Origin of the sequence: Luteimonas huabeiensis HB2, from assembly GCF_000559025.1 — a bacterium.
GTDB lineage: Bacteria > Pseudomonadota > Gammaproteobacteria > Xanthomonadales > Xanthomonadaceae > Luteimonas > Luteimonas huabeiensis.
In genome coordinates, this window is the sequence record NZ_JAAN01000012.1 from 56,066 (window position 1) to 112,341 (window position 56,276).

The window sequence follows — 56,276 nt, forward strand, 5'->3', positions numbered from 1 at the left end:
TGCGCCGTCGCGCTCGGCCAGCCGGGTGTACTCCGACAGCGTGCGCGTGGGGTGGAAATAGCGGTCGCGCAGCACGGGCTGCTGGCGCGGCCCGACGATGCCGGCCAGCTCGGACAGCTTGACGGTTCCCTGCGCCGGCATCCCGATTCCCAGGTCGATGAGACCCCAGGCGGTATCGCCATCGGCGGGATCGAGCGCAGCCAGCAGCCAGGTCACATGCGCGTCCGGCGTGAACAGCCGCACCACGGGCACCGGGTCGATGGCCCGGCCAGCGGCACGGGCCTCGCCGTTGGCGAGCAGTTGCGCGCGCTCCGGGGCGGTGGCGAGTGGCTGCGGCATGGTCGGCAATCCCACAAATCCAATGATGCACGAATGCGGTTTCACGCCAAAGCGCAGAACCGCCAAACCGGATTTACGCCTTCGTGCGCAAGCACGGATGCGGTTCCGTGACTTTGCCGGAACCTGCCGATGCGGATTTCCGTAAAGGCATAAAAACGTAGAACACCAAATGAACACTATAGATTGTAGCCCTATAGGGCGCAATGGGCTGTCATCTTGGTTTTTCGAGGAAAACCATAGGTGGCGGCTGGGAACTCATTGGCGAAGGCGTTGAAGACAGTCAGGAAGGCGCGTGGCTTGAGCCAGGAAGCCTTCTCTGACGTGTCCAGCCGTACCTATATGAGTACCCTGGAGCGCGACCTGAAAAGCCCGACCCTGCACAAGTTGACCGAGCTGTGCGAGGTGATGGAGATCCACCCGCTCACGCTGCTGACGCTGGCCTTTGCGGGCGACAACCCGCGCAAGGCCGACGAGCTGCTGGCGCAGGTGCGCCGGGAGCTGGAGGCGGTGTTGAGCGAACGCGATGCGGCGAAGCCGCGCGCGTGATGCGGTGATGTGCTGCGAACAGCAGCACAGCGCCCCGCCGCAATGGGCGGGGCGCTGCGGCGGTCACGCCGCCTTGGGCTTGCTGCGCGACCAGATCAGGTCGTGCGTACCGTCCTCGTTCTCGATCAGGCGGGCATAGACCGTCGCCGGGAACGAAGGATCGTCGAGGGTCACGGACAGGTAGTCGCGCCCGGCCTCGCTGGTCTTCTTCCACGCCGCGCCGATGTCGTGGCCGGCCGCCTGAAGGCGGAAGTCCGGGGCGTTCTCGGTGTCGCCCTTGTCGTTGGGAACCAGCTTGACCTTGACGTTGAGCGTCAGGGTGCGAAGCGTGCCGGTGAAGCCGTCTTTGTCGGTGGTGAAGGTGCCGATGTTGGCCATGATGTTTTCTCCTTTCGGTTGAACAAGGTTCGCGCCCATCGCGTCCTTGTTGTGATCCGGCCGGCGGGGGACGGGCTGGCTGCACCGCTTGCGGTCGCAACGCAGTGGAGAGCCGGGAGGCGAAAAGAATTTGCTGCGCGAGGAAGCCGCGCAGCGGCGGGGAAATTGTTTTCGCCGGACGGTTGTAGCCATAAGCCCGAGGCGCAGCCGCGCCCTCGCCAGGATTCACAACGAGACAAGGACGCCTTGGGTCGAACCGCTCCGAAAGGAGATGGGGCCGGCTCGGCATCCCCGCACGAAGGCTTCTGCGGCTCGCCCACTGACGCGGGCCAGGTCAACCACCCGACGACAGGCGAGAACGCCCCCGCCGCACCTTGCGGCGCCGCTCTTGAGGCGTGGCGTGGAAGCTCCATAGCGATGCCGGGCGGGTTGTCCGTGAACCGTCCTTCGTGACGTGATGGGCAGGAATCACCAGCGTTGAGGACGGCACGCACCTGCACAACCTGTCGCAGCGAGCGCCAGCGTGTTCGCCAGCACTCCGTCCCCCATGGTGGTGTACGGGCACGACTGACCAATTGGAGTCGTGCACCACCTTGGTGTAAAGTGGTGCATCATCTATCCGACAGTGTTTAGGCCATGCCAGCAACAAAAGACATTGCTACCTCAAAGCCCAAGCGTGATTCGGCTCCGAGGGCGTCCGTGACCTTTCCTCCCGAGCTATACGAAATGCTCGAAGCCCTCGCCCGGAGCAAGAAAGTCTCTGTCGCGTGGGTCGTACGCGATGCTACGGAACGGTATGTCGCGGAACAGTGGCCGCTGCTGGGGAAGCCACAATGAGTTCCGTGCTAGTTGCCCAGCAGAGTGCCAGGGGACTTGCCGCCCGGCAGTCGTCCTTGCCGGGACTTTGCCCGGTCACGCAGGCTGTCGAAGTACTTGCAACCGACGCCGGCATCAAAGCGCGCGGTGCCGTATTTACACGCCGCGAAATCGTCGAGTTCCTCCTCGATCTCTGCGGGTATAGGGCCGACCGTCCGCTACACAAACTCAAGCTCCTTGAACCGTCGTTTGGCGGCGGGGACTTCCTGCTGCCGGCTATCGAGCGGCTTCTTGCAGCGTGGAACACCTCGAATGATCCGCGTATCCCCGTGAAGGCTCTGGCAGGCGCTATTCGTGCGGTCGAGCTTCATCGGGAGACCTTCACGCAAACGCGCGGCCAGGTCATCGACTTGCTGTCCCGAAGCGGCTTGACGGCTTCGCAATCCATCGCGCTGGCCGATGCGTGGCTGGTCAATGACGATTTCCTGCTGGCTGATCTTCCCGACCCCTTCGATGTCGTGATCGGCAACCCCCCTTATGTGCGGCAGGAACGGGTTCCCGATGTCCTGCTGACAGAATACCGCTCGCGCTACACAACGATCTACGACCGCGCCGATCTCTACATCCCGTTTATCGAACGGTCGCTGCGGTCGCTGACGAATGGTGGCGTTCTCGGATTCATCTGTGCGGACCGCTGGATGAAGAACCGCTATGGCGGGCCACTTAGGAACCTCGTTTCCGAGCAGTTCCATCTGAAAGTCTACGTCGATATGGTCGATACGCCGGCCTTTCATTCAGAGGTGATCGCCTATCCGGCCATCACCGTCATTGCGCGTGAGCGCGGCACAAGCACGCGGATCGCCCATCGTCCGCCCGTGGAGGCCAAGGCGTTACACGCGCTTGCGTTGGATCTGACTTCATCGCACCGCCCTGAAAAGGGTAGTGCCGTGCAGTTGATTGCCGGTGTGGCGAGCGGCGCGGAGCCGTGGATTCTCGATTCATCCGATCAGATGGTCATCATCCGGCGTCTTGAGGCAACCTTTCCTCTTCTCGAGGATACGGGCTGCAAAGTCGGAATCGGCGTTGCGACCGGAGCGGATAAAGCCTTCATCGGGCTGATGGACGAACTCACTGTCGAAGAGGACCGCAAGCTGCCACTCGCGATGACGAAGGACATTGCGGACGGCACCGTGAAGTGGCGCGGCCTGGGCGTCATTAACCCGTTCGCCGATGATGGCAAGCTTGTCGATCTCGCGCGCTATCCGCTGCTCAAACGCTATCTGGAGTTGCGGAAGGAGCAGATCGCCGGGCGGCATTGCGCGCAGAAAGTGCCTGCCAACTGGTATCGCACCATCGACCGAATCACACCGTCCATTGCCGAAACGCCGAAGCTCCTGATCCCCGACATCAAGGGGCAGGCCCACATCGTTTTTGAGGAAGGCAAGCTCTACCCTCATCACAATCTCTACTACATCACGGCGAGCCAGTGGGACTTGAAGGCGTTGCAAGCCGTCCTCCTTTCGTCCGTGACCCGGCTGTTTATCGCAACATATTCAACCAAGATGCATGGCGGCTTCCTGCGCTTTCAAGCGCAGTATCTGCGCCGCCTGCGTCTGCCGCGCTGGAGCGATGTGCCGCAGGCCCTCAAGACTGCGCTTATCAACGCAGCCGACGTGCGCGACCTCGCGGCCTGCAATGCGGCAACATTTCAACTGTACGGATTGAGCCGCCAGGAAAAGGCGGCGCTCGGCGGAGACGGGGACTAAGTTATGGCGCTTGATCTAGCGGACTATGAAACGAAAGCACGGGATGCTGTTATGGCGTTCTGGGGAAATCGAGAGAAGGCGCGGCAGAAGCAAGTCGAAGCTGGGGTCGTCGATCAGGGCGAGCGCGCCAGTGTCACCGGTGGCAAGAACATGGATGGATTCGTCGCGCTGATAAAAGACATAGTGCGCGCCAACGGCCTTGCTCATGCACAACTCCATTTGGAACGTCGCGTCCTCACACTGCCGGGATATTTCCGGCCGACAAAACTCTGGGACTTGCTCGTCCTGAATCAAGGCCGTCTCATCGCGGCCTTCGAGTTCAAGAGTCAGGTCGGGCCATCCTTCGGCAACAACTTCAACAATCGCACTGAAGAAGCCATCGGTACAGCCCATGATTTGTGGACGGCTTACCGCGAAGGCGCGTTCGGCGAACAGACCAAGCCCTTTATTGGCTGGCTGATGCTGCTGGAGGATTGCCCGAAATCTGCCACGCCGGTTCGGGACACGTCGCCGCACTTCCCGGTCTTCCCGGACTTCAGGGATGCGTCCTACGCTCAGCGCTACAACGTCCTTTGCCGAAAGCTGATGCAGGAGCAGCTTTACACGGTAGCGTGCATCCTGACATCACCGCGCACCGCTGCTACGACCGGCGACTATGCGGAGCTTTCCGAAATGACGGGGCTGCGCACCTTCGTAACGGAGTTCGCTGGGCACGTCGCAGCCGAAGCGTCGCGGACCTAAGAGGGATGCACCTTGCCTATCGTCCTAAACGCTTTCCCTCTCAAAACTCCAGAACTGGAGCTTGAAGCCCGCCAAGTCCCCTATGACAAGGAGACGCTGGATGGCTTTCGCGCGACGCACGGATCGACCCACTCGTTCCGCCGGCAGGGCGACAATATCCTGATCTTCTCGGGAGACGGCACCTTCCCCGTGTCCGGCACCCAGCAGGCTATCGCACTCAAGGACAATTTCGGCATCTTCTTTTCGCTGGTGAAGGACGGTCTGACGCGGCACTTTGCGGGTCTGGGCCGCAATCCCTCCGGCTTCAACCCAATCGAACTGGTAAGCGCCAGGCCAGAAGACAATCTTCTGGTTCCGATTCTGGGCGATGCTTACCCCTTCAAGGTCTGCGCTAAATACGCCATCGACACGCGCACCGTTCTGGGCCAGCCGTGCCTTGTCATTGATTGCACAACGCGCAGGGTGGTCAAGGAGAATGGCCTGTTCTTCCTCAATGCCGGGTTCGATCTCACGGGCCGTTACGTGGTCACGCAGCAGGAGGACGGATACAGGAAGCTCTTGGGCTCGGTGAACGCCCGCAAGGGCGAAACGCTCTTCATCACGCGGCCTGACGGCGAGGTCGTTCAGGCCGAGGCGAAAGACGTTTATCTGGAGGCCAGCCGCGAGAACTTCGATGCCTACATCCTGCATACGCACGACACGAAGAAAGACGCCATCGTCGAGGGTATCCGGCAATCCGTCTCCATCTTTAATGGCGGTGAGAACAAGAAAGCGCGCATCGACACGCTCAAGAAGTACATCCAGTCGAAGAGCATTACTCTGATCGACGGAACTCGCATCGAGATCGAAGATTCGCCCAACATTCAGAAGGATTGCGGGCAGATGCAGAAGCCGGTGTTCGTCTTCAACGACAACGGCGAAGCGGATTGGGCCGAAAAGGGCCTGACCCAGAGCGGCCCCTATACGAAGCGAACCTTCGATAGAAACGATCCCTCGATCTGTGTGATCTGCGCTCAGCATGACAAGGGTCGCGTCGAGCAGTTCGTCCGCAAGCTTCTCAAAGGCATCTCGAACAGCAAGTATTTCAGCAACGGCCTTGAAGGCAAGTTCACACTCGGAACGAGCCGCGTCGAAGTGTTCGCGACGGCGACCGACAGCGTGGAGGCGTATAAGAACGCCATCGAAACCGCGGTCCGGAAGAAAGCGGATGACGGCGGGCGGTGGGACTTGGCGCTCGTTCAAGTCCGGCAGTCCTTCAAGAAGCTCAAGGTCACGGAGAATCCGTACTATCTCGGCAAGAGCCTCTTCTTCCTGCATCAGGTTCCGGTACAGGACTTCACCATTGAGCTTCTATCGCAATCCGATTACTCGCTCGGCTACTCGCTCAATAATATGGCGCTGGCCTGCTACGCCAAGATGGGCGGCGTTCCGTGGCTGCTCAAATCCTCGCCGACGCTTTCCCATGAACTCGTCATCGGCATCGGCAGCGCGAACATCGGGCAGGAGCGCGGGGCCGATAACCAGCGGATCATGGGCATCACCACTGTCTTCTCCGGCGACGGCAGCTACATCGTCTCGAACACATCCAAGGCCGTCGTGCCGGACGCCTACTGCGATGCGCTGACCTCGGTGCTCGGTGAAACCATCGAGAAAATCCAGAAGCGCATGAACTGGCAGAAAGGCGACACGATCCGCCTGATCTTTCACGCGCAGGTCAAGAAATTCAACAAAGATGAGATCGCAGCCGTACGCGCCGTGATCGACAAGTACCGCGAATATCAAATCGAGTATGCCTTCGTGAAAATCTCGGAAGATCACGGGCTGCATATGTTCGACTCCGCGACGGCGGGCGTGCAGAAGGGGCGGCTCGCTCCCCCACGCGGGAAAACTTTCAAACTCTCCAAGCATGAAATGTTGGTCTATCTGATCGGCCAGCGCGAATTGCGGCAGGACACGGACGGGCATCCGCGCGGCGTGATCCTTGATGTTCATAAGGACTCGACTTTCAAGGACATAAAGTATCTGAGCGCGCAGCTCTACAGCTTCGCCTCGCATTCCTGGCGCAGCTATTTCCCGAATCCCATGCCGGTGACGATCAGCTATTCCGACCTGATTGCCCGGAATCTCGGATGGCTCAACCAGCTTCCGGGCTGGAACGACTCGGTGATGATCGGGAAGATCGGGCAATCCCAATGGTTTCTGTAGAAAAAGACAATGCGTACCAGTTGCGCGAACACCTGCACCGCAAGGTTGTTGAGAGTGCGCACGCTGATCCGTTCAAAGCCTGCTTTCTGCATTTCTTAGGATTGTCGAAGGACGCCCCATCATCCTTCGACTTTCCGGCGCTCTCCTTGTATCACCGCTGCGCGATTTCGGGCCTCGGCGTTCTGAACGAAACCGTCTCCAGCCCGGATGTATCGCGCCTGCTCGGGCAGGCCGCAAAGATCGACTCCACGCCGCGCCCATGGGTCTCGGACGTATTCGGTGTCATGGCCGTGAAATGGCTGGTCGGTCGAATGAACGATGCGCGTATCGCCCGCGAGTTCGAGAATTGGATATCCGGTTTCCTTGCGCAGCAGGCGGGCGGTGACCATCTCAATCTCTTCGAGAAAGATATCGCGGCGTATGTCCTCAGCGGCGAATCCTCCATCTATGCCGGCGCGTGCGTACCGCTCTTTCTTCACTACCGGACGATACGGCGGATCGACGATCACCAGAACCGCATGGCCCTGATCGGCCGTTTCATGGGCGAGTTCCGGGCGCAGGCGCAAGGCGGCGCATCAACGGCGCTCTTGAGTTTGATGGTTTACGTTTTCGACCAAGTTAATCAGGACGTGGCTGCCGTGCCGCCAAAAGGCTGGAGTCTCGATGATCTCTTGGAGTTTCTGGAGCATATCCCTGTTGGCCTCAAACGATGGACGTGGGAGGATGCAGGCCGCACCAGGGGCGCGGAGCCCGTCAAGTGGCCGGTAGAGAACGAATACCACGTCCAGAATCTTCTCTATTTCCTGCTCGGACCGATCTTCAATGACATCGCAGACGAAGTGAACCTCCAGCCCGTCGGACAGAAGAATCCGCGCATTGATCTTTACCTGCCCTCGCTCCACACGATCATTGAGGTCAAATACCGGAAGGACGTGAAGAAGTCCTTCCAAGCGCTTATCGGCGAGATTGCCGAAGACGCTTCGCTTTATCGCGCCGACGCGAAATACAAGGACGCACGGATCGTCAGTATCCTGTGGGACTGCACGCGCGCGACACAAGAACATGCCAAATTCAAGGAAGGTGTCTTAAAGATCGACGGAATTGATGGGTGTGTAGTAACTAACGCGCCCTCAACTATGAACTAGCGAAATTCAGGTTCTTGACGACACGGGGTCGCGAGCTTCGACACGTTTGCTTTGATCTTTGTGAAATGTGTGCAGCAAAATTGCTGCCGCTTTTTTTGAGGTGCAGAAAGGCCCCAGCTTGGTGCGCCGGGGCCATGTTACGGAATCACGCGGCCAGCGCCTCGGCGGGTTCATCCGCCATTGCCTCGTCATCCTCCGGGGCGTCCTGCTCCTGCGTTTCCTGCGGCGCAGCTTCCGGGCCTTCGGTCTTGAAGATGGCGGGCATCCAGCCCGTACCATCGGCCAGCCGTTCCGCCTCGCTGGCAATGTCGGCCTTCTTCAACTTCGCCAGCCGGGCAGCGTGCGACGGTGCGAACGCGCCCACGGCTTCCAGAATCGCGGCCTTCGGCACATGCTGGAAATACCCGTCTGCGGTGGGCCGCCACCATGCGGCCATGTCCAGCCCCACGGCCTGCGCCAGTTCCGCGCCCGGCTGGTGCGCCGTGGCGCGAGGCGTCACCACGTCCACGGTCGCCGCCACGCATACCGCCAGCAGCCGCACCAGTTCGCCTTGCTCCATCGCCAGCAGCGCGGCGAACAGTTCGGCGCTGTCCTGCGGCAGCGCTTCGCCCGCGACCTGCTGCAACTCGCGCAGGGCGACGGCGGCGGGCGATTCGGGCCAGTCGGGGGCCATGCCTTCCAGCCGGTCTTGCACTTTCAGGCTCACGCCCAGCGGCAAGTCGTGGCCGTAGTGGTTGTCCTGCAAGATGCTCTGCACCATGCCATGCACCAGCGGGCCTTGGGCTGCTCGGCGTCCTCGCCTTCGTCGTCGTTCCCGGCTTCGCCTTCCGCGCTGCCGAAACCCTGCCGCAAGCGTTCCAGCGTGCGCAGCGCCTTGGCTTCTGCCTCGCGCAGCAGCCCGCGATGAATCACGGCTTCGCCGCTGCGGTCGAGGGTGACGATGGCACCGGCCACGGCGCGCACGTCCGGGGCGTAGCCCTGCAAGGCTTCCTCCACGGCTTGCAGTTCCCCGGCAACCTGTTCGCGGCACGGTTCCAGCGCTTCGGTCTTCGGTTCGCGGCGCTGGCGCGGTGCGTTCTGGAACGCCTGCCGCTCGGCATAGCTCATGTGCGGCACGGCTTCCACCCACGCCCAACCCTCGGCGCGGATGCCATCGGCCAGCGCATCCAGCTTGCCGCGCACCAGCGTTTCCAGCAGCGCGGCATCGGTCAGGTAGGTTCCGGCATCGCCTTCCGCGAACAGGTCGCGGCGGATGCCGCCGCCTGCCTGCGTGTAGGCGTCCAGCCCGGCGAAGCGCACCAGCGGATGCGTGGCGTCGATTTCGCGTTCGGTCAGGCGTTCGCGCAGCGTGGATGCGCCACGCTGCCATTCGGGCGCACCGTAGAACGCGCTTTCCTGCGCGGCGTGGTCGTCGGTGATGGTCAGGGCCATCAACTGTTCCAGCGTGACGGCTCCGTCCCGGTAGTCGGCCAGCAGGCGCGGCGAGACGTCGGCGAGTTTGAGACGGCGCTGCACCACCAGCGGGGTCACGCCGAAGTCGGCGGCAATGTCTTCGATGGGGCGGCCTTCCTTGACCAGCGCGGCGAACGCCTCGAACTGGTCGGCCGGGTGCATCTGCTCGCGCAGCAGGTTTTCCGCGAGGCTGACGGTACGGGCCGAAGCGTCCGGCACCAGCAGGCAAGGCACCTCAAAGTCGGCGGCGATGCGCTTCTTCTTCGCCAGCAGCTTCAATGCGGTCAGTCGGCGGTCGCCGGCCACCACTTCGTATTGCTCACCATCGGCGGACAGGATGACAACGAGGTTTTGCAGCAGACCGATGCGGGCGATGCTCGCGGCCAGTTCGGGAATGGACAGGCGCGGGGTCTTGCGTGCGTTGCGCTTGGAGCGGCGCGGCAGCAACTGCGAGAGCGGAACCAAAATCAGGTTCTTGGTCGGGTCGGCCACTTCCAGCGGCGCGGCGGTTTCGATGGCGCGGGTTTCGATTTGGGTAACGGCGTTCATGGTGATAACTCCTTGCGGTTAGGGATGCAGCAGCGAGAGAAGCGGCAAGGGCTGCTGCCTGCCCCTGCCGCGTGGGGATTCAGGCTTTCAACTGGCGCATGCCATCGGCCAGCAGCCAAAGCGCACGATTGAGGCGGATGTTTTGGTCGATGCCCTGCACCGGGCGGGTTTGCTGGCGGCGTCCGTTGGCGCTGCGCCCGCGCAGGCCGCCTTGGGTCAGGTTCTCTTGCGTGCGGTTGAACACGCTCCACAAGTCCGGGCGGCGGTCGTCGAAGCGGCGCGGCATCAGGATTTGCGATTCCGTGACGGGCGCGGGCTTGTCGGGGTCGTCGTATTTGAGGGCCAGCGCGGCGCGGGCGAACACTTCGGATTCGCCATCGTTCAAGGTGATGGCGCGCATGGAATCGCGGGATTCCTGCACGCGGTTGAAGCCGCGCAAGACTTCGTAAGCGCCTTCGATGACGGAACCGGCCACGTCGCCTTTGTGGGGTACGCGAACATCGGCCACGGTGTCGCCGCAGACAAGGCCATTGCTGCACACGAACCGGAACATCCCGGCCAGCATCTGATAGCTGCTGGTGCCGTCATGCGAGTTCAGCAGGACGATTTCATTGGCTTCCGCGCCGTTGATCTGGCTGGCGTGGCGCAGGCGCAGCATGTGTTTGGTGTAGTCGCGGCGGTCGTCGTGGCGCACGCGGGTTTGCGCGGCCATGAAGGGTTCAAACCCTTCCTTGCGCAGTTCCGCCAGCACGGCGGCGGTCGGGATATAGGCGTACCGCTCGGAACGGCTTTCATGCGGGGCGTCCGCGAAGATGGATGGCGCGACCTTGCGGATTTGATCGTCGGACAGCGGGTAATCGCTGCGCAGCGACGGGGAACGGGAAGCGAATCGGGATGCGAGTTGCATTGCATTTCTCCTGACGAAAAGGGTTTGCTGTTCAAACCGCACACCGGATTCCTAGATTCGGAGCCCAGCCTTTCGGCTGTTCGGTGCGGTTGGCACGAGGAACCCGGTTGGCCCTGTTGCCACCGTCTTTCCTGAGTTCATCGCCCGCGACGGTCAGGAGCCCACGGACGTGGGCCGTCAAGGAGGAAAGCGGCAGGTAGGTGCGGCCCGCAGGCGCAGCCGAGGACACGGCCTGGCGCGCCTTGATGGCACGCGGACACGGGCTACAGTCGCGGACAAGGTGATGGAGTCAGGAAAGACGGCTGGACATGGCAACGGCCGTCCCTGTGTGCTGAACCGCACGGCAAGCGCAAGCGCGCAGGCCCGAAGCTGGAAGCCGGGCCGTAGGCGTCAGCCGAGCGGAGCGAGGGAACGATGGAAGCCCGAAGGGGGCGAGACGCCGCAGGCGGCTCGATGCGAAGCACGACAGCGCGACCGGCCATGTTTCTTGGCCGGGGACGCCCATGCAGTCGTGGAGATGCAGCGCGGATCTACTGTGGTGGACAAGCAGCCTTTGCGGCATCGGTATTGCCGCGCCGGCGCAGCCGGGGCGGCGGTGTTGCAGGGGCGCCAAGCGAAGCGCGGCGGGGATGTGCCGCTGGCACTTCCCCTGGAGTGCAAGCGCCAGCGCGCAGCGCCGCAGGCGCGAAGTCATTGGCACCAGGGCGCAGCAGAAAAAAGGTGCGCCGCCCCGCAGGGCAGCGCACCGGATGGCACTAGGTGCGATCAGGTCGCCGTCATCGTCTGCAACTGCTCGATTACGCCGGGTTCGACGAAGACGCACGGTTGGTCGGCCGCGATCGGCACGTTGAACACCTGTGCGAAGGCTTCGCGCTTGAGGTGCGCCAGGCGGCCCGTCCGGTACGCCTGTTCGGGCTTCACGCGGCCACCGCCCGCTGGCGAGCCGCTGCGCTGCGGGTCACACTCGACCAGGGCGACAAAGCCATCGTCGGACAGCTTCTGATGTTCGGGGCACAAGCCCCAGCCGGTTGCCGTGTGGCGCTCCATGCTCGCGCGCAGGCGGCGATCCAGCAGGATGGCGCCGGTGTCGAAGCGAGTACCGCAGACAAGGCAAACGTGTTGTTCAAGCGAAACGTGCGATTTGTCGTTCATGACGATCTCCGGTTGCTCGGGCGGAATTGCCCGGAACCGTCGTCAGCACGGCGCAGCGCAAGCAGTCAGGGGTCGCAGACGGCCGCCAGGACGCAAGCGCGCAAGGCGCGTGCAGCCTTTGACGGCGAGAACGCCGTGATACGGTGGAGGGACACAGCAGGACCGCCCCCAACGAGACACACCCACACCTGCCTTTGGCAAGTGCGCAGCACGCGCAGTCCCGCGAGGGGCGGAGCTGCGCCACCGGGCGCAGCAAAAAGGGGGCCGAAGCCCCCTCGATCAGATCAAGCCACGTTCGGCGAAAGACGTGGTGGTGCCGCCCGCCACGATGATGTGATCCAACGTGCGAACGTCCACCAGCGCCAACGCCTGCCGAAGCTGCGAGGTCATTGCCCTGTCGGCCGCGCTCGGCTCGGGGTTCCCGCTCGGGTGATTGTGCGAAATGATGACCGCCGCCGCGTTGAGCCGCAGCGCCTCCTTGACCACTTCGCGCGGATGAACCTCCGCGCTGTCGATCGTGCCGCGGAACATCTCGGCATAGTCGATCAGCCGATGGCGCGTATCGAGGAACAGCACCGCGAAGACTTCGTGCTCGAAACCGGCCAGCTTGGCGCGCAAGTAGTCCTTGACCGCCGCCGGCGAAGTGAACTCGTCACCGCGCTGCATCTTCTGGTCAATGACCTGGCGCGCGGCTTCGAGAATCTGGTCGGCCGATGCCTGACGGTAGCGCCCGTGCGAGTCACGCAGCATCAGCGGGGAATCGAAGGAAGGAATGGACAGTTGCGACATGATCGTGCTCCGGTTGCTCGGGCGGAATTGCCCGGAACCGTCGCCAGCACGGCGCAGCGCAAGCCGTCACAGGGGCGAAGACGGCCACGGCCGCAAGCGTGCGAGCACGCGCAGCCCTTTACGGCGAGAACGCCGTGGTAGGGTGAAAGGGAACAGCAAGACCGTCTAACCCCGCCCACACATGCCCGCATTCGGCAAGCGGAGCGCGCAGGCCCGGATCAACGAGCCGGGCCGGAGGCGTCAGCCGAGCAAGGCGAGGGAACGATGGAAGCCCGGATGGGGCAAGACTCGCGCAGCGAGGCTCGATGCGCAGCACGACAGCACGACGGCGGCACGCCGGGACGCCATGAGCCTCTGTGTGTTACTCGCTTGCACATTGATTCAATAAATGTTGTATTATCGAATCATGAATGAAGATCAAGCCGTTTCCGCCCTCGGCGCCTTGGCTCACACCCAGCGGCTGCGCGTATTCCGCGCCCTGGTGGTCGCCGGCCCCGAAGGACTGACGCCCAGCGTCCTTGCCGACCAGCTCGCCGTGGCCCGTAACTCCCTGTCCTTCCACTTGAAGGAATTGGCCCATGCCGGCCTCGTCACCATCGAGCAGCAGGGCCGCAATCTGATCTACCGCGCCGACTTCGCCCGGATGAACGGTTTGCTCGGCTACATGACCGAGCACTGCTGCCAAGGCGGTGTCTGCGAGGTTTCCGACACGACCACCCCCTGCGACTGCTGACGCCATGACCACCTACAACGCCTTGTTCATCTGCACGGGCAACTCTGCCCGCTCCATCCTTGCCGAAGGCTTGCTCAACGAGCTAGGCCAAGGTCGCTTCCATGCCTATTCCGCCGGCAGTCACCCAAAGGGCGAGGTGCACCCGCTGGCGCTTGCCACGCTGGAGCGGCTGCGCCTGCCGACAAGCGGCTACCGCAGCAAGAGCTGGGACGAGTTCGTGAAGCCCGACGCGCCGGTGTTCGACTTCATCTTCACCGTCTGTGACAACGCCGCCGGCGAGGCGTGTCCGCTGTGGCCGGGCAAGCCCGTGTCGGCCCATTGGGGCGTGCCTGATCCGGCCGCGGTCGAAGGCACCGATGAGCAGCAGCGCAAAGCGTTCTTCGATGCGGCGATCACGCTGCGTCGGCGCATCGAGCTGTTCCTGTCGCTGCCATTGCAGCGTCTCGATGCCATGTCGTTGCAGCGCGAGCTGCGCGACATTGGCCGCCAGTGAGGCTCACCCGATGACCGCAACCGATACCGCCGGCCCCGCGCCGGCAACCTCCGCCATGAGCGGCTTCGAGCGTTACCTGACGGTGTGGGTGGCGGTGTGCATCGTTGCCGGCATCGCGCTCGGCCAGTTCGCGCCGGGGGTGTTCCAGGCCATCGGCCGCATGGAGATCGCCCAGGTCAACCTGCCGGTCGGCGCGCTGATCTGGGTGATGATCGTGCCGATGCTACTGAAAGTGGACTTCGGCGCGCTCGGCCAGGTCAAGCAGCACTGGCGCGGCATCGGCGTCACGTTGTTCGTGAACTGGGCGGTCAAGCCGTTCTCGATGGCGCTGCTGGCGTGGATCTTCATTCGTCAGGTCTTTGCCGACTGGCTGCCGGATGACCAGCTCGACAGCTATATCGCCGGCCTGATCCTGCTGGCCGCTGCCCCATGTACCGCAATGGTGTTCGTCTGGAGCCGGCTGACCGGCGGCGATCCGGTGTTCACGCTCTCACAGGTGGCCTTGAACGACACCATCATGGTGTTTGCCTTCGCGCCGATCGTCGGCCTGCTGCTGGGCCTGTCGGCCATTACGGTGCCGTGGGACACGCTGCTGGTATCGGTGGTGCTCTACATCGTCATCCCGGTCATCCTCGCGCAGCTCTGGCGTCGTGCGCTGCTGCGCCGGGGCCAAGCCGTGTTCGATCGGACACTGGAACGCATCGGCCCGTTGTCGATCGCGGCGCTGCTGCTGACGCTGGTGTTGCTGTTCGCGTTCCAGGGCGAAGCCATCCTGCGTCAACCGCTGGTGATTGCCATGCTGGCTGTACCCATTCTGATCCAAGTGTTCTTCAACTCCGGGCTGGCGTACTGGCTCAACCGCAAGGTAGGCGAGAAGCACAGCATCGCCGGCCCCTCGGCACTGATCGGCGCATCCAATTTCTTCGAGCTGGCCGTGGCTGCCGCCATCAGCCTATTCGGCTTCCATTCCGGCGCAGCACTCGCAACAGTGGTCGGCGTGCTCATCGAGGTGCCGGTGATGCTGCTGGTGGTGCGCGTTGTTAACCGCTCGCGTGGCTGGTACGAACGCCGCGCGATCGCTTCATAATCTTCAAGGTCATCCCATGAGCACCATCACGATCTACCACAACCCCGCCTGCGGCACCTCGCGCAACGTGCTCGGACTGATCCGCAACAGCGGCGAAGAACCGACCATCATCGAGTACCTGAAAACGCCGCCCGACCGCGACACGCTCCAGGCGTTGATCGCCGCAATGGGCGTGCCGGTGCGCGCTGTGCTGCGCGAGAAAGGCACACCCTATGCCGAACTTGAACTGGGCAATCCGAAGTGGAGCGATGACGACCTGATCGGTTTCATGCTCCAGCATCCCATTCTCATCAACCGGCCAATCGTGGTCACGCCGCTGGGCACGAAACTGTGTCGGCCCTCGGAAGCCGTGCTCGATCTGCTGCCGCAGCCGCAGCGCGGCGCGTTCAACAAGGAAGACGGCGAGCCGGTGGTCGATCAGGACGGCCGCCGTGTCTGAATCCCGTCTCGACCTGCCGAACATCGACACGGCGCTGTTCCAGCAACCGGACACCGAACACCTGTTCGCGCCGGCACGGGCCACGCACGCGCCGCGCTTCCTGCTGCTCTATGGTTCGCTGCGCGAACGCTCGTTCAGCCGCCTCGCAGCCGAAGAAGCCGCACGCATCCTGCGGGCGCTGGGCGGCGAGACCCGATTGTTCAATCCGTCCGCGCTGCCTCTGGTGGACGATGCGCCGGGCGATCACCCGAAGGTCAAGGAACTGCACGAACTGGTGCAATGGGCCGAGGGCATGGTGTGGAGTTCGCCGGAGCGCCACGGCGCGATGACCGGCCTGATGAAGACCCAAATCGACTGGATTCCGCTGTCGGTCGGCGCGGTGCGCCCGACCCAGGGCAAGACGCTGGCGGTGATGCAGGTATCGGGCGGCTCGCAGTCATTCAACGCCGTCAACCAGATGCGCGTGCTGGGCCGCTGGATGCGGATGCTGACCATCCCGAACCAGTCCTCGGTCGCCAAGGCGTACCAGGAGTTCGACGAGACCGGACGCATGAAGCCCTCGGCCTACTACGACCGCGTGGTGGACGTGATGGAAGAACTGATGAAGTTCACGCTGCTCACGCGCGACGCGGCCCCGTATCTGGTGGATCGGTACAGCGAGCGCAAGGAAAGCGCCGAGGCGTTGTCCAAGCGCATGAAACAGGGGTCGATTTGATGCCAGAGCCGGCCATCGCAGAGCGCGACAGCGCCTGGCGCGTTTTTCTGGTGTTCCTGCGGCTGGGGCTGACCTCCTTCGGCGGGCCGATCGCGCACTTGGGCTACTTCCGCACGGAGTTCGTCGAGCGCCGCCGCTGGCTGGATGATCGCAGCTACGCCGATCTGGTCGCGCTGTGCCAGTTCCTGCCGGGGCCGGCCAGCAGCCAGGTCGGCATGGCGCTTGGCTTGGGCCGTGCTGGTGGGTGGGGTGCACTGGCGGCTTGGGTCGGATTCACGCTGCCCTCGGCGTTCGCGCTGATCCTGTTCGCCTACGGCATCTCCGAATACCACGGGCTCGCCGAAGCCGGCTGGGTGCATGGCTTGAAGGTTGTGGCCGTCGCCGTGGTGGCGCAAGCGGTGTGGGGCATGGCGAAAACGTTGTGCCCCGACCGGACCCGCGCCGCGCTGGCGATCCTGGCAGCGTTGCTGACGCTACTGCTGCCGTCTGCCTGGATGCAAGTCGTGGCCATCGCCATGACGGGCCTGATCGGCTGCTGGTGGCTGCAACTGCCGCCGCTTCCGGCAGCGCATCTGACCTCATATGCGGTGTCGCGGCGTACTGGCTCGATGGCGTTGGGCTTGCTGGCCGCGTTGCTGCTCGGTCTGCCGCTGTGGGCGGCGCCCAGCGGCTCGACGATGGCTGCGCTGATCGACGGCTTCTTCCGCGCCGGCGCGCTGGTGTTCGGTGGCGGCCATGTTGTGTTGCCGCTGTTGCAAGCAGCGACCGACTCGACCGGCGCAGTCGGCAATGCCGATTTCCTGGCCGGCTACGGTGCCGCGCAGGCCGTACCGGGGCCGCTGTTCACCTTCACGGCCTATCTCGGCACGGTGGCCGACTGGCCCTTGCACGGCTGGATTGGTGGGCTGGTGCTGCTGGTCGTGATCTTCGTGCCGGCCTTCCTCGTGCTGATCGGCACGCTACCGTTCTGGCAGCGGCTGCGCCACCGCCACGGCATCCAAGCTGCAATGGCGGGCATTAACGCGGGCGTGGTCGGCATCCTGCTGTCCGCGCTCTACGACCCGGTATGGACGAGCGCCATCCACGGACGCACCGATTTCGCTCTGGCCTTGGCCGCCTTCGGTCTGCTGGTCTATGGACGCTTGCCGCCGGTGCTGGTGGTCGTGCTGGCCGCCGTAGCGGGGCAAATCCTGTCTGCCTGATCCTGCGCAGAATCAGGGGGCTGCTGCGTCATGTACTTGGGTGTGGTGAGCATCAGGCGCATGCGGGTAGGCAGACCGGGTAGCTGTGATTCGGCACGAAGCGCGGGGCGTAGCCAGCCAACCCGACGACGGCACGCCGGGACGCGCGAATGCGGTCTGAACTACTCGGTGTCCTGCTTGCGTTGCTCAATCTGCAAGCGCGCTCGCTCGGTCGCCTGCTGCAACTTCTCGCCCAGCACCGCACGCGGCGGCAAGCTGGTCAGGTACTCGGCAACATGGATGCCCGACTTGTCCAGTTCCAGCAGTTCGATCTGCTCGCGCTTCTTGCCCGTGCATAGGATGATCCCCAAGGGCGAGGCTTCTTCCTGCTCGCGTTCATGCTTGTCGAGCCAGCGCAGATAAAGTTCCATCTGTCCCTTGTAGGCCGCCTTGAACTCGCCGATCTTCAACTCCACCGCCACCAACCGGCGCAGCTTGCGGTTGTAGAACAACAGGTCAAGGTGGAAATCCTCGTCGTCGATCGGGATGCGTTTTTGCCGGGCCACGAAGCTGAAACCCGCGCCCAGCTCCAGCAAGAAGGACTCCATTTCGCGGATGATCGCTGCTTCCAAGTCGCCTTCCTGCCAAGTGTCCCGCAGGCCCAGGAAGTCGAGGATGTACGGGTCGCGCATGACCAAGGCCGGCGACATGCGCTGCGCATCACGCAAGGTCGCCAGCTCCTGCGCGATCGTCTCGTCTGGCTTTTGGGACAGCGCCGTGCGCTCGTACAGCATCGAGTCGATGCGCTCGCGCAGCGTCCGCACGCTCCAGCGTTGGGTGCTGGCCATCTGCGCGTAGTAGTCCCGCTGGAGCGGGTCTTTCAGCGGCATCAGGGCGATGAAGTGCGTCCAGCTCAATTCTCGTATCAGTGATACGAGAATTCGCTCGTCGGGGAAGGTGGCAGCGAACTGCACCATCCGGCGCAGGTTCTGCTCGGCAAAGCTGCCGCCGTATTCCTTCACCAACTGCGCCGCCAGGTTCGGCAGGACTTCCTTGCCATAGGCACCCCTGCGCCCGTCCAAGACCTGCGACCGGATGCGCTGGCCGATGCGCCAATAGAGCATCGTCAGCTCGCTATTCACCGTCGAGGCGGCGCGCTTGCGCGCCGCCTCGATCAGTGCCCGAATGTCGCCCAGCAGCGCCGAAGGCGCTGCTGGCGCAGGAACGGATGCCTTGAGCCTGTTCATGCGATGGCCTCCTGGAGCTGCCGCGCGCCCGTGATGGCCTGGCGGCGGCTCGCCACCAGTTCGGCCGCATCACGCACCGGCTTGTCTTCGGTGTGGACGTAATGCATGAACATCGCCACGGTCTTGTGGCCCGTCAGCTTCATGCCTACCTTGGTCGGCACGCCCGAATTGGCAATGTCAGTCGTGGAGCGGTGGCGGATGCCGTGCGTGCCGACGTGCGGGACGCCGGCGGCCTTGAGCACCCGGCACCAGCCGCCGTAGTGCTCGCCAAAGGTCAGGTGCTTGGTCGGGTCGTTGGGTGACGGCAGGACGTAGGGGCAGCCCTCCCGGCGCGGTGCCGTCGAAAGCAGCCGATAGGCTTCCGCGCTCATGGGCTTGGAAAGGCCGCCGGTCTTGCTGTCGGGCCAGACCACGCGCCGGTTCTCCAGATCGACCCAAGCCCATTCGAGCGTGCAGATTTCGGAGCGACGGCCGGCGAACTCGAATTGCAGGCGGATCGCCAGCGGGATGACGTAGTTCTCCAGCCCTTCCGCCTCCAGCTTCTCCAGATGGCGGAAGATCAGCGCCAGCTCGTCGTCCACGATGAGCCGGGTTTCCTCGCCGGGCGGGTACATCGGGACATGGCGGCACGGGTTCGTGCCGTCCGGGCGGTAGCCCCACACTTCGGCCAGGTTGAACATCTTGCGCAGCACGCCGAAGGCGTTGTTCGCCTCGGCCGGCTTGTAGGCCAGCTTCTCCATCAGCCCGGCAATGTCGGGCCGCTTCACGTCCTGCACCTTCTTGCGGCCGATCAGCGGGACAATGCAGCGGTCGATGACGGCCTGATAGCCGCGCTGCGTGCTCGGCTTGTTGCGCTTCTTGGAGTAGTCCTCCATGAACTTCTTGCACAGCGCTTCGACCGTGGGCGCCTTGCGCGCCTCGGCCTTGGCGCCGCCGGGGTCGCCGCCTCGGCGAACCTCGGCCAGCCAGTCCTGCGCCATGACGCGGGCCTGCTCCACGGTCAGTTCCCCGAACAGGCCCAGCGAGGGCTTGCGGGGCTGCCCGGAGTTCGTGCGGTACTGGAGCATGAACACCCGGCGGCCCTTCGGGGTAATCTTGCACAGGAAGCCCGGCACCACGGTATCCCGTAGTTCGATGTCCTTGGCCTGGGGTTGCGCTGACTCTACGGCGGTTTTGGTGAGCTTGATCTTTGCCATGATGACTCCTTGGAACGACCCGAATTCCAAGAGCCAGATAGGAGCGGCGCGAGGGAAAACCGGGTCAAGTTTCAGAAAGCACCGGCATATGATGGACGCGCGTAAGTTCTTGATAAACCTGCTGTATCGAGCTACGGCGCAGTCCAGCGAAGTACCGGGCTGGAGTCATCGTCAAACAAAAAAATCCGTCCGGTTAGCCGGGGTTGTCGATGGTGCATGCGGCGATGCATGGAACGCGTCAGCGATCGACGCGGGACTGTCCCGGGAGGCACGAAACCGCCTCTCAGCGTCACTCCCGCCACGGCATACGTGCGGCATCCGGCCGGACGCCACCGGGCTGCCGCCAAGGCGGACCGCATGCCGCAGGACCGTCCGGGCGGGCCCGCGCGGTTCGTTCGACGGCGGCGCGCGCGGCGCGATGCGCTCGCCGTTGCGGGGTCGCGGTGCCGGCGGCCGCGCGGTCCTGCCGACGTGCGCCGGCCGGCTAGAATGGCGCCGTCCATTGGGGAGTCGTCATGAGCAAGAAGAAACGACGGCCGGCAGGTCGGCGTCCCGACCCGCGGCCCGCGAATCCGCGCGCCGCGCGCCTGGCGCCGGACTGGCCGGTGCTGGCCGCCGCCGGCTTCGGCCTGTTGCTGACCGGTTACCTCGCAGTCGTGGCCGCGGGCGAGGGCGCGCCCGCGTTCTGCGAAGCGGGCAGCGGCTGCGATGCGGTGCAGGCCAGCGCTTGGTCGAGCTTCCTCGGCCTGCCGATGGCGGCGTGGGGCTTCGGCCTGTACGCGCTGATCGCCCTGGCCGCCGCGACCGGACGCTCGGAGGTCGCGCGCTGGCGCTGGTTGTCGCGCTGGACGCTGCTGGGGCTTGCGATCAGCCTGTTCCTGACCGTCGTCGCCTGGCTCGACGTCCGCGCGACCTGCGCCTGGTGCCTGGCCTCGCTCGCCTTGCTGGCGGGGCTGTTCGGGTGGGTGCATGCGCGCCGCCCGGCCGGCGCGCCGGGCGCGACGACGCCCTGGCGCAACTGGTGGCTCGGCAACGGCCTGGCGGCGCTGGGCGTGCTGGCGCTGCTGGGCGTGGCCGGCGGCGGCCTGCTCGACCGCAGGCCGGAAGACCCGCGCGTGGCCGGGCTGGTGGATCACCTCAACGAGATCGGGGCGACCTACTACGGCGCCTCCTGGTGCGCGAACTGCCGCCGGCAGACGCGGCTGTTCGGGGCCTCGGCGGCCCGGCTGCCCTATGTCGAATGCACGCCGGAGGGCCGCGCCGGCCCCGTCGCGCAGGCCTGCCGCCGCGCCGGCGTGAGCGCCTATCCGACCTGGGTGATCCACGGCCTGCACCACACCGGCCTGCAGCGGCCCGAGCAGCTGGCGCAGTTGTCGGGCTACGTCTGGGAAGCCGGCGCCGGCGACTGAGCCGTGCAGGACGCCCGCCGCGCAGGGCGGGCGCGGCCGTCAGTCGATCGACAGCGGCGATTTCTCGCCCGCGAACGGGTTGATCCTGCGGATCGCCCAGGGGTACTTCGGCCAGTCGCCGTCGAGCCAGGCGTGGTCGGGCGCGTTGAGTTCCAGCACCCGGCGCGCGTCGGCGGCCAGGGTCTCGTTGCCCAGGCGGGTGTAGGACTCGGCCAGCACCGCCACCGCGTCGTTCTGGTACTCGCTCTGCGGATAGGTCTCGAGCAGGTAGGTGGCGCGGTTGGCGGCGGCCACGTAGGCGCCGCGGCGCAGGTAGTACAGCGCGGTGTCGATCTCGTGCCGGGCGAACAGGTTGCGCAGGGCCACCATGCGCTGGCGCGCGTCGGCGGCGTAGCGGCTGTTCGGGTAGCGCTCGGTGACGATGGCGAAGTCGGCGTAGGCCTGGTTCGGCGTCGCCAGGTCGCGGCGGCTGGCGTCCAGGTTCCAGACCCGCTGCAGGAACACCGTATCGCGGTTGGAGTTCACCAGGCCGCGCAGGTAGTACATGTAGGCGGTGTTGCGATGGGTGGGGTAGGTGCGCAGGAAGCGGTCGATGCTGGAGATCGCCTCCTCGTTGTTGCCCATCTTGAACTGCGCGTAGGCGATCTCGATCAGCGCCTGCTCGGTGTAGGGGCCGTAGGGGTACTGGGCGACCAGGCGGCGGAAGGTCGCGGCGGCGGCGTTCCAGTTGCCGTAGCGCATCGACTGGTGGCCCTTGTCGTACAGCGCTTCGACCGGCGCGCCCTCGTCGGGATCTTCCTTGTCGCCGCGGAAGCGGGAGCAGCCGCTCGCCAGCAGGACGGCCAGCAGCGAGAGGACGACTGCGACGCGGAAGACGGAGCGGGCTCGGGTCATGGGGTGTTGGGCGTGGACGGCATGAGGCGCGGATAATAGCAGCCCCGCCCGCGCGGCCGCCCGCCGCGCCTGAACGATGCCCCTGCCGATGACCCAGCCCCCCTCCGATGCCCCCCGCCTGGACGACGACCTCGAATCGCGCAGCGTGGAGGTTCCGCCGGCGCTGGCCGGGCGCCGCTTCGACCAGGTGCTGGCCGAGCTGTTCCCGGAGTTCTCGCGCTCCCGGCTGAGCGCCTGGATCAAGTCCGGCGACGCCCTGCTCGACGGCCGCCAGGCGCGCCCGCGCGACCCGGTGGCCGGCGGCGAGATGATCGCGCTGGACGTCGTGCTCGACGAGCAGACCCACGACGCGCCGGAGGACATCCCGCTGACGGTGCTCTACGAGGACGCGGACGTGCTGGTCATCGACAAGCCGGCGGGCATGGTGGTGCACCCGGGCGCCGGCAACCGCAGCGGCACCCTGGTCAACGGCCTGCTGTTCCGCGACCCGGGGCTGGCGGCGCTGCCGCGGGCGGGCATCGTGCACCGCCTGGACAAGGACACCTCCGGGGTCATGGTGGTGGCGCGGACCCCGCAAGCGCACGCCGGGCTGGTCGAGCAGCTCTCCGCGCGCGAGGTGCACCGGCAGTACCTGGCGATCGTGGTCGGCGCGCTGGTCAGCGGCGGCACCGCCGACGCCCCGATCGACCGCCACCCGCGCGACCGCCTGCGCATGGCCGTGCGCGAAGGCGGCCGCGAGGCGGTCACCCACTTCCGCCTGCGCGAGCGCTTCCGCGCGCACACGGCGCTGGAGTGCCGGCTGGAAACCGGCCGCACCCACCAGATCCGCGTGCACATGCAGCACCTGCGCCATCCCATCGTCGGCGATCCGCTGTACGGCGGCGCGCTCAAGCTGCCCAAGGCCGCCTCCGACGAGCTGGCCGCCGCGCTGCGCGGCTTCCGCCGCCAGGCCCTGCACGCCGAGACGCTGGAGTTCGCCCATCCGCGCACCGGCGAACCGGTGCGCGCCGGGGCCCCGGTGCCGGAGGACATGCAGGCGCTGATGCGGCTGCTGCGCGAGGACGCCCGCCGGCATGCGGAAGACGGGCGGCGCTGAGATGGCGGCGCGCGAAGCGGCATCCGCGCCCTGGCTGGCCGCGGACTGGCCGGCGCCGCCGGGCGTGCACGCGCTGACCACGCTGCGCGGCGGGCCGGGCGTGTCGTCGGCGCCGTTCGGGCGCCTGAACCTGGGCGCCAACAGCGGCGACGACCCCGCCGCCGTCGCGCGCAACCGCGACATCCTGGCCGGCCTGGCGGGGCTGCCATCGCCGCCGCGCTGGCTGCGCCAGGTGCATGGCACCCGGGTGGTGGCCTGCGAGGCCGACGGACACGACGTCGAACCGCCGGAGGGCGACGCCGCGGTCGCCTCGTCCTCCGGCACGGTACTGGCGATCCTGACCGCCGACTGCCTGCCGGTGGTGTTCGCCTCCCGCGACGGCCTGCGCATCGGCGCGGCGCACGCCGGCTGGCGCGGGCTTGCCGCCGGGGTGCTGGAGGCGACGCTGGCCGCCATCGGCGCCGCGCCCGGCGATTGCCTGGCCTGGCTGGGGCCCGGCGCCGGGCCGCGCGCCTACGAGGTGGGCGAGGAGGTGCGGGCGGCGTTCGTCGAATCCGATCCCGGAGCCGCGAGCGCTTTCGAGGCCACGCGGCCGGGCCACTGGCGGGCCGATCTCTACGCGCTGGCGCGGCGGCGCCTGGTCGCGGCCGGCATGGCCGCCGCCGACATCCACGGCGGCGGGCTGTGCACGATCTCCGATCGCGCGCGCTTCTATTCGCACCGCCGCGACCGCCGCACCGGCCGCATGGCGACGCTGGTCTGGCGCACCGCATAGCGCGCGCGGCGGGCCGTGCGCTCAGCCGTTGCGCAGGTCGTGCAGGTAGTCGCGCCGCCAGGCGTTGATGTCGTGCTTGCGCAGGTGGTCCATCATCGCGCGCCAGCGCTCGATGCGCTTGTCGCGCGGCATCGTCGAGGCGATGGCGATGGCGTCGGCGACGCCGTCCAGGTCGTGCGGGTTGACCAGCAGCGCGTCCTTCAGTTCGTAGGCGGCGCCGGCCAGCAGCGACAGCACCAGCACCCCGGGATCCTCCGGATCCTGCGCGGCGATGTATTCCTTGGCGACCAGGTTCATGCCGTCGCGCAGCGGGGTCACCAGGCCCACGCTGGCCAGCCGGTAGAAGCCGGTCAGGGTGGCATGGGCGAAGTTGCGGTTGACGTAGCGCAGCGGGGTCCAGTCGGGTTCGGCCCAGGCGCCGTTGATGTGGCCCGAGATCTGTTCCAGTTCCTGCCGCAGCGCCTGATACTCGGCGACGTCGCTGCGCGAGACCGGCGCGATCTGCAGGTAGGTCAGCTGGCCGCGCTGGTCGCGGTGGGTCTCCAGGTAGCGCTCGAAGCCGCGGAAGCGCTCCGGCAGGCCCTTGGAGTAGTCGAGCCGGTCGACGCCGATGGCGAGCTTGCGCCGGTCCAGGCTGGCGCGCAGATCCTTGATCGCGGGCTTGGACATCGCCGCCCGCGCCTGGCTGGCGATCAGCTCGGTGTCGATGCTGATGGGATAGGCGTGGGCGCGGAAGCGGCGCCCGCCGGGCGCCTCCAGCTGGCCGTCGGCCAGCACCTTGCCGCCGCCGAACAGGCGCACGTAGTCCTGGAAGCGTTCGACGTCGCGCCGGGTCTGCATGCCCACCAGATCGTAGGCGTACAGCGACGAGAACAGCCGGTTGTGGTTGGGCATCGCCGCCAGCAGGTCCGACGAGGGCATCGGCACGTGCAGGAAGAAGCCCATGCGGCAGCCGACGCCGCGCTGGCGCAGCAGCGAGGCCAGCGGGATCAGGTGGTAATCGTGGATCCAGAGGATGTCGCTGTCGCGCAGCATCGGCGCCAGCTTGTCGGCGAACATGGCGTTGACCCGCGCGTAGCCCTCGCGGGTGGCGCGGTCGTAGTCGACCAGGTCGAGCCGGAAGTGCAGCAGCGGCCACAGCGTGCGGTTGGCGAAGCCGTTGTAGTAGGCGTCCAGGTCCGCGCGGTTGAGGTCCATCGTGAGGTAGCGGATGTCGCCCTCGACCTGCTCGTGCACCGCGCCGCTCTCGCCGCGCACGGTGCGCCCGCTCCAGCCGAACCAGAGGCCGCCGTGCTCCTTCAGCGCCGCCTGCAGCGCCACCGCGAGGCCGCCGGCCCGGCTCTCGCCGGGCACCGCGACGCGGTTGGAGACGACGACCAGCCGGCTCACGTGGCGTCCTCCCACGAGCGCGAGAGCCGCATCGCCGCCGCGATCAGCCCGACGTGCGAATAGGTCTGCGGGAAGTTGCCCCAGGCCTCGCCGTCCTCGAACGCCAGGTCCTCCGACAGCAGGCCCAGCGGGTTGCGCCGCGCCAGGATGCGCTCGAACATCGCGCGCGCCTCCTCCTTGCGGCCGATCGCCGCCAGCGCCTCGATGTACCAGAACGTGCAGATGGTGAAGCTGGTCTCCGGCGCGCCGAAGTCGTCGGGGGCGATGTAGCGGAACAGGCCGTCGCCGCGCTTGAGATCGCGGCCGATCGCCTCGACGGTGGCGACGAAGCGCGGGTCGTCGGCGGGGATGAAGCCGATGTCGGCCAAGAGCAGCAGCGAGGCATCGAGGCGATGGCCGTCGAAGGCGTCGGTGAAGTGGCCCAGCTCCTCGTTCCAGGCGCGTTCCAGGACCTGCGCGCGGATCGTGTCGGCGCGCCCGCGCCAGTGGGCGGCGCGCTCGTCGAGCTGCAGCCGCGCGGCGATGCGCGCCAGCCGGTCGCAGGCCGCCCAGCACATGGCCGCGGTATAGGTATGCACGTCGGTGCGCCCGCGGAACTCCCACAGCCCGGCGTCGGGCACGTCGTACAGCGCATAGGCCTGTTCGCCCAGCGGCTCCAGCTTGCCGAACGCGGCCGCGTCGCCGGGCTTGGCCAGGCGCTGGTCGAAGAACAGCTGCGTCGAGGCCAGCACCACGCTGCCGTAGACGTCGTGCTGGCGCTGCACCCAGGCCAGGTTGCCCCGGCGCACCGGGCCCATGCCGCGGTAGCCCTGCAGCGCCTCGACCTCGTGTTCCTCCAGCCTCTCGGAGAAATCGATGCCGTACAGCGGCTGCAGGCTGCCGTCGTGGGTGGCGATGTTGAAGATGTAGCGCAGAAACTCCTCCATGCTCCGGGTCGCCCCCAGCCGGTTGAGCGCGCGCACCACGAACGCGGCGTCGCGCAGCCAGCAGTAGCGATAGTCCCAGTTGCGCGGCGTGTGCGGCGCCTCCGGGATGGAGGTGGTCATCGCCGCGATGATCGCGCCGCTGTCCTCGTACTGGCACAGCTTCAGCGTGATCGCGCTGCGGATGACCGCCTCCTGCCACTCGAGGGGGATGGAGAGGTAGCGCACCCATTCGCGCCAGTACTCGGTGGTGCGCGCCTCGGCCTCGTGCATGAACCCTGCCAGCGATTGCGTCAACGATTCGTCGGCGCCCAGCAGCAGGTGGGCCGGCTCGCTGAGCACGAACGAGATCTCCTCGCGCACGAAGCGCACCGGCAGGTCGGTGGTCAGGCGCAGGGTGAAGTCCGGCAGCAGGTAGCGGATGTGGTTGCTGCCCCAGGTGGTCTCCGCGCGCTCCGCGCCCCAGCGCACCAGCGGGCGCAGGCGCACGCGGATGCGCGGGCTGCCCGCCAGCGGCGTGACCCGGCGCATCAGCGCGACCGGGCGGTAGAACCGGCCGTGCTGCCGCCAGCGCGGCGCGAAGTCCACGATCTCGATCGCGCCGCCGGCGCGGTCGTGCAGCACCGTGCGCAGGATCGCGGTGTTGTGGACGTAGTGCTGCTCGCTGCGGACGAAACCTTCCAGCTCGATCGCGAAATCGCCGCCGTCGTGGTGGCGCGGGGACAGCAGCGCGCAGAAGGCGGGATCGCCGTCGAAGGCCGGCAGGCAGCTCCATACCACCCGCGCGCGGGCGTCGAGCAGGGCGCCGAAGCTGCCGTTGCCGATGACGCCGAGGTCGAGGGTGGCCGAGGTGTCGGGCGGAACGGGAGCGGACGGTTTCATTCGGGAAAGGCGTTCTCGAGCCAGGCGTGGACCGCGGGGACGTCGGGCAGGGCGAATTGCGCGGCGCTGGGCTCGCGCGCGCCCACCAGCACGCTCAGGCCGCGGCGTTCGTTGACGATGGCGAAGCCGTGCTCGTCGGTCAGGTCGTCGCCGACGAAGACCGGGACCCGGCCGCGGAAGGGCGGTTCCTCCATCAGGGCGGCGATGGCATCGCCCTTGTCGGCGCCGCCGGGCCGCAGCTCCACCACGTGGTCGCCCGGCTGCAGCCGGTAGCCCGGCAGGCGCGGCAGGACCGATTCGGCGAAGGCCCGCATCGCCTCGCCGTGCTCGGGCGCCTGGCGCCAGTGCAGCGCCAGGCCGACCTGCTTGTCCTCCACCAGCGTGCCGGGCAGGCGCTCGGCCAGCGCCTCGGCCTCCGCCAGGATCCGCGTCAGCGCCGGCGGCGCCTGCAACGGCGGCGCGCGGTAGGCGCCGTTGCGCCGCTCCAGGCCGTGCATGCCGGCGGAGGGAAGCCGCAGCGGCGCGAACAGCCCGTCGAGCACCGCCAGCGGCCGGCCGCTGACCAGCGCAAGCGCGCCATCGAGCCGCCGGCAGACGCGCTCCAGGCTCGCGCGCAGCGGCTCCCCGACGGCCACCTGGGCCGGATCGGGGGCGAAAGCCAACAGGGTGCCGTCCACATCGAGGAAGAGGGCCCAGGCCTCGTCGATCGGGGGCGGCGGCGGTCGGGTGGGGGACTCGGCAGCCATCCGGCGCATTGTGCCGCATGCGAAGGCGCGATGGTTGCGTCGTCGCCGTGAACGGTGCGTGCCGGGGCCGACAGACTGCGCCCGCGCGCCCGCTACAAGGTCTCGATGAACTCGGTCAGCGCCTCCAGCTCGGTCCGGTGGAGATCGAGCCGTTCGACGAGCGGGTCGGGCTGCGGATACAGCGGGTCGTTCGCCTGCTCTGCGGTGGGGCGCGGGCGCGGCATGCCGGCGTCGTACATGGTCACCACGCCGCGCAGGTGCGGGAACAGGCCGTTGTGCATGTAGGGCGCGGTGCGCGAGACCCCGCGCAGCGAGGGCGTTCGGAACCTGCCGCTGTCGGCCGGATCGCCGGTGACTTCGTAGCGGCCCAGGTCCTGCCGGCGGCGGCCGTAGAAGTGCAGCCCGAGGTTGTGGAAGCCGTCGTCGGTCAGCGTGGGGCCGCTGTGGCAGTTCATGCAGCGCGCGTGGGTGCGGAACAGGTGCAGGCCCCAGAGCTGGCGGTCGGTCAGGAGATCGCGATCGCCTTCCAGGAAGCGGTCCAGCCGGTTGCTGCGCGGCACCAGGCTGCGCTGGTAGGCGGCCAGCGCCTGCGCGACCTGGCGCGCGTCGATCCGCCTGCTGTCGAATACGCGCGCGAACTCGGCCGGATAGTCGCCGCTGCGGTTGAGGCGCCGCTCCAGCTCGCGGACGCTGAAGGCCATCTCCCGGCGGTCCTGGATCGGGTGCAGCGCCTGTTCCTCCAGCGAGGCGGCGCGGCCGTCCCAGAACAGCGTGCGCGAGTACGCGCTCATCGCCACGCTGATCGCGTTGCGCCGGCCGGGCTGGCGGTCGTGGCCGAAGGAGACGCGGCGGCCGTCGCTCCAGCCCAGCTCCCGTTCGTGGCAGGTGGCGCAGGCGATCTGGCCGGAGCGCGACAGGCGCGGATCCTCGAAGAGTTTCCGGCCGAGCGCGATTTTTTCCGGCGTGCCCGGGTTGTCGGCCGGTTCGGGCGTCGTCTTCGGCAGCGGCGCCAGCTCCCGCCAGGCGACGCCCGCGGACACGTGCGGCGCGGGCCACTGGTCCGAGGGCAGGCGATAGATCCGGCGCAGGCAGTCGAAGTCGATGGCCGGCGCGCTGGGCGCGATGCGTTCGCGGCACTGCGCCAGCGAAGCGGCCTCGCGGTCGTCGGGATGCGCCTGCGTCCACGCCGCCAGTGCCACGGCGACCAGGACGGCCGTCGTGGCGAGGCGCCAGGGCAGCAGGCGGTGCGTCTTGGGCATGCGGGTCTAGACGCGGTCGCGGCCCAGGGGGCCGGCGGGCGGGTCGGTGCGCGCGGTGCGGTCGGGCACGGCGTCGAGGTCGGCGGCGTGCAGGGCGGCGTGCAGGGCGGCGCCGAGGCGGGACGGGTGCGTGGGAGATGGCATCGGGAGCGACCGGAACGAAGGGGACTCCTCCCTTTGCCAGCCGAGCGGGGAAAAAGTGTCAGCGCCGGGTCCGGCTCACTGCGGGCCGACGACGGTCCAGTAGCCGCCGGCGGTGCTGCGCACGCGCACGGGGTAGGTCGCTTCCAGCATCGCCAGGCTGCGGGCGATGTCGTCGAGTGGAAAGGCACCGGACACGCGCAGGGCCGCGACCTCCGGGTCGCAGCGCAAGAGGCCGCGGCGGTGCCGCGCCAGTTCGGCCAGCAGCTCCGACAGCGGCATGGCGTCGGCGGCCAGCATGCCGTGCACCCAGGCCAGTGCGCGCTCGTCCGCGGCTGCGGGCAGCCCGGCTTGCGAGGCGTCGAAGGCCGCCTGCTGGCCGGCCTGCAGCCGCCGGGCGGCACCGGGCCGTTGCGCCGGTTGCAGCCGCACCGCGCCGTCCAGCACGGCCACGCGGGTGCGGTCGCCTTCGACGCGCACGCTGAAGCGCGTGCCCAGCGCTTGCACCCGTCCCTGGGGCGTGGCCACGCGGAAAGGGCGCGCCGGCGTCCACGGGTCGGCGCCGGTGTCGATCGCGATTTCGCCGGCGCGCAGCCGCAGCAGGCGTTCCTCGGGGCCGAAGGCGATGTCCACGGCGGTGGCGGTGTTGAGGTCCAGCCGGCTGCCGTCGGGCAGGGTCAGGGTGCGCCGCTCGCCGGTGGCGGTGCGGACGTCGGCGCGCCAGGCGGCGTCTTCGGACAGCCGCCAGGCCAGCCAGGCACCGGGCGCGGCGGCCAGCAGCGTGGCCAGGCGCTTGACGGCGGTACGGCGGCGGGCATCGGCCGGGCGGCCGAGCACCGGCCGGGCGAGGTCGGCGGGCACCGACGCGAGCAGGCCGCGCAGGCGTCCGGCGCGGCGCCAGGCCCGTTGCCGGTCGGGATCGCCGTCGCGCCAGCGCGCGCAGGCGGCGCGGTCGGCGTCGGTGGCATGGCCCGAATGCAGGACCAGCAGCCAGTCCACGGCCTCCTCGATCGCCGAGGCCGGCAGCGGCGCCTCGGCCTCAGGGCGCATGCGCGAGGCAGCCGAGGAAGGCGCGCTTCATGTGCCGCTTGACCGTGCTCAGGGAGATCCCGAGCTGCCGGCCGATGGCGTCGTAGCCCAGGCCGTCGAACTGAGAGAGCAGGAAGACCTGCCGGGCCTGCGGCGGCAGGCCGTCGAGCATGGCATCGATCTCCTGCAGCGCCTCCAGGACCAGCGCGCGTTGCTCGGCCGACGGCGCGACCGCTTCCGGCTGCGCGGCCAGATGCTCGAGGTAGGCGCGTTCGAGCGACTGCCGGCGGCACCAGTTGGCCATCAGGCCGCGCGCGACGGTGGTCAGGAAAGCCCGCGGCTCGCGCACCGAGGCCAGTTCGCGGCCGGCGAAGACGCGCAGGAAGGTGTCCTGCGCCAGATCGGCGGCGACCTCCCGGCAGCCCAGCCGGTAGGCCAGCCAGTTGCGCAGCCAGGGCTGGTGTTCGCGGTAGAGCAGGCCGAGGGCGTGGGAGTCTCTGGGCATGGGCGTCGCTGGAAGACGTGTCCGTCCCGGACATGGCGATGCAAACGAGAATTGTTATCGATTATCGCAGTCATCGGGGCGCGGCGCCAGGGGTGGGGCCGGCGGTCGGCTCGGCGGGTGGGAGCGCGCTGGCGCGCGATGCTTTTTCTCGGCTACTCGCCCGCGTCCGCGCGCGGGGACGCGCTCCGCGTCCATCGCGAGTCGGGTGGCACCTTGCTTGGTCTGGCAGGGCGGGCGCCGCGTCGGCGTGCTCCGTGGCCGGGGTGCCGCGGGCGCGAGGCGTGCACCCGCGGCGTCCGCGCCGCGGCACCCGCCCCGCCAGTGGGCCGGCCCGGCGCTGGGCGCCGGGCCATGAGCGGTCTAGAACGTGTAGCGGACCCGCGCGTACCAGTACGCGCCATTGCTGCCGATCGGCGACAGCACGTCGTAGGGCAGGTTGCCGAAGTAGAAGATGTCCTCGTTGGAGAGGTCGGGGTATTCGTCGGTGATGTTCTGCCCGCCGATCGCCACCGTCCAGCGCTCGCTCACGCGCAGCTCGGCCTCGGCGTCGAGCTGCCATTCCGCGCCGTAGGTCTGCTCCGGTTCGTAGCCGCCGCCGAAGTTGAAGACGCGCTTGGCGCTGCCGTGCCGCTGCACGCGCGCCAGCAGGTTCCAGCGGTCGTCGCTCCAGTTGGCGGAGAACTGCGCGCGCGTGCGCGGCGCGGCGCCGGTCAGCGTGTTGCGCTCCTCCACGCCGAACAGCACGTAGCCGGGATCGAGCGCCGCGAGCGGCGCCGGGGTGGCGACGATGTCGGTCAGCTCGGTCTTGGCGTAGCTCCAGGTGCCGGTCAGCAGCAGCGCGCCGTCGCCCAGCCGGTCGCGCCAGTTGGCGACCACCTCGGCGCCGCGGGTGCGGGTGTCGGCGGCGTTGACGAAGAAGCTGACGCTCTCGATGCCCGGCACGCCGAACTCGCCGGCGATGAAGTCGGTCAGCGCGTCGCCGGTGATGCTCTCCGACAGCGCGACGCGGTCGTCGATCTCGATCTGGAACACGTCCAGCGAGAGGTCGAAGCGCTCGCCGATGCGGCTGGTGAAGCCGAGGCTGGCGTTGACGGACTTCTCCGGCGCCAGCTCGGTCGCGCCCAGCGCGCGCGCGATCGGGTTGTTCACCGACAGCAGCCGGCCCTGCACCAGCTGGCCGGCGGCGCTGTAGCCGGTGCTGGTGGATTCGTAGCCGATCTGCGACAGCGACGGCGCGCGGAAGTTGTTGGAGAGCGCGCCGCGCAGGGCGAACGCCGGGGCGAACTCGTAGCGCGCGGCGAGCTTGCCGGTCAGCTCGCCGCCGAAGTCTTCGTAGTGTTCGTAGCGCACCGCCACGTCGGTGGTCAGGCGCTCGCCGAAGGCGCTCGACAGGCTGGCGTAGACGCTGGCGACGTCGCGGTCGAGGTCGGCCTCGTCCTGCGGGGTCAGTCCGCCGCCGGCCTGCGATCCGGTGGGGCGGTCGGTCCAGGGGCCGGCCGCGTAGCTGGCGGGATCGCCGGCGCGGGTCTCGTAGCGCTCGGCGCGCAGCTCCACGCCGGTGGCCAGGGTGTGCGCGCCGAAGACGCGGCTCAGGTCCAGGTTGGCCAGCGTCTGCGCGAACTCGTAATCGCCGGTGCGAAAGCGCGTGGGGCTGCCCGGGCCCAGCGAGGCGTTGATGGAGTCGCGCAGGCGGTAGGTGAACGCGTTGCGGCCGTGGTTGAGGCTGAGGTCGTAGTCCCACTCGCCCCACTGGCCGCGCAGGCCGCCGACGCCGGCCAGGTCCAGGTTCTCGCCGATCGAGACCGGGCGGAAGCCGCGCGGATACACCTCGGGCCAGTTCGCTTCGCCGTCGGGGTAGCGGAAGTAGTTGGCGCCTTCGGTATCGCGCTGGTGCCAGGTGCCGAAGAAGTACAGCTCGGAGGCCGCGCCGACCGGCAGCTCGCCGTTGATCCAGGCGTTGAGGTCCTTCGATTCGCCGTCGCCCAGGTGGTAGTTGCGCTGTCCCTGCACGGCCAGGTTGGCGGGGCTCTGGTCCCAGGGCGGCACCTGGTCGAAGCCGGCGCGGTTGGTGGCTTCGCGGTTCTTGAGCTCGAAGCCGGTGCGGAAGAAGCCGCCATCGCCGAGGCCGCTGCCGACCTTGCCGGCGAGATAGCTCGTCTGGCCGTCGGTGAGGGTGCGGCCGATCGGTTCGACGTCGGTATGGTGGGCGCCGAAGCTGGCCTCCCACTCGCCGCCCTCGGCGCCGTCGTCGAGCAGGATGTTGATCACCCCGGCCACGGCGTCGGCGCCGTACTGGGCGCCGGCGCCGTCGCGCAGCACCTCGATGCGGCGGATCGCGTTGAGCGGGATGGCGTTGAAGTCCACCGGGGTGGTGCCGCGGCCGATCTTGGAGCCGGTGCTGACCAGCGAGGTGACGTGGCGGCGCTTGCCGTTGACCAGCACCAGCACCTGGTCCGGCGCGAGCCCGCGCAGTTGCGCCGCGCGCACGTGATCGGCGCCGCCGGAGTTCGACTGGCGCGGGAAGTTGAACGAGGGCAGCAGCGCCTGCAGCGCACTGCCCAGCTCGCCGTTGACCGCGCCGGCGCGCCTCAGGTCGTCGGCGTCGAGCACGTCGATGGGCACCGTCGATTCGAGCACGGTGCGGTCGCGCGCGCGGGTGCCGGTGACGATGACGGCATCGAGCTGGGCGGCGTCGGCGGGCGCGGGCGCCGCCTCCTGGGCGAAGGCCGGTGCGGCGAGTGCGGCCAGGACGGCCGCGGCGAGCGGGGACGAAGCGCGTGGGGACATGGACGACCTGCGGACGAACGGAAGGAAGGGGCCGGCGGTGCGCGCGCGGCGCAGCAGGCAAGACGCGGCGCGCGCGTCAACAGCGGTGCAGCGGGCAGCGCGCGGCGTGCGCGATCGCGCGAGGATTCGATGTCGTCGGGGGACGCGAGCGATGCACGGAAGGAAGGGCACCGGGCCGAGCGGTCGTCCATTCAAGCGCGGAACGCGGCGCGGCGGAACGCGGACGGAGCGATACAGTGTTGGTCGATCTGGAACGATGCCGCGCCGGGGCGCGCCTACGATGGCCGGTCCTTTCAAGCGGGAACGACGAATGCGCGCAAGAGGATTCCGACCGGTCGCGATCTGCCTCGGGGCGATGCTGGCGCTCGCCGGCTGCGCATCGGTGCCGCGCGAGGCGGCGCCCGCGCCGGTCACGGCCACGCTGCACGACGACCCCGCGCATCCGGCGCTGGCCACCGGCTGGCTGCGCAGCGAGCTGTACTTCGGCGTGGGGCCGGACGGCGACGCGCCGGTCGATCCGGCCGGCTGGCGGCAGTTCCTGGATCGCGAGGTGACGCCGCGCTTTCCCGACGGGCTGAGCGTGTTCGATGCCTACGGGCAGTGGCTCTCGCGCGACCAGGCCACGCCGGGACGGCTGCGCTCGAAGCTGCTGGTGATCCTGCATCCGGATACGCCCGAACACCGGGCGCGGATCGACGCGATCCGCCTGGCCTGGAAGCGCGAGACCGGGCATCAGTCGGTGCTGTGGTCGTGGCAGCGCGTCGATGTCTCGTTCTGAGTCCGGTCGCTCGCGCGGCGAGCGCGCTTCCCCTGCCTGCGTCCGCCACGCCGGCTCGCGCCGGGCGGGGCATGGCCGGTCATCGGCGGCGCGCCTTGCGAGCGCGGGTCGTGGCGGGCTTCCGCGGCCCGCGACAGCGACCGGCGCGGCTGTCGGCCGGCGCGGGGCGAGGCGATGAACGCCGCGCCCGCAGCTCGCCGGCCGCGTTGGTTCGTGCCGGGCGACCTCAACGGCTTCTTCGGCCTGGTCGTGGACAACCTGTCCATCCTGGGCTTCGTCGCCGCGGCGCTGGTCGGCATGTTCGGGATGCCGGCCGAGATCGTGTTCGGGCGCATGTTTCCCGGCACCGCACTGGGCGTGCTGATCGGCAATCTGCTCTACACCGCGATGGCCCGCCGGCTGGCCGCGCGCAGCGGCCGCGACGACGTCACCGCCATGCCGCTGGGCCTCGACGCCCCGACCAGCATCGGCATGGCGCTGCTGGTGCTCGGCCCGGCCTACGCCAGCTGGCGCGCGCAGGGGCTGGACCCGCAGGCCGCCGGGCTCAATACCTGGCAGCTCGGCATGGCCTCGCTGGTGGTGATGGGCCTGCTGAAGCTGGCGCTGTCCTTCGCTGGCGACGCGATCGCGCGGCGGGTGCCGCGCGCCGCGCTGCTGGGCTCGATCGGGGGCGCCGCGCTGGTGCTGCTGGGCTTCCTGCCGCTGGTGGAGGCGCTGCGGGTGCCGGTGGTCGGGCTGGTGACGCTGGGCCTGCTGCTGTACGTGCTGGCCGCGCGCGGCCGGCTGCCGGTGCGGGTGCCGGGCGTGCTGTTCGCGTTCGTGGTCGGCACCGCGCTGTACTACGGGCTGGGCCTGGCCGGCGCGCTGCCCGGCTTCGCGCTGCCGGCGCCGGCGCCGCTGGCGTTCTCGCCGCCGTGGCCGGGCCTGGGCTTCCTCGACGGGCTGCCGGCGACCGTGCCCTATCTTTCGCTGCTGCTGCCGTTCGGCCTGCTGATGGTGATCGGCGGCATCAACGTGGCCGAGAGCGCGCGCGCGGCCGGCGACGACTACCGCACCCGCGACGTGCTGCTGGTGGAGGCGGTCTCGACCCTGGTCGCCGGCGTCTGCGGCGGGGTGGCGCAGACCACGCCCTACATCGGCCAGCCGGCCTACAAGCACATGGGCGCGCGCAGCGGCTACACCCTGCTGACCGGCCTGTTCGTGGGCCTGGGCGGCATGCTGGGCATCGTCTCCGGCCTGGTGCAGTGGCTGCCGCTGGCGGCGCTGGCGCCGATCATCGTCTACGTGGGCCTGGACATCGCGGTGCAGGCCTTCCACGCCACGCCGCGCGAGCATGCGATCGCGGTGGCGCTGGCGTTCCTGCCGGCGGTCGCCTACCTGCTGACGATCAAGTTCGGCAACCCGGCCTGGATCCCGCCGGACACGTTCGCCGCCCTGTACGACGGCATCGATGGCCACGGCCTGGCCGAGGTGGCGGTCATCGCGACCCTGGGCAACGGCTTCATCATCACCGCCATGCTGTGGGCCGGCGCCCTGGTGGCGTTGATCGAACACCGGCCGCGACAGGCGGCGGCGGTGCTGCTGCTGGCCGGCGTGCTGACCTTGTTCGGCTTCATCCACTCGGTGGAACCGCGCGGCGGTGTCTACCTGCCCTGGCTGCTGGAGGGCACGCGGCAGGCCATCGCCTGGCAATTCGCCGCTGCCTACGGCGTGCTGGCGCTGCTGCTGGCGCTGTTGTCGCTGCAACGCACCGCGCGCGCCTGAGCGCCGCCCGGCCCGGAGGGCGAAGCCGAAGATCGGCCGGGCGGCGCCGGCCGAAGGCGCCTGGCGGCAGAAGCGCGAGGCGCACGGCTGGCCCCGCGCGGCCAGCCGTGCGGCCTGGGCAGCGTCTGCCCCCATGCGCTCGGGCCGGCGCCGCGAGCGGCCGGCCCGGCGCCAGGGTCAGAACCGGTACCCGGCTTCCAGCCAGTAGCTGCGGCCGGGCTCGTAATAGGCGGTCCGAGCGTCGCCGACGATCCGGTTGGAGCGGTTGAGCACGTTGCTGGCCTCGATGCGCACTTAGGCCTCCTGCCCGCGCGCAAGCGCATGCGCGTATTCCAGGGTCGCGTCCCAGGTGAAGCTGTTGGGGTAGTCCACGTCGTCGTACACGTCGATCACGCCGCCCTCGTAGCGCTCCTCGCCGATCAGGCCGATATCGCGATAGCCCGCGCGGTAGCGCAGGAAATTGCTCCACAGCAGTTCGCCGGCGCCGAGCGCGATCCGGGTCTGGGTGGACAGGCGCGCGGTCCAGGGGCGGTTGAAATCGGCGGCGGGCAGATCGTAGAGCCAGAGCAGGTCGCCCTTGTAGCGGACCCGTTCGCTGGCGCCGGCCTCGGTCCAGCTGTCGTCGTAGTCGGTGTAGTTGCGACGCACGTCGGTGCGGTCGAAGCCGAGCTGGATCCGGGTCCGGCTGGCCCACAGGCGCAGGTCCTCCTCCAGCGCGATGCCCAGGGTCCAGGTGCGGCTGCGGCTGCGGCCGTTGTTGGTGTACTCGTAGACGTTGGCGGAGAATTCGCCGCTGTCGTCCCCGCTGCGGACCCGCTGCCGGCGGACCTCGTCGCGGCCCTCGCGCGCCACGTACTTCAGGTTGAAGGTCCAGCCGGCCCAGCGCTGGTCGAGGCCCAGGGTCCATTCGTCGCTGTAGGGGATGTCGAGGTCGGCGATGCGGTTGGTGGAGGTGGCGGAGGTGCCTTCCACCGCGTCCCACGGCGTCGCGCTGTCGGGCCGCTCCTTGAGCACGCGCAACCGCTCGCGGCCCTCGCGCAGCAGATAGGTGAAGAAGTTGCGGCCGTGGTAGCGGTTGAGGCCGGCGGTCAGCAGCGTGTCGCGGTTGCCGAGGACGTCCCAGGAGGCGGCCAGGCGCGGCGAGAGGGTCGTCTTGTCCCAGACATCGCTGCCGTCCATGCGCAGCCCGGCGCGCAGGCTCCAGTCGCCCAGGCGCACGTCGTCCTGCGCCCAGGCCGACCATTCGTCGCCGCTGACGGTGAACTCGCCGGCGCGGTACAGGAACAGCTGGCTGAAGTACTGGCCCTGGCCGGCGATCAGGCCGCCGTTGCTGGTCGAGGTCAGCACCGGCGAAAGCGAGCAGCTCTGGTCGTCCACCGTCCCGTCGGCCAGGGTGCAGCTCGTGGTGGCGAGGGGGTCCTGGTAGTTGTAGTGATCGTTGAGGCGGCGGTACCAGGCCTCGCGGTGCTGGTAGGACAGGCCGACCTGGACGTCGTGGCGGGCGCGGCCGAAGTCCAGGCCCTCGTGGTCGGCGACCAGGCGGTAGCCGATCGTGCGGTCGTGCTGCTCGACGTTGCCCCAGGTGCCCTCGGCGCTGCTGTTGTTGATGCCCCAGTCATACTGCTCGGACTTGGCCCAGTTCCTGAGATAGTTCGTCTCGCCGCTGCGCCGGGTTTCCAGGTCGCTGTAGCTGAGCGTGTTGCGGATCGTCCAGCCGCCGCGCTCGATGTTGGCGCGCAGGCCCAGCACCGGGCCGCCGGACTTGAGGTCGAAGTAGGCGTTCTCGTTGTTCTGGATGAAATAGCGGTCGTCGGTCGGTGCGTAGGTCAGGTTGGCGCCCAGTTCCAGGCCCTGGCCGTCGCTCCAGTCCACGGCCAGGGTCGCGGCGGTGTTCTCGCGGGTCTGGGTCTTGGTGTTCTGCCCGGTCTCGCTGACCTGGCCGTTGAGGTAGCCGCGCAGGGGAATCTCCGAGCGCGTGCGGGTCACCGTGCCGATCAGGCCGAGGCCGCCCGCGGTGCGGCCTTCCAGCGTCGCGCCCAGCTTGGTCTTGTCGTAGCGCGGCTGGTAGTTGATGTTGGCGGAATTGGCCCAGGTAGTTTCCTGGCCCTCGGGGATGATCAGCTCGTCCCAGGCCGAGCGCGCCATGCGCATCCACACCTTGCCGCCGAACGTCCCGCCGGCGCGGCGGCTCTGCGCCTCCACCACGCCGCCGGCGAATCCGCCGTAGGCGGCCGGGACGTTGCTGTCGTAGACGGTCAGGCTTTCCAGCAGGTCGACGTCCACCGCGATGCCCTGGGACTGGCTGGGCAGGTCGCTGAAATGAGCGATATTGTTGTTGGAATCGAAGGTCTTGGCCGGATCGAGATCGTTGTTGAAGCTCACGCCGTCGAGCATGAACAGGTTCTGGTAGGGAAGCGCGCCGTTGATACTGATGTCGGCCGGGCGGATCTCGCCCATGCTGCGCGAGCTGCGCGCGGTGTCGCTGAACTGCACCGCTGGGTTGATCCGCAGCAGGGTGGCGATGTCGCCGTTGCCCTTGCTGGTGCCCTCGATGTAATCCTGGTCGAGCACCATGCCTTCGGAATAGGGAAAGGTGCGCTGCGCGCCGACCCGCAGCGGGGAGAGCAGGATCGCGCCCGCCGGCGCGGCGGATTCGCGTTCCAGGGTGTAGCTGCCGTCTTCGCGCGCGACCAGGCGCAGGCCGGAGCCGGCCAGCAGGCGCTGCAGGCCCTCGCGGTCGCCGACTTCGCCGCGCAGCGCCGGCGCCTGCAGGCCGGCGGTCAGCGCCGGGTCGAAGGACAGGGCGATGCCGCGCTGGCTGGCGAACCTGCTCAGCGCCTCGCCGAGCGGGCCGGCGGGCAGGTCGAGGGTGGACGCGCCGGGGACGGCGGCTGCGACGGGGAGCGCGGCCGGCAGCGCAAGCGCGGCGACGGCGGCGGCCAGCAGGCTGGCGCGCAGAGGATGGGGACGTGGAGGCATCGAGGCTGGACCCGGTGGTGGGAGGGATTCGCCTTCCTTGCCACGCGAGACCGAAAAAAGTGTCAGCCGGGCGATCGCTGGCGCGGGCGGCGTCGACCCCGCCTGCGCCCGCTCGCGGCGCGGTCGGCTTGAAACCGGTGGCCGAACCCGCATCTGCGCCGTCGCGGCATCGCCTGGACGCCGGTCCGTCCGCGTCGCGTCGCGTCGCGGTTCGCGGGGACTTCGATCGCGCATCGCCGGCGCGTGCGTCCGGCGCCGCGGCCGCCGATACTGTTGTGTTCATCCGCAGAGAGGTTCCCCGCCCCATGACCGCATCCCCCCCCGACCTGGCCCAGGTGCCCGGCGTGGCCGCGCAGCGCGACGCCGCGACGGCCGACTTCGTCTTCAACCACACCATGCTGCGGGTCAAGGATCCGCGGGCCTCGCTGGATTTCTACACCCGCGTGCTGGGCTTCGCCCTGGTCCGCAAGATGGACGTCCCGGAAGCGAAGTTCACCAACTACTTCCTGGTGCTGACCGACGACCCGGCGGCCATCCCGGAAGGCGACGCCGAGCGCAAGGCGTGGCTGGCGCGCCAGCGCGGCGTGCTGGAGCTCACCCACAACCACGGCACCGAAACCGAGGACGGTCCGGTCTACCACGACGGCAACAGCGAGCCGCGCGGCTTCGGCCACATCTGCGTGAGCGTGCCGGACGTGGTCGCCGCCTGCGAGCGCTTCGAGCGGCTGGGCGTGCCGTTCCAGAAGCGCCTGACCGACGGGCGCATGCGCGAGATCGCCTTCATCAAGGACCCGGACGGCTACTGGGTGGAGATCATCCAGCCGACGCCGCTGGCGTAGGCATGCGCGGCGCGGTACGCCGCCGGCGTGCCGCGGCCGCGGTGCGGCGCGCCGCCTTCCAGGCCCCTGCCATGGATCCCACCCTGTTCCAGCAATTGCTCGGCGCGCGCTTCTACCGGCTGCCCGCCAGCCTGCGCGCCTTGCACGGCATCCGGGGCGAGGGCGCGTATGCCGGTCGCGTGACCGTCGTCCGCGGTACCCGGCCGCTGGCGCGGCTGTGCGCGAGGATCGCCGGCCTGCCGCCGGCGATGGAGGACGCGCCGGTCGCGGTCGCGTTCGTGGCCGACGCGCTCGGCGAAACCTGGCGCCGCGACTTCGGCGGTCGGACGATGCAGTCGCGGCTGTGGCGCCGGGGGCCGAGGCTGTGCGAGCGGCTGGGGCCGCTGCAGTTCCGCTTCGCCCTGCATGCCAACGACGGCGCCCTCCACTGGGAGGTGGCCGCGGTGCGCCTGCTGGGCGTGCTGCCGTTGCCGGCGGCGCTGTTCTCGCAGGTGCGTTGCCGCGAGCGCGAGCGCGACGGGCGCTACGAGTTCCGCGTGGAGGCGGCGATGCCGCTGATCGGGCCGCTGGTGCGCTACGAAGGCTGGCTCGAGCCGGCTTGAGCGTGCTCAACGACCTCTGGTCGTCCCCGCCGCTGTTCTCGCCTCAAATCACGTCCGCCCGACTCTGCCGGAAATGGCATGCGGCACGTTGCCGCGGCGGGGCGATGCGCGCCAGCACCGCCCCGCCCCCAACTGATCGAGCAACAGCGGGAGGGGGGGGGCTTGAATTGTGTTGTGTGGTGTGATAAGGAATTTTCGGCGGGCCCGCCGGAAATGCTTATGGGCCGGCGTATGGGGCGCGAAAGTCATGGCAGGTTTGCATCCCACCACACTTACGATTTTGTGCACCTACCGATGCACAGCAGCTTGTGCGCAGTGCTGCTTCGAATCCAGTCCTCGCATTCGCGGTAGGTTATCGCTCGAAGTCATGAAGCGTCGAATCCAGGACGCCGTCGAGGCATTCCCAAGCCTTGCCGTGGTTGTCTTTAGCGGTGGGGAGGCATTCCTTCTGAAGGATGACCTTTTCGAGGCGATTCGTTTTGCGTCTGATCTCGGCAAGAGCACCCGCGTAGTTACCAATGGCTTCTGGGGCAGAGCCGGAGCGCGCGCGAGGGAATGCGCGAGGAGGCTGCGAGAGGCCGGGATATCCGAAATTAACATCAGTACCGGGGTTGACCATGCCAAATTTGTGCCGGTCGAGTCCGTGGTGCATGCGGCAAGCGCCTTGGCGGACGAGGCGATCCGCACACTCATCACAGTGGAAGCCGACGGTAGCCAAAACCAGATCCACGCCAGGCTCGCCTCCGATCCCGTGCTTCGCAACGCCATCGAATGTGGACTTGTATCGCTGCAGGTGAACTCCTGGATGCCGTTTCACGAAGATGCGCCATCTAGGGGGCACGACATTCAGGCAATGCTGCCGGAGCTTGTCAGCGGTTGCGGGCAAATATTCGAGACGGTGGTAGTAACCCCGCACGACAACCTGTCAGCCTGCTGTGGACTAACGCTCGAGCACATCCCGGAGATGCGCCTGGGGTCTCTGTCCGCGCCTGATGTACAGATGAAGAAATTGTATGAACGTCAACGCGGGGATTTTCTCAAGTACTGGATCAGAGTGGATGGTCCCTACACCATTATTCAGCGGGTAATGGGGGTTGCGGATTCCGAAGAAATCCTTCGTGGCGTAGTTCACAAGTGCCAGGCGTGCGCCATTCTTCATCAATCAGAGAGGGTTCGTGCAGCGCTTGCGGCGCGGTATAAGGAATTTGTGGAAGAGGTGCTTGGCAGATTCTCGCTTCAGCAAGCCATGGCTGATGTTTCTTGCTGGGATCGCCGGGTCTCTCAAGATGAGGAGATGGTGGGGTCATGAAAAGGCGCAAGTTCATCGGGGTTTCCCTCATCGCCGCCGCAAGCCCGGTGGCCGCAACTACGGCGAGCTCTGGGCGGCTGTACGGTACGCCCGCTAGCGTAAGTCCGCAGGGGATGCGCGATCCGGGGTTGGTATTACCTCTAGCTGATGCGGGGGTCCCAGTGCCCGCGCTAGATTATCTTTCGAGAATGTCTGATATATGGCGTAGGGTGCTTGGTGACGATTCCGAGAGAGAGCTTTTTATACGTGATCCAGGGGGGTATCTGCAGCGTGCGGGTCTGCGCGATGTTGATGGGATTATGCGGGATGATAACGTAAAGTTGTTAATGGCGGCGGGTAGTCATGATGTGCGTATGGCGCTGCAAGAAGGTGACTACCGCCGAGCCTTTTCGCTGTTGACGGATTCTGGTGTCCTGCACAATTTGGATCCTGCGCCGCTTGTGCGTCGCCTGGCTGGCGCGTTCGAGGGGCAGCGGGCCGAATTGCTGAAAGCGCTAGAGGGCCTGCCGGAAGATGTTTCGTCAGAAGATGTCCTCAAGAGTTTGGTGTCAGAGCGATCCCCGGCGTCGACGAACGATTCACTTATCGCCACCACCGAGATTGTTCGTAAGCTCTACGGCGGCGCGTCCACCACACCGTCCGCTGTCGTTCCGGTGGTGGCTATCGCCATTGCGGCCGTTCTCATTTCGGTAGGCGTATCCTTTACGGTAGCTACTGGTGCGGCGATCGTGACTGCGGCCGTGGCCATGACAGAAGTTACCGTTGGAAGTATTCTTCCCCGCTATCAAGGCGGAGCGCACTTGGACCTGATTGCTAAGGATAATTTTCAGCGCGTGATCAAGTTGAGCGCTCTAACTGGCGATAGGCATATGCTGGTGGAATCTGCTCGTGAGCTTATCGATTTCGAAGTGGGCGCGGTCATCGATGCCCTTGTCGCTACCGGACTGCTCGATAGGGATTCGCGCCGTGCAACGGTACTCAAGGATGTCGTTGCCCGCTACGCGCTCAATGTCGCTGGCCTGCCCGACGGTGCCCCGTTGGTCGCCATGTCCAGTTCGAAGTAACGATGCGGAGATGGAGCTTTCCATGAGAATCATCGTCGCTGTCTTGATCGCCTTGGGTGTCGCGGCCCCGTTGCTGACCTACTGGCAGGCGCGCACTGCACGGCTCCAATTCGAGGTCGGCTCGCTGGTGATCGGAGGCGGGGCTTATCGTGCGGAAGTACCTTACGATGCGATTCTACTGGAAGGGATTGTCGTCGGGGCGGCTCCGCAAACCAGTCTGACATTGCGAACCAATGGTATCGGCTGGCCAGGCTTCGGGCTCGGCTGGTTTCGCAACGCGGCTGGAGAACGCGTCTTCGCGCTGGTGCGGTCCGGCGACGCGGTCTACGTTCCGACACGGTTGGATTTCGATGTCGTGCTCACGACGGAAGATGCTGACGCGTTCGTAGATGAGCTGCGGACTCGGGTTGGGCAGCAAAGGATGTGAGACGCAGCGGCGGGGGCAGACGCCCATGCTGGATCCTGGACGAATTCGCGCTCCAGGGCGCCCTGCCGCTTGATTCTGATGCCTGTCAACCGCATTTCCCAGGCGTTCGCCGGGGAGTTCCCGGCTTCCTGATTTCGGAGAATGCCCCATGCGGATGGACAAGCTCACCTCGCGTTTCCAGCAGGCGATCGCCGATGCGCAGTCGCTGGCGGTCGGACGCGACCACAATCTCATCGAACCCGTGCACCTGCTGGTGGCGCTGCTGGACCAGCAGGGCGGCGGCACGCGCCCGCTGCTGACGCAGGCCGGGGTCAACGTGCCGCTGCTGCGCGAGCGCCTGGGCGAGGCGCTGGAGCGCCTGCCGAAGGTGTCCGGCCAGGCCGGCAGCGTCTCGGTCGGCAACGACCTGGCGCGCCTGCTCAACGTGACCGACAAGCTGGCCCAGCAGCGCGGCGATGCCTACATCGCCTCCGAACTGTTCCTGCTCGCGGCGCTCGACGACGGCGGCGACGCCGGCCGGGCGCTCAAGGCCGCCGGCGCCGACAAGCGCCGGCTGGAAGCGGCCATCGACGCCATGCGCGGCGGCGAGAAGGTCGCCGACGAGAACGCCGAGGACGCGCGCCAGGCGCTGGAGAAGTACACCATCGACCTGACCGCGCGCGCGGAGAGCGGCAAGCTCGATCCGGTGATCGGCCGCGACGAGGAAATCCGCCGCACCATCCAGGTGCTGCAGCGCCGGACCAAGAACAACCCGGTGCTGATCGGCGAGCCCGGCGTGGGCAAGACCGCGATCGTGGAGGGCCTGGCCCAGCGCATCGTCAACGGCGAGGTGCCGGAGGGCCTGCGCGGCAAGCGCGTGCTGTCGCTGGACATGGGCGCGCTGATCGCCGGCGCCAAGTTCCGCGGCGAGTTCGAGGAGCGGCTGAAGGCCGTGCTCAACGACCTGGCCAAGAACGAGGGCCAGATCATCCTCTTCATCGACGAACTGCACACGATGGTCGGCGCCGGCAAGGCCGAAGGGTCCATGGACGCCGGCAACATGCTCAAGCCGGCGCTGGCGCGCGGCGAGCTGCACTGCATCGGCGCGACCACGCTCGACGAGTACCGCAAGTACGTGGAAAAGGACGCGGCGCTGGAGCGCCGGTTCCAGAAGGTCTTCGTCGGCGAGCCGAGCGTGGAGGACACCATCGCCATCCTGCGCGGCCTGAAGGAGAAGTACGCGGTCCACCACGGGGTGGAGATCACCGATCCGGCGATCGTCGCCGCGGCCACGCTGTCGCACCGCTACATCGCCGATCGCCAGCTGCCGGACAAGGCCATCGACCTGATGGACGAGGCGGCCAGCCGCATCCGCATGGAGATCGACTCCAAGCCGGAGGAACTCGACCGCAAGGAGCGCCGCCTGATCCAGCTCAAGATCCAGCGCGAGGCGCTGAAGAAGGAGAAGGACGACGCCTCCAGGCAGCGCCTGGCCGATCTGGAAGCCGAGATCGCCACGCTCGAGCGCGAATACAACGACCTGGAAGAGGTCTGGAAGGCCGAGAAGGCCACCGTGCAGGGCGCGACCAAGATCAAGGAGCAGATCGAGCAGGCCAAGCTGCAGCTGGAGGCCGCGCAGCGCGCGCAGGACTACGCGAAGATGAGCGAGATCCAGTACGGCACGCTGCCGGCGCTGGAGAAGCAGCTCGCCGCCGCGCAGGAGGCCGAGACCACCGGCTTCCGCCTGCTGCAGGACAAGGTGACCGCCGAGGAGATCGCCGAGGTGGTCTCGCGCTGGACCGGCATCCCGGTCAGCAAGATGCTCGAGGGCGAGCGCGAGAAGCTGCTGAAGATGGAGGACGCGCTGCACGCGCGCGTGGTCGGCCAGGACGAGGCGATCAAGGTCGTCTCCGACGCGGTGCGCCGCTCGCGCGCCGGCCTGTCGGACCCGTCGCGCCCCAGCGGCTCGTTCCTGTTCCTGGGCCCGACCGGCGTGGGCAAGACCGAGCTGAGCAAGGCGCTGGCCGAGTTCCTGTTCGATTCCGCCGATGCGATGGTGCGCATCGACATGAGCGAGTTCATGGAGAAGCACGCGGTGTCGCGCCTGGTCGGCGCGCCCCCGGGCTACGTCGGCTACGAGGAGGGCGGCTATCTGACCGAGGCGGTGCGGCGCCGCCCCTACAGCGTGATCCTGCTCGACGAGGTGGAGAAGGCGCACCCGGACGTGTTCAACATCCTGCTGCAGGTGCTCGACGACGGCCGCCTGACCGACGGCCAGGGCCGCACGGTCGACTTCCGCAACACCGTGATCGTGATGACCTCCAACCTCGGCTCGCAGATGATCCAGGAGCTGGGCGGCGACGACAGTCCCGAAGCCTACACGCAGATGAAGGCCGCGGTGATGGGCGTGGTGCAGGCGCACTTCCGCCCGGAGTTCATCAACCGGCTCGACGACATCGTGGTGTTCCACCCGCTGCAGAAGGCGCAGATCCGCGAGATCGCCAAGATCCAGATGCGCGGGCTGGAGCAGCGCCTGGCCGAGCGCGGGCTGCGGCTGGAGATCACCGACGCCGCCTTCGACCTGCTGGGCAACGTCGGCTTCGATCCGGTCTACGGCGCCCGTCCGCTGAAGCGCGCGATCCAGCAGCAGCTCGAGAACCCGCTGGCGCAGAAGATCCTGTCCGGCGAGTTCGCCAGCGGCGACACCGTGCGCGTGGACGCGCAGGGCGGCCAGCTGGTCTTCGCCAGCGGCGCTTCGGCGGCCTGATGCGCCTGCACCACGGCCCGGGATGCGGAGGCGGGAGGCGGGAGACCACCCCCGCCTCCGGTTGCCGTTGCTATGGGCCCGGACCTGGGCGGTCGGGCGAAGCGCCGTCGCGCGGGCGCGTCGATCACATTCAGTGTGGCGAGCGAGGCGCGCACCATTGGCTGGAATTGCGGCGGAGAGGCGGCAAGCGTGAATTGCCCTTTCTCGCGCCAGGCGCTGCGGAAATGCCGGATCAGCTGTCGATCGTACAGCTGTAGGTGTACTGGAATTCCGGAGTCTTGATGCCGCTGGCATCGGTCAGCCAGGCGACATAAGTGAAATTCCCCGTATGCGTGGCGCCGGTCCCACACGCGAAGGTGCGCGTGATCGGCGAATCCTGTTCTGCGCTGTACGTCGCAGTGGCAGATCCGCAGCTCCACCCCTGCGAACAGCTCACATTGCGGGTGCGCAGAGTCACCGGAAAGCGTGGGTTGCCCTCGAAGTGGACCACCATGTCCATCGGCGTGCCGGCAGGGGCGCTGAAGCTCGGGATCTCGGTGATGCGGAAGTCGGTGCAGGCATTGCCTGCATGGTGATCGCTGATGCCGCGCTCGATGCCTTTCACTGCCGCGTTGCGGAAGGCTGTCTGCTGCAGCGCTCTGGCGTCGTCAGCGTTGGTATGGAAGCCCAGTTCGATGATCGCCGATGGCATTGTTGCGAGGCGATTCTCTGCGTAGTTTCCCGGCTCGGGAGTTTCGACTACCTCCCAATTTTCGTAGGCGGCAACGCTTCGTATCGCTTGCTTCATGCTGCATAGAATCTGTTTCGCGAATGCGGCGTCGGCTGTTCGACCTGTTTGATAGTAGCCGCGAGTGCCGCGGACATCGGCACCCCCAGGCCCATCGGCAGCATTGGTGTGCAGATGGATGGCGTAGTCAGCGCCGACGTGGTTGGCGTATAGCGGACGACTCCGCATGTCCTCATCTTCTTCTCGGGTGGCGTGCGTAGCGTTGGGTAGGGAATGCCAGATGCCATTTTCCTCTGGCAGGATGGACTCCAAATAGTAGCGAGCGGCGATCCGCCACCATTGTTCTCCAGTGGGGGCATGGATATGGGTCTCGTTGGTGCGTGCTTTGTGAACCGTCGCGCCTCGGCTCGTCAGTTGTGTGGCCAGATCGCGAGCAAAATAGGGTGTGACGAAGTCTTCCCTCATGCCGTTGATAAATGGGCGTTGCGCGGTCCAGTCATTTTGTGCGTAATTGAAGTACAGGCCATGACTGCCGGCTATTGCCACTTTTGGTGGTGTGGATTTTTGTGGGTCGGTCTCTTGTGTTTGATGTTTTGGTGGCGGCACTGGATCTGGCAATATCTCAAATATATCCTTGTCGCCGTAACGAAATTCCGCTCCGTCCACTGCAATTATATTTCTCAGTAGTTCGAGAGCTATGAGGGAGATCTGTCGTTGCTGATATTCAAGTTCCGATCCGGTGTGTGTTGGGATCGCCCTCGTTCCGAGTTCGATAACAACGGTTCGTCGCTCTGGAATCAGTCGGGTTCTGATATCGAAGCCGGTTTGACCCTCTATGAGCTGTAGCCCTGCGGCAGCTTCGGTCAGTTCATCATCGAGCATTCTTTCGATGCGTTCGCGATCGATACTGCTGAGTTCTTCGATCGGTGTGCCTCGGGTGTTGAGGTCTCCGCTCTGGGCGGCGATGGGCGGCGCGAAGGCCAGACACAGCAGAATGCCAAGGCCAGCGGGCCAGGTGGAGGATCGAATGATACGCATGGCGACTCCTTGTCGTGCGTCGGTTGAAGGCGGCGAGGCTGGCGCCGCTTGTGCGTCCTAGATGCAGATTCGAAACGGGTGAAGTTTCCCGAGGATTTCGTGATCGTGTCTTTCGAACACGCGCAGAAGTCCCGACGACATGTTAGGCATGGCTCGTTTAGATTTACAATGCGGCGTCGCCAGCTCCAGCGTTTCGATAGTGTGACGTGCTGCTAGGGTCGGTCGTGCGGCGCCGAGGCAGGGGTTGCAAGGGTTCGGGCGCTCGCGTCCGCCGCCTCGTGTGGCTCGCCGATCAGGTCCAGCGAGGCGTGCGAGGTGCGCAGCATCGGCAGGAAGTGCGGTGCGTCGGGGCGCTGGCGGCGGAACGCGCGGTAGCGGTGCGCGGCGTAGGCGGCGAGCGCGCCGAGCAGCAGGGCGAACCAGCCGAACAGCGCTTCCGGGCCGACCGCCGACATCAGCGCGCCGGCCGCCAGCGGGCCCAGCGCCGAGCCCAGGCCGGTCAGCAGCAGCGCGCTGCCGCTGGCGGCCAGCAGGTCTTCCGGCGGCAGGTGGTCGACCAGGTGGGCGACGACGATCGGGTAGATCGCGAAGGCCATGCCGCCGTAGACGAACGCCAGCGCGAGCTGGGCGCCGCGGTGGCCGCTGGCCAGCGGCGAGAGCAGGGCGGCGACGGCGGCCACCAGGCACACGATCGCCAGCACGAGGCGGCGGTCGCGGCGGTCGGACAGGCGCCCGATCGGCCACTGCAGCAGCGCGCCGCCGAGGATCGCCGCGCTCATCGTGGTGCCGACCGCCGCCGCGTCCAGGCCGCGCCCGGTGAGGTAGGCCGGCATCAGGCCCCAGAACGCGCCCATCGCCAGGCCCGACAGCAGCGCACCGGCACCCGACGTGGGCGCGGCGGCGAACAGGCGCCGCAGTTGCAGGCGCGGCGCGGGCGGCAGCTGCGGCTGCGACTGCCGCGTCAGCAGCACCGGCAGGCTCGCCGACGAGATCAGCAGCGCCACCAGCACGAAGGCGAAGAACGCGTGCTGGCCTTCCAGCCGCAGCAACTGCTGCGCCAGGGTCAGCGCGCCGAGGTTGACCACCATGTAGGTCGCGAACACCTGGCCGCGGTGGGCCGGATCGGCCTGCGCGTTGAGCCAGCTCTCGATCACCGTGTACATGCCCACCAGGGCCAGGCCCAGCAGCAGCCGCGCCAGCAGCCACAGCCAGGCGCCATCGCCCAGCGTGTGCAGCAGCACGGTGCAGGTGCAGCAGGCGCTGTAGAACGCGAAGGCGCGGATGTGGCCGATGCGGCGGATCAGCGGCGGCGCGAGGAAGGTGCCGGCGAAGAAGCCGACGAAGTAGGCGGAAGTGAGCGCGCCGACCAGGCCGGAGGCATAGCCGAGCGCGCTCGCGCGCACCGAGACCAGCGTGTTCACCAGGCCGCTGCCGAGCAGCAGCAGGCCGACGCCGCACAGCAGCGAGAGGATGGGGCGCAGATAGACCGGCATGCGCACAGCCTAAGGTCTGGCGCGCAGGACGGCGTTGGCGCGCGGTGAAAACGCGATGCGCGTCGCGCCGGAAGGCGCGCCAGGCGACATGCGCTTCATCGCGCGTCTGCTGCAATCGCTCCACGACACCGCGCGGCGGTCGGCCGCGCGCCCGGAACCGGTAGAGGCATCTCCATGCGCGTTCTCATCAGCGGAGGCAGCGGCTTCCTCGGCCGTGCGCTCAGCCAGGCGCTGTCGGCGCGCGGCGATACGCCGGTCTGGCTGTCGCGCGCGCCGGCCTCGGCGCAGGCGCCGGCCGGTGCGGCGGTGCTGGGCTACGACGCGCTGGGGCCGGACCTGGCGTTCGACGCGGTGGTCAATCTCGCCGGTGCCGGGATCGCCGAACGGCGCTGGAGCGATGCGCGCAAGCAGGCGTTGTTCGACAGTCGCCTGCTGCCCACGCGCGCGCTGGTGGCCTGGATGCGCCGCGCCCGAACCAGGCCGCGGGTGTTGCTGAGCGGTTCGGCGGTGGGCTGGTACGGGCGCTGGCCGCCCGGGGCGCCGGCCCTGGACGAGCGCAGCGGCGCGCACGACGAGTTCGTGCACGCGCTCTGCGCGCATTGGGAGCGCACGGCGCTGGAGGCGGTCGCGCTCGGGGTACCGGTGGCGCTGTTGCGCACCGGCGTGGTGCTGCATCCGGACGGCGGCATGCTGAAGCGCCTGTTGCCACTGTTCCGGCACGGGCTCGGCGCCCGCCTCGGCGACGGCCGCCAGGTGCTCAGCTGGATATCGCGCGACGACTGGGTGGGGGCGGTGCTGGCGCTGCTGGACCAGCACGCCGCGCGCGCGCCCGCGGCGATGGTCGGGCCGGTGAACCTGTGCGCGCCGGAGGCGGTGTCCAATGCCGAGTTCACCCGTGTGCTGGCCGCGGCGGTCGGGCGTCGGGCACGGCTGCGGCTGCCGGCGGCCGGGCTGCGCCTGGCGCTCGGCGAGATGTCCACGCTGCTGCTGGACGGCCAGCGCGTGGTCCCGGCGCGGCTGCTGGCGGCCGGGCACCGCTTCCGCCACCCCGAGCTGGATGCGCTGCTGCCGCCCGCGCGCGCATAGGCGCGCATCGCGACCGGCGCGGCGGCGGAAGAGGTCTGCGGGGCAGGTCGCTACGGCGCGAGCAGCGCCGCCGGGTCGCGCTCGCCGGCGTCGAGCCGGGCCGCCAGCCGCTGCACGCCCTCGGCGGCCCGGCAGCGCCAGGATGCGCTCGCCAAGGCGGTGAGCGGCGTCGGCGAGGGGTTAATCTCCAGCACCGCGGCGCCGGCCGCGGCCGCGATCGCGGGCAGGGACGCGGCCGGATGCACCAGCCCGGAGCTGCCGATCGCCAGCACCAGCTCCGCCTCGCGTACCGCCGCCAGCGCCGCTTCCCAGGCCGCGGCGGGCAAGGCCTCGCCGAACCAGACCACGCCGGGCCGGACCAGCGCGCCGCAGTAGGCGCACGCCGGCGGCGGCACGCGGCCCTCGGCGTCGGGCGAGGCCGGCAGCCGCAGCGGCTCCGGCGTCGCCGGCCGCGCGCAGCGGCTGCAGCGCGAGGCGAACAGCGCGCCGTGCAGGTGCACGACCTCCGGCGAGCCGGCCCGCTCGTGCAGGTCGTCGACGTTCTGGGTGATCACCCGCAGCCCATGCGTGCGCGCGATCCTGGCCAGGCCCGCATGGCCGGCATGCGGGCGCGCGGCGGCCACGCCGGCCGCGCGATCGCGATACCAGCCCCAGACCCGCGCGGGATCGGCGGCGAACGCCTCGGGCGTGGCCAGCGCCTGCGGGTCGAAGCGCGCCCACAGCCCGGTCTGCGCGTCGCGGAAGGTCGGCACGCCGCTCTCGGCCGACATGCCGGCGCCGGTGAGCGCGACGATGCGCATGGCCGCTATGCGGCGGTGGCCGCGCCGACGGCCGGCGGCGGTTCCCGGGTCGGCCGGAACGGCGGCGTGGACATGACCATCTCGGCCAGCGAGTAGGCCAGCTCGCGCTCGGCGAGCACCGCGCCATCGGCGCCGTGATCGAGCAGGTGGCGGACCTCGCTGTCGCTGTGCGCGCGCGCCAGCACGGTGATCGCGGGGTTGATCGCCTTCATCCGCTCGATCGCCTCGCCGGCCTCGAACGCCTGCGGGATGGCCATGATCGCCAGCGCCGCGCGTTCGGGCGCGGCATCGCGCATCACCGGCTCGGAGGCGACGTTGCCGCGGACCACGAGGAAGCCGCGCTCGCGCGCCTTGCGCACCAGCTCGCTGTCGTCCTCGATGACGACCAGCGGCACGTCGCGCTGCTGCAGCAGTTCGGCCAGCTGCCGGCCGACGCGCCCGTAGCCGACCAGGATGGCGTGGCCGCTCAGGTCCTCCGGGATGGCCTGGATGGGCTCCGGCGCTTCCGGGGCGGCGGCGGCCGACGCCGCTGCCCGTCGCGCCTGCCAGCGGTCGAGCAGGCCGAAGATCAGCGGGTTGGCCATGATCGAGATCAGCGCGCCGGCGAGCACCAGCGAGCGGCCGTCGGGCGGCAGGATGTCCAGCGCCACGCCGAGCCCGGCGATGATGAAGGCGAACTCGCCGATCTGCGCCAGGCTGGCGGAGATCGTCAGCGCGGTGCTGGCCGGATGCTTGAACGCGCGCACGATCAGGAACGCGGCGGCCGACTTGCCGAAGATGATGATCAGCGCGGTCGCCAGCACCTGCCAGGGGTGCAGCAGCAGGATGTGCGGGTCGAACAGCATGCCCACCGAGACGAAGAACAGCACCGCGAACGCGTCGCGCAGCGGCAGCGAGTCGTTGGCGGCCTTGTGGCTGAGCTCCGATTCGTTGAGCAGCATGCCGGCGAAGAACGCGCCGAGCGCGAACGAGACGCTGAAGATCGCCGCCGAGCCGAACGCCACGCCCAGCGCGATCGCCAGCACCGACAGCGTGAACAGCTCGCGCGAGCCGGTGCCGGCGATGCGCTCGAGGATCCACGGGATCACCCGCCGCCCGATCAGCAGCATCACCGCGACGAACATCGCGACCTTGAGCAGGGTCCAGCCCACGCTCAGCAGCACCGAGCCGACCGTGGTCTGCTCGCCGCCGGTGCTGTGCACCACGTCGGCCAGGACCGGCATCAGCACCAGGGCGATGACGCAGGCGAGATCCTCGACGATCAGCCAGCCGACCGCGATCTTGCCGCGCGTGGTGTCGAGCAGGCGGCGCTCCTCCATCGCCCGCAGCAGCACCACCGTGCTGGCGGTCGCCAGCGAGAAGCCGAACACGATGCCCTGCACCGTCGTCCAGCCCATCAGCGCCGCCAGCCCCCAGCCCAGCAGGGTGGCCACCGCGATCTGGGTCAGCGCGCCCGGGATCGCGATCGACTTCACGTCGAGCAGATCCTTGAGCGAGAAGTGCAGGCCGACGCCGAACATCAGCAGCATCACGCCGATCTCGGCGAGCTGGTCGGCCAGCGCCTGGTCGGCGACGAAGCCCGGGGTGAACGGGCCGACGAGGATGCCGGCGAGCAGGTAGCCGACCAGCGGCGAGAGCCGCAGGCGGTTGGCGAGCGCGCCGAAGACGAACGCCATCCCGAGGCCGACGGCGACGATGTTGATCAGGTCGGTGTTGTGCGGCATCGGCGAAGTGTGGGGGACAAGCGTTGCAGTGTCGCCGACCGGTCGGCAGGCAGGCAACCCGCGCGCAGCGGGGCGGCGCCCCGAACCGGGGCGGGCGTCACGGGCGGCCGGCCCCCCGGCGCGGCCGCCCGGGCGCGGTCACCAGGCGTAGGCGACCTTGGCGTAGACGTAGGCGCCGCCGAAGCCGAACGGCGACAGGTTGCTGTACGGGAACTGCCCGTTGGTGGAGTTGCCGAACAGGTTCTCGTCCGGGTACTCGTTGAGGAGGTTGTCCGCGCCGAGGGTGAAGCGCCAGCGATCCAGGTCGAGGGTGGCGGCGGCGTCGAGCAGCCACTTGGCGCCGTAGCGCTGGTCGAGGGAGGCGTCGTTGGGCGTGGTGCTGACGCTGCCGTAGCGGGTGGCCGCCAGCGACCAGCGCCAGTCGCCCAGCGTCCACAGGCCGGACAGCAGCAGCTTGTTGCGCGGGAAGCCGCGCTCGATGCGGCCGGCCTCGACGCGGTCGATGCGCTCCAGGTCGACGCCGATGGCCTCCAGCTCCTCCGGATTGGCGGCGATGCGGGTGATCTCGGTCTTGGTGTGGTTGTAGCCGGCGGTCAGGTCGAGGGTGCCGGCGGCCAGGTCCCAGCGGTAGGTGCCCACCACGTCGATGCCGCGGGTGCGGGTGTCGATGGCGTTGGTGAAGTAGCGGCCGCCGTTGACGCCGAAGATGCCGCGCGACTCCAGCAGCGTACGCACCGCATCCCCGGTCAGGTTGGACGACAGCGCGATGCGGTCGTCGACGTCGATCTGGTAGGCGTCGACGGTCACGTACAGGTTGTCGGCCGGCTGCAGCACCAGGCCGAGGCTGTAGGAGCGCGATTCCTCCGGACGCAGCGGTTCGGCGCCGAAGGCCTGGGCGATCTCGCTGTCGGCGGGGAAGGTGCGGATCTCGAACGGGGTGCTGATGCCGGCCAGGTACACCGTGCTCAGCGTCTGGAAGTGCTGCTGCGCCAGCGAGGGCGCGCGGAAGCCGCTGGACACCGTGCCGCGCAGCGCCACCGCGTCGCTGAAGGCGTAGCGCGCCGAGAGTTTGCCCGAGGTCTGGCTGCCGAAATCGTCGTAGTCCTCGTAGCGGACCGCGGCGCCGCCGGAGAAGCGCTCGGTGAGGTCGGCCTCGAGGTCGGCGTAGACGGCATAGCTGTCGCGCGCGTAGTGGCCGGCCACCGCGGGCGCGAAGCCGCCGAAGCCCTGCGCGCCGCCCGGCCGGCTCAGGTCGGGCTGGGCGTAGGAGCCGTACTCGCCCGGCGACTGGTTCCACTTCTCGTTGCGGTACTCGGCGCCGAAGGCCAGGTTGACCGGGTAGGCCAGGCCCCAGTCGAACTGGCGGCTGAGGTCGAGGTTGAGGATGTTCTGGGTGGTCTCCAGCGCGCCGTCGTAGAACGCGGTCGGCGAGGTCGGGCCGAGGCTCGCGTTGAGGGTGTTGCGGGTGTAGAACTCGAGGTGGTTGTAGCCGTAGTTGTAGCTGGCGTCCCAGTTCCAGCCGTTGCCGCTGTGGCCGCGCACGCCGGCGACCAGCGAGCGGTCCTTGGAGATGTTGTTGATCTCCGGCACGTAGCCGTCGGGATGGATCGAGGGGATGTTCTGGGTGGGGTTGCCGGGCGCGCGGAAGAACGCGAACGAGGTGATGTCGCGGTTGCTGATCGTGCCGAAGGCGTAGCCGGTCGCGTTGTCGGAGAACGCGTACTCGCCGTTGACGGAAAACGCGCCGAAGTCCACTTCAGGCTCGCCGATGACGAAGGCCTTCTGGCCCAGCGCCGGCTGGGTGGGGCCCGGGGTGCCCGCGAAGGGGCGGGCGCGGTTGGTGGCATCCTGGGTGCCCGCCTGCGCGGCCAGGCGCAGGAAGCCGCGTTCCTGGCCCAGCGACAGGCCGGTGTCGGCGGCGAGCTGCGCCTGCGCGCCGTCGCCGGCGGAGTACTGGCCGCCGGACAGTTCGATGCTGCCGTCCTCGCCGGCGCCCTTGAGCACCACGTTGATCACGCCGGCGATGGCGTCGGAGCCGTACTGCGCCGAGGCGCCGTCGCGCAGCACCTCGACCCGCTCGATCGCCGAGACCGGGATGGTGTTGAGATCCACCGGCGCCGAGCCGCGGCCGATGGTGCCGTTGAGGTTGAGCAGCGAGGAGGTGTGCCGGCGCTTGCCGTTGACCAGGACCAGCACCTGGTCCGGCGCCAGCCCGCGCAGCTGCGCCGGGCGGATCGCGCTGGTGCCGTCGGTCAGCGCCGGGCGCGGGAAGTTCAGCGAGGGCAGCGCGCGCGACAGCGCGGTGGCCAGCTCGGTGGTGCCGGTGGCGCGCAGGTTCTCGGCGCTGATGATGTCGATCGGCGATTGCGACTCGGCCACCGTGCGGTCGGCCACGCGGGTGCCGGTGACGATCAGGGTGTCGAGGGTGGACGCGCGCTGCGGTTCGTCCTGGCGGCCGGTCGATTGCGCGTGGGCGGAGGACGCGGCGGCCAGGACCGCGGCGACCGCGAAGGCGAGGGAGGTGCGCTGCATGGCTCGTTCTCGAAGGAATGGCGACGCGCCATTAACAATGTGTCATTGCATGTGTGTCAATAGTTGCATTCGATTCCTTCCATTCGTTCTGAAAACGGAATTGTTAAGATCGATGGATGTGCCTGCCGCGGACCTCGTCGGCGCCGTGATGCGCCGGGGTCTCGGTCTTTATCTTCTTCCGCTCGCTGCCGGGCGCGCGCCGGGGGCGCACCCTCTAGAATGTCGCGATGATCGCTTTTCGCAATTTCGCCCTGCGGCGCGGCGAACGCCTGCTGCTGTCCGACGTCGACCTCGCCCTGCACGCCGGCTGGCGGGTCGGCGTGGTCGGCCGCAACGGTACCGGCAAGTCCTCGCTGTTCGCGGCCATCCGCGGCGAGGTGGAAGCCGACCGCGGCGACCTCGACGTGCCTGCTCGCGTGCGCATCGCCAGCGTGGCGCAGGAGACGCCGTCGCTGCCGGACCCGGCGATCGACTTCGTGCTCTCCGGCGACGCCGAGGTGGCCGCCGCGCTGCGCGAGGAGGCGGCCGCCACCGCCGCCGAGGACTGGGACGCGGTCGCGCACGCGCACCTGCGCCTGGCCGAGCTCAACGGCTACGACGCCACCGCGCGCGCGGGCCGGCTGCTGCACGGGCTCGGCTTCCCGGCCGACACCCACC

The 56,276-nt window shown here is 68.2% G+C and carries 49 protein-coding genes (2 of these 49 running past the window's edge); 25 read left to right on the top strand and 24 right to left on the bottom strand.

Going from position 1 to position 56,276, the window contains the following annotated elements:
• On the bottom strand, positions 1-339 hold the 5' portion of the coding sequence (locus Z164_RS0103345; protein WP_024889328.1) for a DUF2958 domain-containing protein. Its footprint begins 12 nt before the window's first position; only the first 339 of its 351 coding nucleotides appear in the window; its start codon is at positions 337-339; the stop codon falls past the left edge of the window.
• Between the two features lie 240 nt (positions 340-579).
• Here Z164_RS0103345 and Z164_RS0103350 point away from each other — a divergent pair, with 240 nt between their 5' ends.
• Positions 580-885 carry a helix-turn-helix domain-containing protein gene (locus Z164_RS0103350; RefSeq protein WP_024889329.1) on the top strand — a complete coding sequence of 102 codons (306 nt, stop codon included), beginning with the start codon at positions 580-582 and terminating at the stop codon, positions 883-885.
• Positions 886-948: 63 nt separating this feature from the next.
• Here Z164_RS0103350 and Z164_RS0103355 read toward each other — a convergent pair whose 3' ends face one another.
• Positions 949-1,263, bottom strand: coding sequence for a DUF736 domain-containing protein (locus Z164_RS0103355; RefSeq protein ID WP_024889330.1), 315 nt, complete (start codon positions 1,261-1,263; stop codon positions 949-951).
• Between the two features lie 636 nt (positions 1,264-1,899).
• On the opposite strand from Z164_RS0103355, the gene Z164_RS23520 reads away from it, so the two are divergent.
• Genes Z164_RS23520 through Z164_RS0103375 form a run of 5 tightly spaced genes read left to right on the top strand, consistent with a single transcriptional unit; the run spans position 1,900 to position 7,936 of the window.
• Positions 1,900-2,100, top strand: coding sequence for a ribbon-helix-helix domain-containing protein (locus Z164_RS23520; protein ID WP_079761927.1), 201 nt, complete (start codon positions 1,900-1,902; stop codon positions 2,098-2,100).
• Positions 2,097-3,845, top strand: coding sequence for an Eco57I restriction-modification methylase domain-containing protein (locus Z164_RS0103360; RefSeq protein WP_201769561.1), 1,749 nt, complete (start codon positions 2,097-2,099; stop codon positions 3,843-3,845). The genes Z164_RS23520 and Z164_RS0103360 overlap by 4 nt, the downstream gene beginning before the upstream one ends.
• A gap of 3 nt (positions 3,846-3,848) precedes the next feature.
• Entirely contained in the window at positions 3,849-4,586 is a 738-nt protein-coding gene (locus Z164_RS0103365; RefSeq protein ID WP_024889332.1) for a PaeR7I family type II restriction endonuclease, read from the top strand.
• Positions 4,587-4,598: 12 nt separating this feature from the next.
• Positions 4,599-6,791, top strand: coding sequence for an argonaute/piwi family protein (locus Z164_RS0103370; RefSeq protein WP_024889333.1), 2,193 nt, complete (start codon positions 4,599-4,601; stop codon positions 6,789-6,791).
• Complete coding sequence (locus Z164_RS0103375) at positions 6,716-7,936, top strand: PD-(D/E)XK nuclease domain-containing protein (RefSeq protein ID WP_201769562.1); 1,221 nt, start codon at positions 6,716-6,718, stop codon at positions 7,934-7,936. The genes Z164_RS0103370 and Z164_RS0103375 overlap by 76 nt, the downstream gene beginning before the upstream one ends.
• Before the next feature lie 145 nt (positions 7,937-8,081).
• On the opposite strand, the gene Z164_RS23675 is transcribed toward Z164_RS0103375, so the two are convergent.
• The 5 genes from Z164_RS23675 to radC all read right to left on the bottom strand — a co-directional run bounded on the left by Z164_RS23675 (position 8,082) and on the right by radC (position 12,785).
• Positions 8,082-8,696 carry a hypothetical protein gene (locus Z164_RS23675; protein ID WP_425477205.1) on the bottom strand — a complete coding sequence of 205 codons (615 nt, stop codon included), beginning with the start codon at positions 8,694-8,696 and terminating at the stop codon, positions 8,082-8,084.
• The gene (locus Z164_RS19925) at positions 8,639-9,937 is read right to left on the bottom strand and encodes a ParB/RepB/Spo0J family partition protein (RefSeq protein ID WP_425477206.1); all 1,299 of its coding nucleotides are present in this window, start codon (positions 9,935-9,937) and stop codon (positions 8,639-8,641) included. The genes Z164_RS23675 and Z164_RS19925 overlap by 58 nt, the downstream gene beginning before the upstream one ends.
• 79 nt (positions 9,938-10,016) lie before the next feature.
• Positions 10,017-10,844 (bottom strand): DUF932 domain-containing protein, encoded by an 828-nt coding sequence (locus Z164_RS0103385; RefSeq protein ID WP_024889335.1) that lies wholly within the window; start codon positions 10,842-10,844, stop codon positions 10,017-10,019.
• Between the two features lie 765 nt (positions 10,845-11,609).
• Positions 11,610-11,996 (bottom strand): hypothetical protein, encoded by a 387-nt coding sequence (locus tag Z164_RS0103390; RefSeq protein WP_024889336.1) that lies wholly within the window; start codon positions 11,994-11,996, stop codon positions 11,610-11,612.
• Positions 11,997-12,275: 279 nt separating this feature from the next.
• Positions 12,276-12,785, bottom strand: a complete 510-nt coding sequence (radC, locus tag Z164_RS0103395; RefSeq protein ID WP_024889337.1) for a RadC family protein — start codon at positions 12,783-12,785, stop codon at positions 12,276-12,278.
• A gap of 406 nt (positions 12,786-13,191) precedes the next feature.
• On the opposite strand from radC, the gene Z164_RS0103400 reads away from it, so the two are divergent.
• From Z164_RS0103400 to chrA, 6 genes are read left to right on the top strand one after another with little or no spacing between them, the layout of a single operon-like run.
• On the top strand, positions 13,192-13,518 hold the full coding sequence (locus Z164_RS0103400) for an ArsR/SmtB family transcription factor (protein ID WP_043689205.1): 327 nt from the start codon (positions 13,192-13,194) through the stop codon (positions 13,516-13,518).
• 4 nt (positions 13,519-13,522) lie between these two features.
• Positions 13,523-14,011 carry an arsenate reductase ArsC gene (locus Z164_RS0103405; RefSeq protein ID WP_024889339.1) on the top strand — a complete coding sequence of 163 codons (489 nt, stop codon included), beginning with the start codon at positions 13,523-13,525 and terminating at the stop codon, positions 14,009-14,011.
• 55 nt (positions 14,012-14,066) lie between these two features.
• The gene (gene arsB / locus Z164_RS0103410) at positions 14,067-15,098 is read left to right on the top strand and encodes an ACR3 family arsenite efflux transporter (RefSeq protein ID WP_425477208.1); all 1,032 of its coding nucleotides are present in this window, start codon (positions 14,067-14,069) and stop codon (positions 15,096-15,098) included.
• Between the two features lie 16 nt (positions 15,099-15,114).
• On the top strand, positions 15,115-15,537 hold the full coding sequence (gene arsC / locus Z164_RS0103415; RefSeq protein WP_024889341.1) for an arsenate reductase (glutaredoxin): 423 nt from the start codon (positions 15,115-15,117) through the stop codon (positions 15,535-15,537).
• Positions 15,530-16,252: an arsenical resistance protein ArsH gene (gene arsH / locus Z164_RS0103420; protein ID WP_024889342.1), complete on the top strand. Its 723-nt coding sequence runs from the start codon at positions 15,530-15,532 to the stop codon at positions 16,250-16,252. The genes arsC and arsH overlap by 8 nt, the downstream gene beginning before the upstream one ends.
• Positions 16,252-17,454, top strand: a complete 1,203-nt coding sequence (gene chrA / locus Z164_RS0103425) for a chromate efflux transporter (RefSeq protein WP_024889343.1) — start codon at positions 16,252-16,254, stop codon at positions 17,452-17,454. The genes arsH and chrA overlap by 1 nt, the downstream gene beginning before the upstream one ends.
• A 161-nt stretch (positions 17,455-17,615) precedes the next feature.
• Here chrA and Z164_RS0103430 read toward each other — a convergent pair whose 3' ends face one another.
• Positions 17,616-18,680 carry a PDDEXK nuclease domain-containing protein gene (locus Z164_RS0103430; RefSeq protein WP_024889344.1) on the bottom strand — a complete coding sequence of 355 codons (1,065 nt, stop codon included), beginning with the start codon at positions 18,678-18,680 and terminating at the stop codon, positions 17,616-17,618.
• Positions 18,677-19,876, bottom strand: coding sequence for a tyrosine-type recombinase/integrase (locus tag Z164_RS0103435; protein ID WP_024889345.1), 1,200 nt, complete (start codon positions 19,874-19,876; stop codon positions 18,677-18,679). The genes Z164_RS0103430 and Z164_RS0103435 overlap by 4 nt, the downstream gene beginning before the upstream one ends.
• A 515-nt stretch (positions 19,877-20,391) precedes the next feature.
• Between Z164_RS0103435 and Z164_RS0103440 the strand changes: the two genes are divergently transcribed.
• Entirely contained in the window at positions 20,392-21,285 is an 894-nt protein-coding gene (locus Z164_RS0103440; protein ID WP_024889346.1) for a vitamin K epoxide reductase family protein, read from the top strand.
• 39 nt (positions 21,286-21,324) lie between these two features.
• On the opposite strand, the gene Z164_RS0103445 is transcribed toward Z164_RS0103440, so the two are convergent.
• Complete coding sequence (locus Z164_RS0103445; protein ID WP_024889347.1) at positions 21,325-22,179, bottom strand: outer membrane protein assembly factor BamD; 855 nt, start codon at positions 22,177-22,179, stop codon at positions 21,325-21,327.
• Positions 22,180-22,267: 88 nt separating this feature from the next.
• Between Z164_RS0103445 and rluD the strand changes: the two genes are divergently transcribed.
• Together rluD and pgeF are read left to right on the top strand one after the other, a co-directional pair.
• Positions 22,268-23,275, top strand: coding sequence for a 23S rRNA pseudouridine(1911/1915/1917) synthase RluD (gene rluD / locus Z164_RS0103450; RefSeq protein ID WP_024889348.1), 1,008 nt, complete (start codon positions 22,268-22,270; stop codon positions 23,273-23,275).
• A 1-nt stretch (position 23,276) separates the two neighbouring features.
• Positions 23,277-24,050, top strand: coding sequence for a peptidoglycan editing factor PgeF (gene pgeF / locus Z164_RS0103455; protein ID WP_043689186.1), 774 nt, complete (start codon positions 23,277-23,279; stop codon positions 24,048-24,050).
• 21 nt (positions 24,051-24,071) lie between these two features.
• On the opposite strand, the gene otsA is transcribed toward pgeF, so the two are convergent.
• The 8 genes from otsA to Z164_RS0103495 form a co-directional block, all read right to left on the bottom strand.
• Entirely contained in the window at positions 24,072-25,439 is a 1,368-nt protein-coding gene (gene otsA / locus Z164_RS0103460; protein ID WP_024889350.1) for an alpha,alpha-trehalose-phosphate synthase (UDP-forming), read from the bottom strand.
• Positions 25,436-27,244 carry a glycoside hydrolase family 15 protein gene (locus Z164_RS0103465; protein WP_024889351.1) on the bottom strand — a complete coding sequence of 603 codons (1,809 nt, stop codon included), beginning with the start codon at positions 27,242-27,244 and terminating at the stop codon, positions 25,436-25,438. Before Z164_RS0103465 ends, otsA begins: the two co-directional genes overlap by 4 nt.
• A complete protein-coding gene (otsB, locus tag Z164_RS0103470; RefSeq protein ID WP_024889352.1) occupies positions 27,241-27,990 on the bottom strand; it encodes a trehalose-phosphatase in 750 nt (249 codons plus the stop codon). The genes Z164_RS0103465 and otsB overlap by 4 nt, the downstream gene beginning before the upstream one ends.
• Positions 27,991-28,082: 92 nt before the next feature.
• Positions 28,083-29,249 (bottom strand): cytochrome-c peroxidase, encoded by a 1,167-nt coding sequence (locus Z164_RS0103475; RefSeq protein ID WP_024889353.1) that lies wholly within the window; start codon positions 29,247-29,249, stop codon positions 28,083-28,085.
• A gap of 6 nt (positions 29,250-29,255) precedes the next feature.
• Positions 29,256-29,393, bottom strand: a complete 138-nt coding sequence (locus Z164_RS22745; protein WP_160170679.1) for a hypothetical protein — start codon at positions 29,391-29,393, stop codon at positions 29,256-29,258.
• A 75-nt stretch (positions 29,394-29,468) separates the two neighbouring features.
• Complete coding sequence (locus Z164_RS0103485) at positions 29,469-30,440, bottom strand: FecR domain-containing protein (RefSeq protein WP_024889354.1); 972 nt, start codon at positions 30,438-30,440, stop codon at positions 29,469-29,471.
• The gene (locus Z164_RS0103490; RefSeq protein WP_024889355.1) at positions 30,430-30,924 is read right to left on the bottom strand and encodes a sigma-70 family RNA polymerase sigma factor; all 495 of its coding nucleotides are present in this window, start codon (positions 30,922-30,924) and stop codon (positions 30,430-30,432) included. The genes Z164_RS0103485 and Z164_RS0103490 overlap by 11 nt, the downstream gene beginning before the upstream one ends.
• 360 nt (positions 30,925-31,284) lie before the next feature.
• On the bottom strand, positions 31,285-33,711 hold the full coding sequence (locus tag Z164_RS0103495) for a TonB-dependent receptor plug domain-containing protein (RefSeq protein ID WP_024889356.1): 2,427 nt from the start codon (positions 33,709-33,711) through the stop codon (positions 31,285-31,287).
• Positions 33,712-34,021: 310 nt separating this feature from the next.
• On the opposite strand from Z164_RS0103495, the gene Z164_RS19930 reads away from it, so the two are divergent.
• Positions 34,022-34,489, top strand: coding sequence for a DUF3574 domain-containing protein (locus tag Z164_RS19930; protein ID WP_081770044.1), 468 nt, complete (start codon positions 34,022-34,024; stop codon positions 34,487-34,489).
• 174 nt (positions 34,490-34,663) lie between these two features.
• Positions 34,664-36,253 carry a SulP family inorganic anion transporter gene (locus Z164_RS0103505; RefSeq protein ID WP_024889357.1) on the top strand — a complete coding sequence of 530 codons (1,590 nt, stop codon included), beginning with the start codon at positions 34,664-34,666 and terminating at the stop codon, positions 36,251-36,253.
• A 294-nt stretch (positions 36,254-36,547) separates the two neighbouring features.
• On the opposite strand, the gene Z164_RS0103515 is transcribed toward Z164_RS0103505, so the two are convergent.
• Positions 36,548-39,232: a TonB-dependent receptor gene (locus Z164_RS0103515; RefSeq protein WP_024889358.1), complete on the bottom strand. Its 2,685-nt coding sequence runs from the start codon at positions 39,230-39,232 to the stop codon at positions 36,548-36,550.
• A 305-nt stretch (positions 39,233-39,537) separates the two neighbouring features.
• On the opposite strand from Z164_RS0103515, the gene gloA reads away from it, so the two are divergent.
• From gloA to clpB, 6 genes are all read left to right on the top strand, one after another.
• Positions 39,538-40,071: a lactoylglutathione lyase gene (gene gloA, locus Z164_RS0103520; RefSeq protein WP_024889359.1), complete on the top strand. Its 534-nt coding sequence runs from the start codon at positions 39,538-39,540 to the stop codon at positions 40,069-40,071.
• Between the two features lie 71 nt (positions 40,072-40,142).
• On the top strand, positions 40,143-40,673 hold the full coding sequence (locus tag Z164_RS0103525) for a DUF4166 domain-containing protein (RefSeq protein ID WP_024889360.1): 531 nt from the start codon (positions 40,143-40,145) through the stop codon (positions 40,671-40,673).
• A gap of 247 nt (positions 40,674-40,920) precedes the next feature.
• Positions 40,921-41,982 carry a radical SAM protein gene (locus Z164_RS21695; protein WP_081770046.1) on the top strand — a complete coding sequence of 354 codons (1,062 nt, stop codon included), beginning with the start codon at positions 40,921-40,923 and terminating at the stop codon, positions 41,980-41,982.
• Positions 41,979-43,046 (top strand): hypothetical protein, encoded by a 1,068-nt coding sequence (locus Z164_RS22750; RefSeq protein WP_160170680.1) that lies wholly within the window; start codon positions 41,979-41,981, stop codon positions 43,044-43,046. The genes Z164_RS21695 and Z164_RS22750 overlap by 4 nt, the downstream gene beginning before the upstream one ends.
• A 22-nt stretch (positions 43,047-43,068) precedes the next feature.
• Positions 43,069-43,473 carry a PH domain-containing protein gene (locus tag Z164_RS21285; RefSeq protein WP_160170681.1) on the top strand — a complete coding sequence of 135 codons (405 nt, stop codon included), beginning with the start codon at positions 43,069-43,071 and terminating at the stop codon, positions 43,471-43,473.
• A gap of 148 nt (positions 43,474-43,621) precedes the next feature.
• Positions 43,622-46,219 (top strand): ATP-dependent chaperone ClpB, encoded by a 2,598-nt coding sequence (clpB, locus tag Z164_RS0103540; protein WP_024889363.1) that lies wholly within the window; start codon positions 43,622-43,624, stop codon positions 46,217-46,219.
• A gap of 232 nt (positions 46,220-46,451) precedes the next feature.
• Here the strand turns inward: clpB and Z164_RS21700 are convergent, their stop codons facing one another.
• Both Z164_RS21700 and Z164_RS0103550 read right to left on the bottom strand, forming a co-directional pair.
• Positions 46,452-47,984, bottom strand: coding sequence for an N-acetylmuramoyl-L-alanine amidase family protein (locus tag Z164_RS21700; RefSeq protein ID WP_081770048.1), 1,533 nt, complete (start codon positions 47,982-47,984; stop codon positions 46,452-46,454).
• A gap of 212 nt (positions 47,985-48,196) precedes the next feature.
• Positions 48,197-49,465 carry an MFS transporter gene (locus Z164_RS0103550; protein ID WP_201769564.1) on the bottom strand — a complete coding sequence of 423 codons (1,269 nt, stop codon included), beginning with the start codon at positions 49,463-49,465 and terminating at the stop codon, positions 48,197-48,199.
• Between the two features lie 186 nt (positions 49,466-49,651).
• Between Z164_RS0103550 and Z164_RS0103555 the strand changes: the two genes are divergently transcribed.
• Positions 49,652-50,563, top strand: coding sequence for a TIGR01777 family oxidoreductase (locus Z164_RS0103555; protein ID WP_024889366.1), 912 nt, complete (start codon positions 49,652-49,654; stop codon positions 50,561-50,563).
• Between the two features lie 50 nt (positions 50,564-50,613).
• Here the strand turns inward: Z164_RS0103555 and Z164_RS0103560 are convergent, their stop codons facing one another.
• The 3 genes from Z164_RS0103560 to Z164_RS0103570 all read right to left on the bottom strand — a co-directional run bounded on the left by Z164_RS0103560 (position 50,614) and on the right by Z164_RS0103570 (position 55,619).
• Positions 50,614-51,363 carry an SIR2 family NAD-dependent protein deacylase gene (locus tag Z164_RS0103560; RefSeq protein ID WP_024889367.1) on the bottom strand — a complete coding sequence of 250 codons (750 nt, stop codon included), beginning with the start codon at positions 51,361-51,363 and terminating at the stop codon, positions 50,614-50,616.
• Between the two features lie 5 nt (positions 51,364-51,368).
• Entirely contained in the window at positions 51,369-53,087 is a 1,719-nt protein-coding gene (gene ybaL, locus Z164_RS0103565; protein WP_024889368.1) for a YbaL family putative K(+) efflux transporter, read from the bottom strand.
• Between the two features lie 138 nt (positions 53,088-53,225).
• Positions 53,226-55,619: a TonB-dependent receptor plug domain-containing protein gene (locus Z164_RS0103570; RefSeq protein WP_024889369.1), complete on the bottom strand. Its 2,394-nt coding sequence runs from the start codon at positions 55,617-55,619 to the stop codon at positions 53,226-53,228.
• Positions 55,620-55,846: 227 nt separating this feature from the next.
• On the opposite strand from Z164_RS0103570, the gene Z164_RS0103575 reads away from it, so the two are divergent.
• Positions 55,847-56,276: the 5' end (the start) of an ABC-F family ATP-binding cassette domain-containing protein gene (locus Z164_RS0103575; RefSeq protein ID WP_024889370.1), read on the top strand. The gene runs 1,481 nt beyond the window's last position; only the first 430 of its 1,911 coding nucleotides appear in the window; it begins with the start codon at positions 55,847-55,849; the stop codon falls past the right edge of the window.

Excerpts from the sequence above, each read along its gene's own strand:
- Z164_RS0103355 (WP_024889330.1), bottom strand. The coding sequence starts at position 1,263 with ATGGCCAACATCGGCACCTTCACCACCGACAAAGACGGCTTCACCGGC.
- Z164_RS23520 (WP_079761927.1), top strand. The coding sequence starts at position 1,900 with ATGCCAGCAACAAAAGACATTGCTACCTCAAAGCCCAAGCGTGATTCG.
- Z164_RS0103360 (WP_201769561.1), top strand. The coding sequence starts at position 2,097 with ATGAGTTCCGTGCTAGTTGCCCAGCAGAGTGCCAGGGGACTTGCCGCC.
- Z164_RS0103365 (WP_024889332.1), top strand. The coding sequence starts at position 3,849 with ATGGCGCTTGATCTAGCGGACTATGAAACGAAAGCACGGGATGCTGTT.
- Z164_RS0103375 (WP_201769562.1), top strand. The coding sequence starts at position 6,716 with ATGGCTCAACCAGCTTCCGGGCTGGAACGACTCGGTGATGATCGGGAA.
- Z164_RS23675 (WP_425477205.1), bottom strand. The coding sequence starts at position 8,696 with ATGGTGCAGAGCATCTTGCAGGACAACCACTACGGCCACGACTTGCCG.
- Z164_RS19925 (WP_425477206.1), bottom strand. The coding sequence starts at position 9,937 with ATGAACGCCGTTACCCAAATCGAAACCCGCGCCATCGAAACCGCCGCG.
- Z164_RS0103385 (WP_024889335.1), bottom strand. The coding sequence starts at position 10,844 with ATGCAACTCGCATCCCGATTCGCTTCCCGTTCCCCGTCGCTGCGCAGC.
- Z164_RS0103390 (WP_024889336.1), bottom strand. The coding sequence starts at position 11,996 with ATGAACGACAAATCGCACGTTTCGCTTGAACAACACGTTTGCCTTGTC.
- radC (WP_024889337.1), bottom strand. The coding sequence starts at position 12,785 with ATGTCGCAACTGTCCATTCCTTCCTTCGATTCCCCGCTGATGCTGCGT.
- Z164_RS0103400 (WP_043689205.1), top strand. The coding sequence starts at position 13,192 with ATGAATGAAGATCAAGCCGTTTCCGCCCTCGGCGCCTTGGCTCACACC.
- Z164_RS0103405 (WP_024889339.1), top strand. The coding sequence starts at position 13,523 with ATGACCACCTACAACGCCTTGTTCATCTGCACGGGCAACTCTGCCCGC.
- arsB (WP_425477208.1), top strand. The coding sequence starts at position 14,067 with ATGAGCGGCTTCGAGCGTTACCTGACGGTGTGGGTGGCGGTGTGCATC.
- arsC (WP_024889341.1), top strand. The coding sequence starts at position 15,115 with ATGAGCACCATCACGATCTACCACAACCCCGCCTGCGGCACCTCGCGC.
- chrA (WP_024889343.1), top strand. The coding sequence starts at position 16,252 with ATGCCAGAGCCGGCCATCGCAGAGCGCGACAGCGCCTGGCGCGTTTTT.
- Z164_RS0103430 (WP_024889344.1), bottom strand. The coding sequence starts at position 18,680 with ATGAACAGGCTCAAGGCATCCGTTCCTGCGCCAGCAGCGCCTTCGGCG.
- Z164_RS0103435 (WP_024889345.1), bottom strand. The coding sequence starts at position 19,876 with ATGGCAAAGATCAAGCTCACCAAAACCGCCGTAGAGTCAGCGCAACCC.
- Z164_RS0103440 (WP_024889346.1), top strand. The coding sequence starts at position 20,392 with ATGAGCAAGAAGAAACGACGGCCGGCAGGTCGGCGTCCCGACCCGCGG.
- Z164_RS0103445 (WP_024889347.1), bottom strand. The coding sequence starts at position 22,179 with ATGACCCGAGCCCGCTCCGTCTTCCGCGTCGCAGTCGTCCTCTCGCTG.
- rluD (WP_024889348.1), top strand. The coding sequence starts at position 22,268 with ATGACCCAGCCCCCCTCCGATGCCCCCCGCCTGGACGACGACCTCGAA.
- pgeF (WP_043689186.1), top strand. The coding sequence starts at position 23,277 with ATGGCGGCGCGCGAAGCGGCATCCGCGCCCTGGCTGGCCGCGGACTGG.
- Z164_RS0103465 (WP_024889351.1), bottom strand. The coding sequence starts at position 27,244 with ATGAAACCGTCCGCTCCCGTTCCGCCCGACACCTCGGCCACCCTCGAC.
- otsB (WP_024889352.1), bottom strand. The coding sequence starts at position 27,990 with ATGGCTGCCGAGTCCCCCACCCGACCGCCGCCGCCCCCGATCGACGAG.
- Z164_RS0103475 (WP_024889353.1), bottom strand. The coding sequence starts at position 29,249 with ATGCCCAAGACGCACCGCCTGCTGCCCTGGCGCCTCGCCACGACGGCC.
- Z164_RS22745 (WP_160170679.1), bottom strand. The coding sequence starts at position 29,393 with ATGCCATCTCCCACGCACCCGTCCCGCCTCGGCGCCGCCCTGCACGCC.
- Z164_RS0103485 (WP_024889354.1), bottom strand. The coding sequence starts at position 30,440 with ATGCGCCCTGAGGCCGAGGCGCCGCTGCCGGCCTCGGCGATCGAGGAG.
- Z164_RS0103490 (WP_024889355.1), bottom strand. The coding sequence starts at position 30,924 with ATGCCCAGAGACTCCCACGCCCTCGGCCTGCTCTACCGCGAACACCAG.
- Z164_RS0103495 (WP_024889356.1), bottom strand. The coding sequence starts at position 33,711 with ATGTCCCCACGCGCTTCGTCCCCGCTCGCCGCGGCCGTCCTGGCCGCA.
- Z164_RS19930 (WP_081770044.1), top strand. The coding sequence starts at position 34,022 with ATGCGCGCAAGAGGATTCCGACCGGTCGCGATCTGCCTCGGGGCGATG.
- Z164_RS0103505 (WP_024889357.1), top strand. The coding sequence starts at position 34,664 with ATGAACGCCGCGCCCGCAGCTCGCCGGCCGCGTTGGTTCGTGCCGGGC.
- Z164_RS0103515 (WP_024889358.1), bottom strand. The coding sequence starts at position 39,232 with ATGCCTCCACGTCCCCATCCTCTGCGCGCCAGCCTGCTGGCCGCCGCC.
- gloA (WP_024889359.1), top strand. The coding sequence starts at position 39,538 with ATGACCGCATCCCCCCCCGACCTGGCCCAGGTGCCCGGCGTGGCCGCG.
- Z164_RS0103525 (WP_024889360.1), top strand. The coding sequence starts at position 40,143 with ATGGATCCCACCCTGTTCCAGCAATTGCTCGGCGCGCGCTTCTACCGG.
- Z164_RS21695 (WP_081770046.1), top strand. The coding sequence starts at position 40,921 with ATGGCAGGTTTGCATCCCACCACACTTACGATTTTGTGCACCTACCGA.
- Z164_RS22750 (WP_160170680.1), top strand. The coding sequence starts at position 41,979 with ATGAAAAGGCGCAAGTTCATCGGGGTTTCCCTCATCGCCGCCGCAAGC.
- Z164_RS21285 (WP_160170681.1), top strand. The coding sequence starts at position 43,069 with ATGAGAATCATCGTCGCTGTCTTGATCGCCTTGGGTGTCGCGGCCCCG.
- clpB (WP_024889363.1), top strand. The coding sequence starts at position 43,622 with ATGCGGATGGACAAGCTCACCTCGCGTTTCCAGCAGGCGATCGCCGAT.
- Z164_RS21700 (WP_081770048.1), bottom strand. The coding sequence starts at position 47,984 with ATGCGTATCATTCGATCCTCCACCTGGCCCGCTGGCCTTGGCATTCTG.
- Z164_RS0103555 (WP_024889366.1), top strand. The coding sequence starts at position 49,652 with ATGCGCGTTCTCATCAGCGGAGGCAGCGGCTTCCTCGGCCGTGCGCTC.
- Z164_RS0103560 (WP_024889367.1), bottom strand. The coding sequence starts at position 51,363 with ATGCGCATCGTCGCGCTCACCGGCGCCGGCATGTCGGCCGAGAGCGGC.
- ybaL (WP_024889368.1), bottom strand. The coding sequence starts at position 53,087 with ATGCCGCACAACACCGACCTGATCAACATCGTCGCCGTCGGCCTCGGG.
- Z164_RS0103570 (WP_024889369.1), bottom strand. The coding sequence starts at position 55,619 with ATGCAGCGCACCTCCCTCGCCTTCGCGGTCGCCGCGGTCCTGGCCGCC.